At 67.5% G+C, this 57671-nt stretch carries 45 protein-coding genes (1 of these 45 running past the window's edge); 19 read left to right on the top strand and 26 right to left on the bottom strand.

Annotated elements, in window-relative coordinates; translation table 11 throughout:
* The 12 genes from C7R54_RS21240 to C7R54_RS21185 all read right to left on the bottom strand — a co-directional run.
* Window positions 1–217: the 5' end (the start) of a DUF6708 domain-containing protein gene (locus C7R54_RS21240; protein WP_129152406.1), read on the bottom strand. Its footprint begins 713 nt before the window's first position; only the first 217 of its 930 coding nucleotides appear in the window; its start codon is at window positions 215–217; its stop codon lies beyond the left edge, outside the window.
* A gap of 65 nt (window positions 218–282) precedes the next feature.
* Entirely contained in the window at window positions 283–2934 is a 2652-nt protein-coding gene (locus C7R54_RS21235; RefSeq protein ID WP_129152405.1) for a T6SS effector BTH_I2691 family protein, read from the bottom strand.
* A complete protein-coding gene (locus tag C7R54_RS21230; RefSeq protein WP_129152404.1) occupies window positions 2915–3781 on the bottom strand; it encodes a hypothetical protein in 867 nt (288 codons plus the stop codon). Before C7R54_RS21230 ends, C7R54_RS21235 begins: the two co-directional genes overlap by 20 nt.
* A 9-nt stretch (window positions 3782–3790) precedes the next feature.
* Entirely contained in the window at window positions 3791–6601 is a 2811-nt protein-coding gene (locus C7R54_RS21225; RefSeq protein WP_129152403.1) for a type VI secretion system Vgr family protein, read from the bottom strand.
* Window positions 6602–6639: 38 nt separating this feature from the next.
* Entirely contained in the window at window positions 6640–9357 is a 2718-nt protein-coding gene (gene tssH / locus C7R54_RS21220; protein ID WP_129152402.1) for a type VI secretion system ATPase TssH, read from the bottom strand.
* A 49-nt stretch (window positions 9358–9406) separates the two neighbouring features.
* Window positions 9407–10507, bottom strand: coding sequence for a type VI secretion system baseplate subunit TssG (gene tssG / locus C7R54_RS21215; RefSeq protein ID WP_192903714.1), 1101 nt, complete (start codon window positions 10505–10507; stop codon window positions 9407–9409).
* The gene (gene tssF / locus C7R54_RS21210) at window positions 10471–12306 is read right to left on the bottom strand and encodes a type VI secretion system baseplate subunit TssF (protein ID WP_129152400.1); all 1836 of its coding nucleotides are present in this window, start codon (window positions 12304–12306) and stop codon (window positions 10471–10473) included. Before tssF ends, tssG begins: the two co-directional genes overlap by 37 nt.
* A 35-nt stretch (window positions 12307–12341) precedes the next feature.
* On the bottom strand, window positions 12342–12827 hold the full coding sequence (gene tssE, locus C7R54_RS21205; RefSeq protein WP_129152399.1) for a type VI secretion system baseplate subunit TssE: 486 nt from the start codon (window positions 12825–12827) through the stop codon (window positions 12342–12344).
* A gap of 72 nt (window positions 12828–12899) precedes the next feature.
* Entirely contained in the window at window positions 12900–13403 is a 504-nt protein-coding gene (locus C7R54_RS21200) for an Hcp family type VI secretion system effector (protein WP_129152398.1), read from the bottom strand.
* Window positions 13404–13449: 46 nt separating this feature from the next.
* Complete coding sequence (gene tssC / locus C7R54_RS21195) at window positions 13450–14940, bottom strand: type VI secretion system contractile sheath large subunit (protein WP_129152397.1); 1491 nt, start codon at window positions 14938–14940, stop codon at window positions 13450–13452.
* On the bottom strand, window positions 14933–15508 hold the full coding sequence (gene tssB / locus C7R54_RS21190) for a type VI secretion system contractile sheath small subunit (protein ID WP_129152396.1): 576 nt from the start codon (window positions 15506–15508) through the stop codon (window positions 14933–14935). The genes tssC and tssB overlap by 8 nt, the downstream gene beginning before the upstream one ends.
* Window positions 15509–15529: 21 nt before the next feature.
* Window positions 15530–16102, bottom strand: coding sequence for a tetratricopeptide repeat protein (locus C7R54_RS21185; protein WP_240039640.1), 573 nt, complete (start codon window positions 16100–16102; stop codon window positions 15530–15532).
* A gap of 331 nt (window positions 16103–16433) precedes the next feature.
* Between C7R54_RS21185 and tssJ the strand changes: the two genes are divergently transcribed.
* The 4 genes from tssJ to C7R54_RS21165 all read left to right on the top strand — a co-directional run bounded on the left by tssJ (window position 16434) and on the right by C7R54_RS21165 (window position 22184).
* Entirely contained in the window at window positions 16434–17051 is a 618-nt protein-coding gene (gene tssJ, locus C7R54_RS21180; protein ID WP_129152394.1) for a type VI secretion system lipoprotein TssJ, read from the top strand.
* 103 nt (window positions 17052–17154) lie between these two features.
* The gene (gene tssK / locus C7R54_RS21175; RefSeq protein WP_129152393.1) at window positions 17155–18501 is read left to right on the top strand and encodes a type VI secretion system baseplate subunit TssK; all 1347 of its coding nucleotides are present in this window, start codon (window positions 17155–17157) and stop codon (window positions 18499–18501) included.
* 41 nt (window positions 18502–18542) lie between these two features.
* Window positions 18543–19310, top strand: coding sequence for a type IVB secretion system protein IcmH/DotU (icmH, locus tag C7R54_RS21170; protein WP_377815283.1), 768 nt, complete (start codon window positions 18543–18545; stop codon window positions 19308–19310).
* A 60-nt stretch (window positions 19311–19370) separates the two neighbouring features.
* On the top strand, window positions 19371–22184 hold the full coding sequence (locus tag C7R54_RS21165; protein WP_129152391.1) for a type VI secretion system Vgr family protein: 2814 nt from the start codon (window positions 19371–19373) through the stop codon (window positions 22182–22184).
* Between the two features lie 65 nt (window positions 22185–22249).
* On the opposite strand, the gene C7R54_RS21160 is transcribed toward C7R54_RS21165, so the two are convergent.
* From C7R54_RS21160 to C7R54_RS21140, 5 genes are all read right to left on the bottom strand, one after another.
* Window positions 22250–24568: a DUF2235 domain-containing protein gene (locus C7R54_RS21160; RefSeq protein WP_129152390.1), complete on the bottom strand. Its 2319-nt coding sequence runs from the start codon at window positions 24566–24568 to the stop codon at window positions 22250–22252.
* Window positions 24561–25337, bottom strand: coding sequence for a DUF3304 domain-containing protein (locus tag C7R54_RS21155; protein ID WP_129152389.1), 777 nt, complete (start codon window positions 25335–25337; stop codon window positions 24561–24563). The genes C7R54_RS21160 and C7R54_RS21155 overlap by 8 nt, the downstream gene beginning before the upstream one ends.
* A gap of 71 nt (window positions 25338–25408) precedes the next feature.
* Window positions 25409–26380 (bottom strand): DUF4123 domain-containing protein, encoded by a 972-nt coding sequence (locus tag C7R54_RS21150; RefSeq protein ID WP_129152388.1) that lies wholly within the window; start codon window positions 26378–26380, stop codon window positions 25409–25411.
* An 11-nt stretch (window positions 26381–26391) separates the two neighbouring features.
* Complete coding sequence (locus tag C7R54_RS21145) at window positions 26392–29334, bottom strand: type VI secretion system Vgr family protein (RefSeq protein ID WP_129152387.1); 2943 nt, start codon at window positions 29332–29334, stop codon at window positions 26392–26394.
* 43 nt (window positions 29335–29377) lie between these two features.
* A complete protein-coding gene (locus tag C7R54_RS21140; RefSeq protein WP_129152386.1) occupies window positions 29378–30313 on the bottom strand; it encodes a hypothetical protein in 936 nt (311 codons plus the stop codon).
* A 187-nt stretch (window positions 30314–30500) separates the two neighbouring features.
* Between C7R54_RS21140 and C7R54_RS21135 the strand changes: the two genes are divergently transcribed.
* The 5 genes from C7R54_RS21135 to C7R54_RS21115 are packed head-to-tail and all read left to right on the top strand — an operon-like array spanning window position 30501 to window position 38518.
* Window positions 30501–31364, top strand: a complete 864-nt coding sequence (locus C7R54_RS21135; RefSeq protein ID WP_129152385.1) for a M15 family metallopeptidase — start codon at window positions 30501–30503, stop codon at window positions 31362–31364.
* A 56-nt stretch (window positions 31365–31420) separates the two neighbouring features.
* The gene (locus tag C7R54_RS21130) at window positions 31421–32935 is read left to right on the top strand and encodes a hypothetical protein (protein ID WP_129152384.1); all 1515 of its coding nucleotides are present in this window, start codon (window positions 31421–31423) and stop codon (window positions 32933–32935) included.
* Entirely contained in the window at window positions 32932–36738 is a 3807-nt protein-coding gene (tssM, locus tag C7R54_RS21125; protein ID WP_129152383.1) for a type VI secretion system membrane subunit TssM, read from the top strand. The genes C7R54_RS21130 and tssM overlap by 4 nt, the downstream gene beginning before the upstream one ends.
* Window positions 36735–37721 carry a type VI secretion system-associated protein TagF gene (gene tagF, locus C7R54_RS21120; protein ID WP_129152382.1) on the top strand — a complete coding sequence of 329 codons (987 nt, stop codon included), beginning with the start codon at window positions 36735–36737 and terminating at the stop codon, window positions 37719–37721. The genes tssM and tagF overlap by 4 nt, the downstream gene beginning before the upstream one ends.
* Window positions 37722–37723: 2 nt before the next feature.
* Window positions 37724–38518 carry an OmpA family protein gene (locus C7R54_RS21115; RefSeq protein ID WP_129152381.1) on the top strand — a complete coding sequence of 265 codons (795 nt, stop codon included), beginning with the start codon at window positions 37724–37726 and terminating at the stop codon, window positions 38516–38518.
* A 157-nt stretch (window positions 38519–38675) separates the two neighbouring features.
* Here C7R54_RS21115 and tssA read toward each other — a convergent pair whose 3' ends face one another.
* On the bottom strand, window positions 38676–39815 hold the full coding sequence (gene tssA, locus C7R54_RS21105) for a type VI secretion system protein TssA (protein WP_129152380.1): 1140 nt from the start codon (window positions 39813–39815) through the stop codon (window positions 38676–38678).
* Window positions 39816–40056: 241 nt separating this feature from the next.
* Here tssA and C7R54_RS21100 point away from each other — a divergent pair, with 241 nt between their 5' ends.
* Both C7R54_RS21100 and C7R54_RS21095 read left to right on the top strand, forming a co-directional pair.
* On the top strand, window positions 40057–40308 hold the full coding sequence (locus tag C7R54_RS21100) for a hypothetical protein (protein ID WP_129152379.1): 252 nt from the start codon (window positions 40057–40059) through the stop codon (window positions 40306–40308).
* 23 nt (window positions 40309–40331) lie between these two features.
* Entirely contained in the window at window positions 40332–40595 is a 264-nt protein-coding gene (locus C7R54_RS21095; protein WP_129152378.1) for a PAAR domain-containing protein, read from the top strand.
* A 189-nt stretch (window positions 40596–40784) separates the two neighbouring features.
* Here C7R54_RS21095 and C7R54_RS21090 read toward each other — a convergent pair whose 3' ends face one another.
* A complete protein-coding gene (locus tag C7R54_RS21090; RefSeq protein WP_240039638.1) occupies window positions 40785–42623 on the bottom strand; it encodes a CoA transferase in 1839 nt (612 codons plus the stop codon).
* Between the two features lie 266 nt (window positions 42624–42889).
* On the opposite strand from C7R54_RS21090, the gene C7R54_RS21080 reads away from it, so the two are divergent.
* Both C7R54_RS21080 and C7R54_RS21075 read left to right on the top strand, forming a co-directional pair.
* A complete protein-coding gene (locus C7R54_RS21080; RefSeq protein ID WP_129152376.1) occupies window positions 42890–44347 on the top strand; it encodes a citrate/2-methylcitrate synthase in 1458 nt (485 codons plus the stop codon).
* A gap of 208 nt (window positions 44348–44555) precedes the next feature.
* On the top strand, window positions 44556–44939 hold the full coding sequence (locus C7R54_RS21075) for an RNA-binding S4 domain-containing protein (protein WP_129152375.1): 384 nt from the start codon (window positions 44556–44558) through the stop codon (window positions 44937–44939).
* A 153-nt stretch (window positions 44940–45092) separates the two neighbouring features.
* Here C7R54_RS21075 and C7R54_RS21070 read toward each other — a convergent pair whose 3' ends face one another.
* From C7R54_RS21070 to C7R54_RS21045, 6 genes are all read right to left on the bottom strand, one after another.
* Window positions 45093–45887, bottom strand: coding sequence for a fumarylacetoacetate hydrolase family protein (locus tag C7R54_RS21070; protein ID WP_129152374.1), 795 nt, complete (start codon window positions 45885–45887; stop codon window positions 45093–45095).
* Between the two features lie 34 nt (window positions 45888–45921).
* A complete protein-coding gene (locus C7R54_RS21065) occupies window positions 45922–46416 on the bottom strand; it encodes a nuclear transport factor 2 family protein (RefSeq protein ID WP_129152373.1) in 495 nt (164 codons plus the stop codon).
* Window positions 46417–46418: 2 nt separating this feature from the next.
* A complete protein-coding gene (locus C7R54_RS21060; protein WP_129152372.1) occupies window positions 46419–47678 on the bottom strand; it encodes an alpha-hydroxy acid oxidase in 1260 nt (419 codons plus the stop codon).
* A gap of 16 nt (window positions 47679–47694) precedes the next feature.
* The gene (locus tag C7R54_RS21055) at window positions 47695–48681 is read right to left on the bottom strand and encodes a Bug family tripartite tricarboxylate transporter substrate binding protein (protein WP_240039637.1); all 987 of its coding nucleotides are present in this window, start codon (window positions 48679–48681) and stop codon (window positions 47695–47697) included.
* A gap of 125 nt (window positions 48682–48806) precedes the next feature.
* The gene (locus C7R54_RS21050; protein ID WP_129152371.1) at window positions 48807–49685 is read right to left on the bottom strand and encodes a TauD/TfdA dioxygenase family protein; all 879 of its coding nucleotides are present in this window, start codon (window positions 49683–49685) and stop codon (window positions 48807–48809) included.
* Between the two features lie 22 nt (window positions 49686–49707).
* On the bottom strand, window positions 49708–50994 hold the full coding sequence (locus C7R54_RS21045) for an iron-containing alcohol dehydrogenase family protein (RefSeq protein ID WP_129152370.1): 1287 nt from the start codon (window positions 50992–50994) through the stop codon (window positions 49708–49710).
* 122 nt (window positions 50995–51116) lie between these two features.
* Here C7R54_RS21045 and C7R54_RS21040 point away from each other — a divergent pair, with 122 nt between their 5' ends.
* Entirely contained in the window at window positions 51117–52022 is a 906-nt protein-coding gene (locus C7R54_RS21040) for a LysR family transcriptional regulator (protein ID WP_129152369.1), read from the top strand.
* 86 nt (window positions 52023–52108) lie between these two features.
* Here C7R54_RS21040 and C7R54_RS21035 read toward each other — a convergent pair whose 3' ends face one another.
* Window positions 52109–53008 (bottom strand): LysR substrate-binding domain-containing protein, encoded by a 900-nt coding sequence (locus tag C7R54_RS21035; protein ID WP_129152368.1) that lies wholly within the window; start codon window positions 53006–53008, stop codon window positions 52109–52111.
* Between the two features lie 113 nt (window positions 53009–53121).
* Here C7R54_RS21035 and C7R54_RS21030 point away from each other — a divergent pair, with 113 nt between their 5' ends.
* The 5 genes from C7R54_RS21030 to C7R54_RS21010 all read left to right on the top strand — a co-directional run bounded on the left by C7R54_RS21030 (window position 53122) and on the right by C7R54_RS21010 (window position 57663).
* Window positions 53122–54309 (top strand): trans-sulfuration enzyme family protein, encoded by a 1188-nt coding sequence (locus C7R54_RS21030; RefSeq protein WP_129152367.1) that lies wholly within the window; start codon window positions 53122–53124, stop codon window positions 54307–54309.
* A 49-nt stretch (window positions 54310–54358) separates the two neighbouring features.
* Complete coding sequence (gene ehuB / locus C7R54_RS21025) at window positions 54359–55249, top strand: ectoine/hydroxyectoine ABC transporter substrate-binding protein EhuB (protein WP_129152366.1); 891 nt, start codon at window positions 54359–54361, stop codon at window positions 55247–55249.
* A gap of 27 nt (window positions 55250–55276) precedes the next feature.
* Entirely contained in the window at window positions 55277–55936 is a 660-nt protein-coding gene (locus C7R54_RS21020; RefSeq protein WP_129152365.1) for an amino acid ABC transporter permease, read from the top strand.
* Window positions 55926–56585, top strand: coding sequence for an ectoine/hydroxyectoine ABC transporter permease subunit EhuD (gene ehuD / locus C7R54_RS21015; protein WP_129152364.1), 660 nt, complete (start codon window positions 55926–55928; stop codon window positions 56583–56585). Before C7R54_RS21020 ends, ehuD begins: the two co-directional genes overlap by 11 nt.
* A gap of 79 nt (window positions 56586–56664) precedes the next feature.
* Complete coding sequence (locus C7R54_RS21010; protein ID WP_129152363.1) at window positions 56665–57663, top strand: succinylglutamate desuccinylase/aspartoacylase family protein; 999 nt, start codon at window positions 56665–56667, stop codon at window positions 57661–57663.
* The last annotated feature ends 8 nt before the right edge of the window (window positions 57664–57671 follow it).

Below are 57671 nucleotides of genomic sequence, written 5' to 3'. Positions count from 1 at the left end.
CCACCCCGGCGATGGCCAACCCCAGCAATGTCAGGAACCCACGTTGGCGGTACCAGCGGTCCACCGACAGCAGGTAGGTCGAGTTCAGCTTGACCACCGCGAGTTCTGATCTCGGGGCCACCTCCAGCCGCTGCTTCTGCTTGAGCTGCTTGTCGCGCTCCCACTGGGTCAGCGGACGATTATTGGGAAACTTGGGATAGATGCCTGTGTTATCCATTACTGCTGTCGACTCCATGGCTCGCCCGCGGCCGACAACCGCGCCGCGGCGTCCGTCGTTGGTTATCAGCTGCCCAAGGCAGTATTGAGGTTGTTGATTTCCTGTTGGAGCACGGTGTAGTAGTCGATCCCTGGCGTTCCCTTCCCCTGGAACCTCCCCCACAGGCAGCGTTTGAGCCACTCCTGGATCTTATCGTCCTGGAAAACCGCGATGAGTATCGCCACGATCACCAGCACGACCGTCAGCACGATACCCCAACCGGTGCTCGCCGACCAGAAAGCGTACAGGACGATAAGGTTCAACGCGGCGGAGGCTATGTACAGCCCTCCCATCAAGCCGTTGTGCTCGACCATGATCTGGTCCTTGGCGGTCTTCAGGTCGAAGCAGGCCATGATGATCCCGGTGATCACGCCGGCCCGCCCCCCGAACGAAAGCAGCCTCGTGGTCGCGGCGCTGACCGTGGGTTCGACACCGTATCGCATCGCCACGGCGGCGGCTCGGCCCTTCAGGACATTGCCCAGCACGTCAGCCATGGACCCGCCGGCGCTGGCGATGCCCACCACGAACTTCCAGGATGCATCGGTTCTTTCGTGGTCCATGCCACCCTGCATATCCTTCCACAACTTGTAGAGCGCCACGCCCTGAAACACGCAACCGACCGTGCCTACCCGCACATCGGTATTGATCGTGGTGCGCCAGCGCACCAATTCACGCGCCTCGTATTGCTCCATGCTCATGGACGTCTGCGCCAGGGCCGCGGCGCGGTCCGCGGCGTTGCCGGTCTTGGGCACCGCCGCCGCGGCCTCGCTGTCGACCACGCGGAACCAGTATTTCTTCTCCGAGCCCTCGACGCTCTGCCCGGACACGCCCATGCGCCGCAGTTCGTCGGCGACGGCCTTTTCCATTTTTCGCTGGTCGACCTTGCCGTCATGCTGGCGCAGCGTCTCGCGTATCAAGGCCGCCCGAAAGTCCTTCTTGCTGCCCGTTACTTCGACAATTTCAATCCGGCTGCGCGAAATCACTCCCAGGCGCACCGCCATGCGTTGCGCCACCTTGCTGTCCACGCCGGAATTGAGCACGCGGGTAATCGGGCCCAGGGTCTGCTCCACCAGTCGCGCGGTCATGGCGGCCGCGCCTGTGTTCTCCAATTGCTTGAGGGCGGATTTATAGGTTTCGGTGAGGTTGCCCCATGGCAGGCCCTTCCAGTCCAACGTGGTCTGCGAAGCTTCCTGCACCTTGCTCGCGACCAGCTTTTGGTTATGGAACATTGCCCGCAGCAACAGGTTCGTGTTGTCGGTTTCCCAGCCTACCAACCAGTCCAACAGCATCTCGAAGCATATCTTCTTGTTCTGCACGCCATCTATGCAAAGCATGAAGACCGCAAGATAAACCTCGCCGCTGAAAACGTCCTCGTCGTCGTAGTTGCATTGGAAGTTGGCCAGCATTTCCGGTCCCTTCATCCAGGACACATGCGCGGTGGCCAGCGGAATGATGGTCCCCACGTCGAACGCCTTGAGCTTCTTGTCGAATTCCGCCTGCCAAGCCACCCGCGCCGGCTCGTCATAGTCCTTCATGTATTTCGTCCAACTCTCGCTGCGCGCGGCATTGCGCGCGGCGGCGCCGGGTTCGCGCGCCTTCGCGGCGCGCTCCATTCGCTCCTTCTTGAGCTGCGGATTCAGTTTGTCCGCGAGGATCATTCCAACGGCGGAATTACCCATTCCTCCCGGCCCCATGAAAATGGGCTGCTCGTCTCCGTAGACCTCGATATTGGACGCCTTGCGGTCTGCTTTCTCCAGGAGGTCCGATTCGGCCTTGTCGGCGACCAGCTCGCGCAGGGATTCGATGGACTTGGACACCGTCAGTTCCCGGATATCGGCCGGATCGTTGGTAAATGCATCGAAGCTATGCCGCATCAAGCGCGCCAGGTCTTGCGCGATACCCGTCGGGTCCGGCAGGGCTAGCATCACGCCCTTCCCCGGAGAAAACCAGTTGGACGCCTTCTCGACCAATTCGTACATCCACGACTGGCGGCTCATCCAATCCACCGTCGTCCAATCGTATTGGTCCTGCATCTGGTCGAAACCCAGGTTGTGGCGCGACTCGGTGAAGTACTCGGCGACCACGTCCTTGATATTGACCATCGGGTGCGCCTGGGGATGCTTCTTGCTCCCCAGCCACGCCTGCACGTCGAATGGAACCATGTGTCTTTCGCGCTCGGCCGCACCGCCCGCGCCCATATGCCTGTCGCAGACGTCCTGGGTCCACTGCACGTCGGACAAGGTCAGCCAGACCTTGGTGGCCCTCCTGGCATCCGGGATGGTGATCATCGACGCCATGGCCTGGTGTTCCGATGAGTGGCAGGGGAAGTTGTTTTCCCCGTCCTTCAACACTTTTCCCGGCTTGAAGCGATACAGCGTGTTATCGCCGTTGACGTAATAGCCATCGAGCTTGTCGCGCGCCTCATCGTAGACATAGACGAAGCCTGGCCTCAGCAGGCGTACGCCGTAGCGTCCCGCATTGCCCAGTTGCCGCTCCTTCGCGGCCAGCGCCGGATGCGCCAGGTCCCCGGTCAATGCCGCCGGCGAATGCGCGTTGTTGCGCAGCACGGCGTAGCGCACGGGGAAGATGGGCAGGCCAACGCGGTGATAGGGGCAGTCCTCGCCACACTTGACGTAGGGGCCTTTGTCTTTGGTCGCGTCAGGAGAAGGAGCGTTCATGCGTGTGTCCGGCTGGGTCGTTCAAGTCCTCGCGCATGCGGTCGAAATCCTCCGGCCGCAAATCGGCCGTCGCCACGCGATACGGGTAGTCGGCGTCCGCGGGCAGGTTGGCGAGCAAGGCCTGCATGCGCGGATGACGATCGAATTCGGGATGCACGGTCACGCCGTGCCAGGCGTATTCCTCTTGGTCCTGCAGCCGCGCCAGGCCATGGTCGCGCGCCTTTTCCAGCTGCCGCAGGATGTCCTGGCCGGCGCCGCGCAAGGCCGCCACCGAAGCGGGCCGCAGCCGTTCCAGCAGGGTATTGATGACATTCATTCGTTGCAGGGCGAAGGCCTGGCGCCGGGTAATGCCGGGCGATTCGGCGGCGAAGACCTCGGGGCGCCGCATGTCCTCCCAGGCGCCGCCGATGCTGTACTTCCAGCAGCGCACCGGTCCCATCAGCCAGGCCATCTGCGCCGGCGTAAAGAGCCATTGCAGCTGGATCAGCACCCGCGGGTCGAAATAGCGGAAGAAGCAGGGCCCCACGGCGGGCAGGGGCAGGACCAGGCGCGTGGTCAGCGCCCGCGCCAGCGTGGCCTGGTCGACGCCCTCGTCGACATCCAGCAGGCCACACAGCCACAGCGCCTCGCCGTCGGCCTCCTGCGCCAGCGCCATGGCCAGGGCGGCCTCGCGCGTCAACGGCGTGGCACTGGCGATGTCGTAGAGGCGCGGCATCACACCGGCGCTGCGCGCCAGCTGGGCGGGCACCAGCGCCTGGCTGGCCATGCGCGCCGGCCCGGCGTGCGCGAGCGCGCCATCGGCGATGGCGTAGGCATACTCGCGCAGGTCGGCGTAGACGAGCGACATCCTCCCCCCTTAGATCGGCACCACGGCGCCGCCTTGCTGGGCCGCGCCGCGCACTCGGGCGTCGCACAAGGGGCCGCCGCCGAAGCCTGCTCCGGCCTGGGCCGATTGCGGGCCCTGCCAGGAATGGGAGCCGGCATGGAAGGTCACCTTGCCGGGCGCATGCAGCTGGACCTGGCCATTCTCCAGGCGCAGGTAGGCGCCGCCGGCCGTCGCCAGGATGCGGGTGCTGCCGTCGATTTGCACGGTGGCGTGCGTGGAGCTGATCGTCACCGTGTCGCGGGCATTGAGCGTGGCGGCATCCTGCTGCGCGTGCATCGCCAGCTTGCCCGCCGCCGCGTGCAGCATCAGGCCGCGCTGGCTGGCCGGCCGGCCGGCCGCGCCGCCCTTGCCGTCGGTGTACAGCACGACACCGCCGGCCACATCGGCCACCACGTCGCCGATGGCGCTCCAGTTGACGTCGGGCGCCACGTGGGCCAGCGTGGCCCCGGCTGCCAGAAAGGCGCTGGCGGGTGTGTACTGGCCGATGCCGGCGGGGGCGCTGACCTGGAAGTGCGGCTCGCCGTATGCGGTCGCGGTATCGCCGCCGGCAGCGCCATCCCCTGTCCCGCTGGCCGTGCCGCCCGTGCCGCCCGCGCCGCTATTGGCGCGCGGCCGAGTCTGCGTCTGCCGCAGCACTTCGCCGACATGCGCCAAGCCCTGCAGCGCCGGCAGGTCGACGGGTTCGCCATCCCCCTCCAGCCTGGCCTGCTGCGTCGCGGCCGACCGGGCCAGGCCACGCGCCTGCTCCGACGCCTTGTCCACCTGCGCCGCCGCTTCCCTGCTGTCCAGCGCAGCGCCGCTGGCATTGGGGCGCGCGTCGGCGCTGACCAGCAGGCCCTGCCCGCCGCGCACCGCCAGCGAGGCCTTGCTGGCCAGTTCCGCGCCGTGACCGAGATCGTCCAGGCGTTCGTTGTCGTTCTGCTGCTTGAGCCGGCCCAGGTTCAGGCGACTGTCCTGCTGCGTCGTCGACGCGGTCAGGCGCGACTGGCCTGGCGTATCGTCCATAACCAGTTGGTTGTAGCCGCCCGATCCGGCTGAACTGCTGGACATCTCCTGCGACTTGAACCCGGACATCACCACGTTGTGCGCATGGGCGCCCTCGGTGCCGGCGAACCAGGCGGGGGCATTGCCCGTACTGCGCGCGGCGCCGGATTGCACTTGGTTGTACGCGGCGTTCTCGCCGCCGGCGCCGTTGTACACCGCGCCGACCACCACGGGCCGGTCGATGTCGCCGTGCAGGAACTGCACCAGCACCTCCTGGCCGACGCGTGGGACGAAATGCCCGCCCCAGTCGCCGCCGGCCACGGGCTCGGCCACTCGCACCCAGGCTCCCAGGTCGCTGCGCGCCGGGGCGTTATCGACGCCGGCCGGATGCGCCTGGCGGCTGCTCGACGCAGCGCCGCGCTGCCAGTGGAACTGGACACGGATGCGGTGGTCGCGATCGGTATGAACGGGATCGTCGGCGCCCACCACCAGCGCGGTCTGCGTGCCCAGGATGGTGGGACGGGGATGGATGCGCTGGCCGTGGCCGTCGAGGGTCGCATTGCGATACGTCACGGTCGCGGGAATCGCGGTAACGCGGTTCTGGTAGAAGTCGGCCGGCGCATCCACCGCGTCATCGGCGGATTGGCCGCCCATGGCCACGCCGGCCTTCCCTGCCGCTTCCTCGAATGCCTGCCCCAGGCTGGCCTGGAGGTTGTTGCGCGCCGCGTGATCGACCCGCAGCACCAGGAACTCATTGCCGTCGGACGTGCCGTCGGCATAGTGATCCGTCAAGGTGAAGCGCTGCCCGGCCGCCAGCGTACGCACCGTGCCGGCGCCTTCAAAGGTGGACGCGGGCACGCGCAGGGCGGCGAGCAGGTTGTGCGCCAACCGGTCGCCCTGGGCGTCGTCCTCGAAGGCATACTGGCCGGGATAGTCGGCGTCCAGCAGGGCCATCTTGTTGTTCAAGCCGTCGCCGGGCGCCTGCACGGACACCACGCGGCCGCCGGCGGCGCGGTAGTCCCAGCTGGCCAGGCGCACGCCATTGGTCAACCAGCGGCGCGCGCGGCCCCAGCGCTGCATGGTGTCCTCGGTCTCCGTCGCGTCCGCCCGATGGAAGCGCACGCGGTCCTGCGGGCCGGCCTTGAAGGCGTCGTTGTCGTCGGCGATCACCACGGTATGGCTACCGCCGCCGTCTTCCTCGCCGGACTGGTGCTCGACCCAGTAATACAGGCCCTCCTCGGCCAGCAAGCGCTCGACGAAGTCGAAATCCGATTCCCGATACTGGATGGTCAGGCTGCGCTTGGCATAGACCGTCCGGTCCTTCAACGCCCAACGCCAGGCGGGGGCCAGGGCGCCCTGGTCGCGATAATCGTTGAAGACGCTTTCCACGATGTCGCAGACATTCATGTCCTGGAATACGTAGCTGTCGCGGCGCTGGCGCAGGAAGGCCAACCAAGGCTCCACGCATAGCCGGTAGCGCGCCAGTCCGCCATTGGCGCCGTCGAAGCTGGCCGCCGTCACATGGCCATGCCAGACGCGCGGGGCGTCCCGGCCTTGCGCGGTCTGCAGGGTAAGCCTGGCGGGCTGGCCCAGCATATCCTTCAAGGCGATATGCGCGTCGTCGGACAGCGCCGTGATGTCCAGTCGATAGCCGCCATGGCTGATGCGGTCGCTGCCGCGCATCTCCTGGGCCAGCAGGCGATTGGCGCCCAGCGGCGTGGACAGGTCCAGCAGCCGGTTGCCCTGCTCGAAGGCGGCGGTCAACAGGCGTGTAAGGTCTGGGGTGTCGCTGAACATGAAGCTTGCTCTCCCGGGGCGCGATCCTGGCGCGCCCCTCAGTCCACACGGAAACTGAAATCGCCGGCCTCGCCCGCGCTGGCCCGGATGCGGCTGATGGCGGCGCCCTCGGCCATGCGGGCCAGCACCTGCCCGGCAATCTCGGGCAAGAGGGTGCCGTTCAGGATGTGATCGACGTTGCGCGCGCCGGTATCGACCTCGGTGCAGCGGGCCAGCACGGCCTCGACCAGGGCTTCGTCCCACTCGAACACGGCGCGATGGTTGGCCAGCACGCGGGCGGCGATGCGTTGCAGCTTCAGCGTGATGATGCGCGCCAGCGCATCATCGTCCACCGGGTAGTACGCCACCGTCTTCATGCGACCGAGGAAGGCCGGCTTGAAGGCCTTGTATAGCTGCGGCAGCAGGGCCTCATGCAAGGCATCCGGCGCCGGCCGCTCCTCCGCCGTCTTGTTCAGGCACGCCTGCATGATGGTCGAGGAACCGACGTTCGACGTCAGGATGATCAAGGTATTGCGGAAGTCGATCTCGCGTCCTTCGGCATCGTCCATGAAGCCCTTGTCGAACACCTGGAAAAACAGCTCCAGCACATCGGGATGGGCTTTCTCTATCTCGTCCAGCAACACCACGCTGTAGGGTTGGCGCCGTACGGCCTCGGTCAGCACGCCGCCCTCGCCGTAGCCCACGTAGCCCGGCGGCGAACCCTTCAGGCCAGACACGCTGTGCGCCTCCTGGTACTCGCTCATATTGATGGTGATGAGCTTGCGCTCGCCGCCGTACAGGATGTCGGCAACCGCCAGCGCGGTCTCGGTCTTGCCTACGCCGGAAGGGCCGACGAACAGGAAAACGCCCTTGGGCTTGTCCGGATCTTCCAGTCCCGCGCGCGACGTGCGCACCCGTTGCGCGATGGCTTCGAGCGCGTGGTCCTGGCCGATCACCCGTTCCGCGAGCAGAGGCTGCAGGTCCAGCACGGTGCGCACTTCGTCGTTGACCATGCGGCCGAGCGGGATGCCGGTCCAGGCGGCGACGATCTCGGCCACCACCTGGGCGTCCACGCAAACGGGCACCAACGGAGATTCGCCTTGCAGGACGCGCAATTTCTCCAGCAGGCCGGCCAATTCCTGCTGGCGCGGGTTGAGCGCCGCGGCCTTGCCGCCGGACTTGCGCTTCGCGCCGGGCCAGGAGGTCGGCTGGTCCGCTGCCCCGCCCGCGCCGTCCCGCTCCTGCCCTTCCCGCTCCAGCGCGTCGCGCAAGGCCTGGATCTCGCGGGCCAACGCGCGTTCCTGCTCCAGGCGTTGCCCAGCCTGTTCCAGCAGGGCGCCAGCCGCGGCGATTTCCGTCTCCAGTTCCGCCAGGCGCGACTCATGGCCGCCGGCGGCGGCCGCGTCGCGCTTCAGCGCGCCTTGCTCGGCCGCCAGGCGGACCAGCTTTTGCCGCGTGTCGTCGATCAGGGCCGGGGTGGTGCTGTTGCCCAGCGCAACGCGCGCGCAGGCGGTATCCAGCACGCTCACCGCCTTGTCCGGCAGCTGGCGGCCGCTGATATAGCGATGCGACAGGCGTACGGCGGCGGTCACGGCCTCATCCAGCACCCGGACGGAAAAATGCTTTTCCATCAGCGCCGCGATGCCCCGCAGCATGCTGGCCGCCAGCACCTCGTCGGGCTCTTCCACCTTGACCACCTGGAAACGGCGCGCCAGCGCGGCATCCTTTTCGAAGTACTTCTTGTATTCGCTCCACGTCGTGGCGGCGATGGTGCGCAGCTCGCCGCGCGCCAGCGCCGGCTTCAGCAGGTTGGCGGCATCGTTCTGCCCGGCCTGTCCGCCCGCGCCTATCATCGTGTGGGCCTCGTCAATGAATAGGATGATGGGCGTGGGGCTGCGCTTGACCTCTTCGATGACGTTCTTCAAGCGGTTCTCGAACTCGCCCTTGACACTGGCGCCCGCCTGCAACAGGCCCATGTCCAGCACCCGCAGCGTGACATTGGCCAGCAAGGGCGGCACGTCGCCCGCGATGATGCGCAAGGCCAGCCCTTCGACCACGGCGGTCTTGCCGACGCCGGCCTCGCCAGTGAGGATGGGATTGTTCTGCCGGCGCCGCGTCAGGATATCGATCATCTGGCGGATTTCGCCGTCGCGGCCGATCACCGGATCGATATGCCCCTCGCGGGCGCGTTCGGTCAGGTTGGTGGTGTATTGGTCCAGCGCCGGCGTCCGCGACAACGCCCCCTGGGCCTTGCCCGCGTCGGCCGACGCCGCGCTGTCGGCGAAGCCCACCGACTGCGAGGCCTCGCTGGAGCCCGCGGTCACGCCGGCGAAATCATGCTTCAGAGCGTCCAGCTTGACCTGCTCGAAACGCGTGGAGCCGCGGCGCGCCAGTTGCGCCAGGTCTGGCTCGGTCAGCAGGGCCAGCAACAGGTGGCCGGAGCGGATGCGCGTGGTCTGCGTGTCCAGGGACGCGATCAGCCATGCATGCTCGAACAGGCTGGTCAGGTGGGGCGAGAACACCGGCGTGCGGCTGTTGCCATCCTTGAAATTGCGCAGCTCCGCGTTGAGGTCCGCCTCGACGGCCAGCGGATCGATATCGCCGTGACGCAGGATCATCCCCACATCGCACCCCGGCTGCTCCAGCAGCGCCAGGAACAGATGCTCCAGGTCCACTTCGTAATGGCCGCGCGACATGCAAAGGTTGGCGGCGCGCTCCGCGGCCTGGCGGCAGGTGTTGTTCAGTTTCGCGATCAGCGTCTTCAGGGGTATGGCCATGTGCTAGGCGCCGGCGTACCGGCGTTTCCCGGGAAGTTGTAGGGTCGTTTCAGTGGATGGTGTGCAATTCATAACTGGCGTCGTCCCGGTCTTCGGTGGCCGGTTCGCTGCACAGGAAGGTGTTCCAGCCCAGGCGCGCGCCGCCGCCCGCGGCGTCGCCGCCCAGCGCGCTGCCGGTCACCGCCTCCCTGGCGAGGATCAGGCGCACCTCGTACTCGAAACTGACGCCGGCCAGCATGGTCAGCATTTTCTCCAGCGCGCGAGCCCGCTCGCCGCCCGGCAGGAAGTCGGCGAACACCTCGCCGGACAAGGGCCCGATCCAGATGCGCATGCGCAGGTCGCGCTGCCAGATGCGGTCGCCGGCGAAGGCGGACACGCCCAGCACGGCGCCCGGGCTGCCCAGCGACGTGCGACGTTCCGGCGGCACCGTGTACCACTTGCCGACGAACTGCTCGACCCGCAACGCCTGCTTGAAATAGTCCCGCAGCACCTGCTGCAAATACGTGCCGGAGACCGGACGCTGGCGCATGGCCGCCGCATAGTGCGCCATGCTCTCGTCGTACACCGCGCCGCCGCCGGCGCGCAGGCGGTCGCGCAGCGCGGGATGGCCAAGGCCGCCCAGGGCCAGCAACAGGGGCAGATAGTGGTGGTCGCGGTCGGACTCGTGCCGCAGGGGCAAGCGGTATTTCTTCCAGGCCCCGTAGAACAACGCCGCCGCGCGGTTGGCGAAGATATCGAAGAAGGCGCGCGCGCCGCGATCGCGGCTGAGGCTTTCGCGCAGGGCCAGGTTTTCCGTATAGTGCAGCGGCAAGGCGCCCTGGCCGCCCAGCAGGCCGAAGAACGCCGGCGTCAGGGCTACGCGCGCCACGTCGCCATTGGCCACCGCGGTCTTGATCGCCTGCGCGTCCGCGAGCGGATTGTCGTCGCGGTCGTAGGCCTGGATGCCGGAGATCTCGCTGGCCGGAAAACCCAGCGACGGGGAATTCAGGAATTGCAGGCGTCCCGCCACGACGTCGCGCGCGCGGCCGTCCTGGCGCCGCAAGAACCACCGCTCCAGCAGGCGCACGGCCTGGAAGAACTTGTAGCGCTGGGGCTCGGCCAGCAGCGATTCGATTACGCCAGTATCGCGTCGCCGTTGCATGGGGGGCACCGTAGAAGTTCATCGGAATTCCGGCGCGACAGCACCACCAGCTGCACGAAGCTGTTGGCGTGCACGTAGAGGCCGAAAAAGCGGTTCATCACCGCCACGAAAGCATGCAGGCTGGTACCGACGAAGTTGTCCTCGTTCAGTGTCAGGCGTATTTCGATGCCGCGGACGAAGGTGGCGAAAGGCTCGCCCGCCATCCAATGGGTGGCGGGACGATAGTCCAGGCCGACCAGCCCCTCGATCTGGCGCGCGGCCACCGCCGAATGCGAAAGATCGTACAGGCGCAAGGTTTCCTTCAGCGCTGGAAGGCCGCTTTGCACCAGGGACAGGTGGTTCAGCGCCAGGTGCGATATCAGCCGCCAATGGGCCGCGTGTCCCTGGGGAAAACGATGGCTGTGGGTCGGGCGGCGCAGCATGCGGATGGCGCGCGCCACCGTGCCGCCCTCCAGGAACAGGTCGCCGCCCGGCTGGCCGGCCGCCAGTTGCGCCGGCAGGTCGCGATTGGTGCAGGTGAGGTCTATGCTCAGCGTCTCGACCTGGGGCACCGAGGGATCGAAGTCGATGTCGACCAGCGAGATCTCCGTCTCGTAGCCGGGGCTGCGCTGCGCCACCAGTTCGTCGCGGCGCGCCGTCCAGTAATGGCCAGCCCCCTCGGGGGTGTCGCCATGCTGCAGCGAGTAGAAGGGCCGGAATTCCACCACCGACTCGCCCTGCGCGCCCTGGCGCACCTGGCGCACGCGGTCGATGGCGTAGATGTCATAGCCATAGGCCCGCCGCGCGTCGGCCACCACGGGATAGGACGCAGCCATGTGCGTCACCCGGATGGGGTCCGCGCGCTGCTTGAACAGGTTGACCACCGGCGTGCAACCCAGGCGCAGGTTGTCCGTGCCGACGCTCTCCAGCAGCCGCGCGGTATTGGAGTCAGCGCGCACGCCGCGCACCGCCAGGTGCAGGGTAAAGGCCCGCGCCGCGCCCACGGCGCCCCGCAGGGACTGCAGGTCGATATCGACGAAGTTGAATTTCTCGGCGAAGACGAAGTGCTCGGCCAGCAGCCGATAGGCCGGGTGCGAGCGGGCGGGATAGTCGATGAGCGCCTCGTCGTCGGCCAGCCCCACTTCGCTGATCGGCATCCCCGCGACCGCCTCCCAGCGGCCCGGGCGCGACTCCACGTACGCGGCTGCCGTGCGCAGGAACAGGCAGTCGCGCAGGGCAGCGACGAAAGACGGCTCGCCGTGCAGATAAACGCGCACCTTGCTCGCCGGCAAGGCGGCGAAATTCATGGCCTCGCCCAGGCATTCCAGGCGTATCGACAACCGCCCCGTCATGCCGGCCGGCAGGTTGCCGGCGGGCGCGCTGGCGCTGCTGACATAGCTGACCTCCGTTATCGCCAGCGGCAACAGGGTCACGTCGTAGACCGTGCGGAAACGGCAGGCCACGCCTCGCACCGGATGGGATTTCAACTCCGTGCCGCGGGGAATGCGCGCCGGCGCGGTCAGTTGCGCGGCCACCTGGCCGGCATCGAAGCAAGCGACCGAGCAGGAGGGGAACGGTCGCAGGTAATGCGGATAGAGGACCTCGAACAAGGCCTCGGTGAACTCGGGGTAGTCGTCGTCCAGCTTCTTGTTGATCCGCGCGCCCAGCAGGGCGAAGGACTCGATCATGCGCTCGACATGCGGATCCTCGCTGTTCTCGGCGGACAGCCCCAGCCGCGACGCGATCTTGGGATAGCGCTGGGCGAAGTCACGCGACGAACTGCGCAGGAAGTTCAGCTCGCGTTCATAGTACGGCAACAGGTCTTCCATGCTTCCCTCCCCCGGTCTGCTTGCGTCGGCCCGTATCAGGCGGCGACCGCGGTCTTGGCCCAGCCCTTGCTGACCGAATACTGCAGCGTGGAAGGCTGCAGCGTGGCGTCGAACGTGACCGGCTCATGCGCCGGCCCCACTTCCAGCATGGCGTTGATGGCGAAATACAGCACCGACGTGGCACGGCCGTCGACCAACAGCATGACGCGCACTTGCGCCAGGCGCGGCTCGTGGCGGGCGATGGCCTGCTCCAGCGAGCGGCAGATCAGCTCGCGGTCGTAGTGGCTAGCCAGGCTCAGGCCGGAAAAATCCGCCAGGCCGTATGTCAGCACCGAGCGCTGGCATTCCGGCAGGCGCTTGAGCGCCTCCTCCGAGAACACCATGCGGGTGTTGAGCAGGGCCTCGATGTCGCGCGCCACCGTTTCCTTCATCTCCTCCACCGACAAGCGGCGCAGGGCATGTGGTGACTCGCCGTCGACACCGAAAAGCTTGTCGAACAGGCTGGGCTCGAACCCTTTCATGCGATCCCCGTGAAATCAAAAGAGACTGCGGCCCCCCGGGGCCACAGTCTCCCTCGGTACCGCCGCTGGCGATCAGGCCGAGTAGGTCTTGTCGTTCTTGGTCAGGCTCCAGGCGCCTTGCGAGTTGCCGCCCTGGTTGCCGCCGATCTTCTGCTGGGTGTACTTCCACTGCACGGCGGCGTACTTCAGCGACAGCGTCTCGGTGGGCACGCCCTCGCCGACGATCTGCGGCGCGACGCGGGCGATGATCACGTACTTCATCTTGATTTCGAGGTACTTGACCCGGTTGCCCTCGCCGTCGGCGCGCATGAAGTCGACGGTGACTTCATCGAACGTCGTGCCGCCCGAGGCGTGCTGGTACAGCAGCGGACTGACCACATCCAGGTCCTTGCCGAACACCATTTCGCCGTGATCGCAGCGTTCGGCGGTATGGCCTCCCGAGGTCGACGCGGTGGCGGAGCGCGGCTGGATGATCTCGTGGTGCCAGGAGCTGGCTTCGATCCAGTCGGGGTGGTCCTTGTCCTGGGACTCACCTTTGAGCGCCGGATTGCCAAACTTGATGTAGATGTCCTTCATCGCTTTCCTCTAAGTGTGAACGGGCATGGACGGACGATGTCCAAGCTCAGGATTTCTGGGCTTGCGAGGGCAGCTCGGCCACCAATCGCAGAGAAATGGACAGCTCGTCCAGTTGGAAGTGCGGGCGCAGGAACGCCACGGCACGGAACACACCCGGGCGGCCGGGAACCTCGGCGACCTGGATGGATGCCTCGCGCAGCGGAAACTGCGCCTTCTGCTCCTGGGTGGCGTTGTCGTCCAGCAAGACATATTGCGATACCCAGCGATTCAGAAAACTTTCTACCGACTGCGGCGACGCGAAGCTGCCGATCTTGTCGCGCATCATGGCCTTCAGGTAATGGGCCACCCGGGACACCGAGAAGATGTATTGCAACTGCGCCGACAGCACCGCATTGGCATTGGCGCTGTCGGTGTTGTACTTCTTGGGCTTCTGCACCGACTGCGCGCCGAAGAAGGCCGCGTAATCGGAATTCTTGCAATGCACCAGGGGAATCAGGCCCAGGTCGCTCAGCTCCTTCTCGCGGCGATCGGTGATGGCGATCTCGGTCGGGCACTTCAGCGCGACCTCGCCGTCGTCGGTCTTGAACGTGTGGGTGGGCAGGTTCTCCACCAGGCCACCGCCTTCGACGCCACGGATGGCGGCGCACCAGCCGAAGTCCGCGAACGCGGACGTCAGGCGCGCGCCGAACGCCCAGACGGCGTTGCACCACAGGTACTTCGAATGGTCGGTGCCGTCGACATCCTCGACGAAATTGAAACCCTCGACCGAGGTGCCTTCCTTGGGATCGTAAGGCAGGCGGCCGAGGAAGCGCGGCATGGTCAGGCCGACGTAGCGCGAATCCTCGGAGTCGCGGAAGCTGCGCCACTTGGTGTACTCGACGGTGTCGAATACCTTGGCCAGGTCGCGCGGCTTGCCCAGGTCGGCGAAGCTGTCCAGGCCCAGCAGTTCGGGCGAGGCCGACGCGATGAAGGGTGCATGGGCGGCGGCGGCCACGTGCGACATCTGCTCGATGAAGTACATGTCCTCCGGCTGGCGCGTCATCTCGAAATTGCCCAGCAGGGCGCCGAACGGGGATCCGCCGAAGGTGCCGAATTCTTCTTCGTACACCTTCTTGAACATCAGGCTTTGGTCGAAATCGATGGCGGTCTGGAAGTCGCGCACCAAATCGCGCTTGGTAACGTTCAGCACCTTGATCTTGAGCATGGTGCCGGTCTGGCTTTCCGAGCACAGGTAGTGCAGGCCGCGCCAGGTGCTCTCCAGCTTCTGGAATTCCGGGGCGTGCATCACCTGGCTCAGCTGGGCCGAGATCAGGCGGTCCAGTTCGGCGACGCGCGCGTCCAGCATGGCCGAGAGATTGTCCGACACCACCACGGTGCCTTTCATCACCTCGCGGGCGAGCTCGCCGATCAGATCCTTGGCGCGGTCGTGCTCGGCCGACGACTTGGCGACGCGGCTTTGCTCGACGATCTGGTCCAGCAGGCCCGCGTCCTCGCTGGTCCGCGCGACGGCGGCGGATTGGGCGGCGGCATTACTCATGCTTGTCTCCCTTGTCGTCCGCCTTCGTCGTGGCGTCCTTCGTTGCAGCCTCGTTCGTTGCAGCCCCATTCGTTGCAGCCTCGTTCGTCAGCTGCGCCAGCTTCTCCGTATTGCTCAGCACCTCGCCCAGCAGGTCCTCCAGCTTGTCATTGCCGGCCAGCTTGTTGCGCAGGTCCGCCAGCTTGGTGCGGATCTCCAGCAGCTTCTGCAGCGGCTCGACCTGCCGCACCACGGCTTCCGGGCGGAAGTCCTCGATCGACCGGAACTTGAGGTCGACACCGAAGGTGCCTCCCTCTTCCGTCAACTCGTTCTTGACGCGATAGGCGGCGCGCGGCTCCAGGCCGCGCATGACGTCGTCGAAGTTATCCACGTCGACGTTGACGAACTTCCGGTCCTTCAATCGCGGCAGCTCGGCTTCGGACTGGGCGCTGAAGTCGCCGACAACGCCAACCACGAAGGGCAACTCCTTCTTTTCGATGGCATCGCCCTTCTCGACGTCATACGTCAGCTGGACACGGGGCGGACGCACTTTCTGCAACCGCTTCTGCATGCTTTCTTTCTTGGCCATGGTCGCGGCTCCGTGGAAGAGTTACTTCAGCAGATTGCCGAAGGGATTGGGCGCGGGCGCGGCCGCGCCGGTCGACGGCACGCTGGGCGTCGCCGGCTTGGCGGGCAGGGACGCGGCCGGCTTGGCGGCATTGGCCGCGGCATCGACGGCCTGGCCCACGCCGGACGCGGCGGGCGCCGCGGTCGTAGTCGTGGCCGCCGTGGCCGCCGCGCCTGTCGCGGCGTCGGCGGCGGGCTTGGGCGGCGGACGGCGCACCGTGCCCGTGCCCCGCCGGGGCTTCTGGCCTTCGGGAAACAACACATCCTGTCCCAGCGTGTCGCGCAGCGATTGCGCCAGCGCCACTGCGTCATTGCGGGCGTTGCCCGCCAGCAGCGAGTCCGCGCGCAGGTCCGACAGCGATTGCAGGGCTACGCGCAAGCCACCCACCGCGCGCACGGACTTGGCGATGAAATCGGTGGGGTCCCGGTTCAAGGCCTCGTCGGCGGCGACGATGGCCTCGCCGTACTTGTGTTCGTCGAAACGTATCTTGGCGATATAGGACCACGGCTGGCCACGTGTCGGATTGCGCTGCGCGATGGTCTCGAACTGCGCCACGGCGGCATCGGGGCCTTGCGTTTCAAAAGTCTTCTCCGCTTCGGAAATCGATTGCCTGAAATCCGCGTCGGATTGAGGCTCCTGAGTCTTCGGCGTCGTTGTGCAACCGGCGAGCACTGCTACGAGTCCCGCGATTAAGGCCAGGCGGCGGATTTGCATGGGGAGAAAGGTCGGAAAAATCTGGTTAACGGGGGTCTTGTTACGAGGAGGCGTATTTCACCAACACCGTGTAAATACGACACTACATAAGTTTTCTCAATGTTACTTAGACGCAAGTTCTTCGAAATAGAAGGCTTCTGTATTGTTTTTAAGGCTTCCGGTATAAAGAGCCATGCATAAACGTATCCCTTTCCAACGTGCCGCTGCATGGGCTTGTATCGCGCTCGGAACGCCGGTTCTCGGGGGCTGTGCGGCCGCCGGCGCGGTCAGCGCGGTGGCCAGCGCCACAGGATCGTTACTGGAAGCGACAGGCCTCAAGAAACCGGACAACGCGCCGACGGATGTGAAATTTTCCATCCAGGCCGGACAAAATTTAAATATAAGTAACGGACAGGCCATGGCTGTCGTTACTAAGATTTACTACCTGAAGAATTCCGACTCTTTCAAGCAAGCGCCCATGTCCTCCCTTATCGATGAGAAACAGGAAAAGGACAGGCTGGGCGACAGCGTCATCGCGAAGCGCGAGGTCACGCTGATGCCCGGCCAGGTTTACCAGAACACCGAGAAGGTGCCGAAGGACGCCACGGCCATCGGCGTGGCGGCGCTGTTCTTCGCGCCCGCGCCCTATCGCTGGAAATATGTTTTCGATATCAAGGACGCGAAGGACACCGGCATCGTGCTGGGGGCGCATGCCTGCGCATTGACCGTGGCCACCGGCAAGGTATCGCCGCCGCTGGGCTCGCCGCCTTTCGATGCCTCGCGCCTGGGTTCGCTGCAATGTCCCGTCTGACCGACCGCCGGCAAGGCCATCCGCCTTCGCCTTCGCAACCCGCCAGCGCTGTCGCCATCAGCGCCGGCTACAGATCGCTATATAGAGAAGAGTAGAGTCACCCGTGAGCCAGTCAGCCAAGATACTTTGGGGCGAAGGCCTGTTCCTTCGACCGCAACACTTCCAACGCCAGGACGCCTACCATGAGGCCCGCCTGGCGCAGACCGCGCGCGCGCTGCATCCCTATTCCTGGGGCTTGCGCAACGTGCACTTCGACGCCGCGGCACTGGCCAACGGCATGCTGCATGCCACGGAGCTCTCGGCCATTTTCCCCGACGGCGAAATCTATTCGGCGCCCGACGACGACGCCCTGCCGCCACCCGTCTCGATGAACAGCCTGGACGGCGCCTCCGAGGCCGTGTTCTACCTTGCCATGCATCCATTGAAGGCCGTGGGCGGCAATTGCGCCGCGCCGCAGGACGGCCACGATTTCAATGCGCGCTATCAGCGCGGCGAACGCCCGGCGCCCGACCTCTATACGAACGCCAGCACCGCCGACCTTACCTATCTGCGCAAGAACGTCCGCCTGGTCTCGGAGTTCGATCCGCGCGACGAACTGCTGGCGATACCGGTGGCGCGGGTGCGCCGCAACGCCAGTTCCGGCTATGAGCTGGACCACGAATTCATCGCGCCCTGCGTGGCCATCGACGCATGCGCCGCCCTGCACGACCGCTTGCGCCGGCTGCTGGACGCGCTGGAGGCGAAGGTCGGCACCTTGTATGGCCTGCATCGCGAGCCCTCGAAGAACGTCATCGAATTCCGCTCGGGCGACGTCGCGTCCTTCTGGCTGCTACACACCGCCAACGAGGCTCACGCCGCGCTGGCGCACCTGTATCACCATCCGGGCCTGCATCCGGAACGGCTGTTCCAGGAGCTGCTGCGCCTGGCCGGGGCGCTGATGACTTTCTCCAAGGAATATGCGCTGGCCGACCTGCCGCAATATCGCCATGAGATCCCGGGACCGGCCTTCGCGCGCCTGGACGATATCCTGCGTGACCTGCTCGATACCGTCATCTCGACGCGTTACTTCTCCATCGTGCTCGAAGAGGTGCGGCCGTCCTTCCATACCGGTCGCCTGGATTCCGGCAAGGTGGACGACAAGACCCGTTTCTACCTGGCCGTATCCGCCGCCACGCCGGCGGCCGAGCTGGCCGACATGGTGCCCCTGCGCTTCAAGGTGGGTGCGCCCGACGATGCCGAAAAGCTTGTGCTGTCGGCAATGCCCGGCGTGCAACTGGTCTATACGCCGCAAGTTCCCGCCGCCATCCCCGTCAAGCCGGGCGCCTGCTATTTCGCCCTGCAGGCACGCGGGGCGCTCTACGACCGCATGCTGCAGGCGCAGAGCATCGCCATCTACGCGCCGGCGGGCATTCCCGAACTGAAGCTGGATCTGATCGCCGTCGCCCACTGACCTGCCGCTGATTTCTCATGACCGACAACACGCCCTCCCTGATGTCCGGCGCCCAGCATCCGCAACAGCTGCCGCCGCGCGCCGCCGAGTTCATGGCCACTTCCACGTCGAAGTCGTTGATGGACATGCTCTACGACGGCTTCCTTATGCTGTTCCTGCTCAAGAGCGGGCAGGAGCCCAAGGACGCCGCATCGTTTTCCGCGCGCGTGCAGCAATTCCTGGCGGAGTTCGAACGCGCCGCCAAGAAGCAGGACCTGCCCGCCGAAGACATCTACGCCACCAAGTACGCCTTCTGCGCCGCCGTGGACGAGACCGTACTGAACTCCCGGTTCGCCATTCGCGACAGCTGGATGCTGCAGCCGCTGCAGCTGGCGCTGTTCGGCGAGCAGTTGGCGGGCGAGAACTTCTTCAACCGGCTGGAGGACCTGCGCGCCCAAGGCGGACGCAGGCTGCAATCGCTGGAGGTCTATTACATGTGCCTGCTGCTCGGCTTCCAGGGCAAGTACCTGATCGAAGGGCAGGAAAAGCTGGGGTATCTCACCGCCCGCCTGGGCGACGAGATCGCCCTGCTGCGCGGCAAGCGCGCCGGCTTCGCGCCGCATTGGGCCATCCCGGACAAGGTCGCCCACGCGATCAGGCGCGACGTGCCGCTGTGGACCGTGGGCGCGACCTTCGCCCTGCTGGCCCTGCTGGCGTATTTCGGCCTTGACCGCCAGCTGGGCAAGGACATGCAGACGGCCATGGCCCCTTACCACGACATCGTCAAGCTCGGGCCGCGCGTGGCGCACCTGACCATCTCGCTGCCCTGACGCATCAGCCCCCATTCATCGTCCCCTTCCCGGCTTCGGCCGGCCTCGATTCGCCCCGCCATGGATACCGCCCTCGCCTACGCCACGTTGAACACGGCCCTGTTGACGCAGGACACCCGCCTGCTGCGCGTCAGCACGCCACTGGGCGACGCGCTCGTCGCCGAGCGGCTGCTGCTGGACGAAGGGATATCCCGCCTGTTCACTGTCACGCTCGACTGCCTGTCGACATCCACGCAACTGGATGCGACGCCCCTGCTGGGACGCGAAATCAGCATCGACCTGCAGCTTGCCGACCGGTCGACGCGGCGCTGGCACGCCATGGTCACGGGCGTCGACAACCTGGGGGCGGACGGCGGCCTGGCGCGCTACCGCATCCATGGCCGTCCCTGGCTGCAAAGCCTGGCCCTGCGACGCGACAGCTACCTCTTCCAGGACAAGACATCGATCGACATCCTGGCGGAAATCTTCGCGGACTATCCTTTATCGTCGTATGCGTTCGAGGTCAACGCGACGCCGCCCAAGCGCGCGATACGCACGCAGTATCGCGAATCGGACCTGGAATTCGTGCAGCGCATCCTGGCCGAGGATGGCCTGGCCTTCCGCTTCGTCCATCGGCAGGGGGACGACGACGGCTCATCCTCCTCTTCCGCGCGGCACCAGTTGGTGGTGTTCGACGCCGGCGCCGACCTGCCCGCCAACGCCGCCTCGCCCATCCGCTTTCATCGCAGCGACGCCACTGAGACGAGCGACACGATCACCCGCTTCCATTCAGCCCTCGCGGTGCAGTCCAATGTCGTGACGCGCAGCGCTTGGGACGACCGCGCCTTGCAGGCGCACGCGGCGCGGCTGGCATCCAGCGAGAACGTCGGCAAGCTGCCCAGCCTGGAGGACTACGACTACGACGGTCACGGCCGCTATGCCGACGGCGACGACGCCAGCCGGGTCGCGCTGCTGCGGCTGCGCACGCTGGAGGCGCGCCAGGTGCGCTACGAAGGCAGCGGCACCGTACGCCAGCTGAGCCCCGGCGAGACCTTCGAAATGACGGGACATGACCGCTATGGCGCCCAGGGCGGCGGCAACGCCGCTAAAGGCGGCTACGGCGGCGACGGCGGACAGGCCATTGACGAGCTGGGCCGAGAATACACGGTGCTGCGCGTCATCCACGAGGCGGCAAACAACCTGGGCAGCCAGGCCGCCGGCCTGGCGGGCTCGACCGACCTGGAACGCGGGCGTTATCGCAACCGCTTCGAGGCACAACCGCGCGCGGCCGCCGTGCTGCCCGCCTGGCGCGCGCGGCCGACGGCGCCGGAGGCCACGATCGCCCAGGTCGTGGCGACCGACGACGCGCCGATTTCGTCCGGCCGGGACTTGCGCGTGAAGGTGCAATTCCCCTGGCAGCGCGGCGAACGGCCGCTGGCCGGCGGGCTGGCGCACAACAGCCATGGCGATACGCGCGGCAATGCGCCTGGCAGTGACGCCAGCGGCGCATGGCTGCGCGTGGCCACGGGCCAGGCAGGCCCGAACTGGGGTGGACACCATGTTCCGCGTTCCGGCACCGAAGTCGTCGTCGAGTTCCTCGACGGCGATATCGACCAGCCGGTGATCGCGGCCCAGCTGTACAACGACAGCGATCTTCCGCCCTACTCCGCCGGCGTCGATGGCGGCGCCAACCACGGCGGTGTCCTCAGCGGCTGGCACAGCCAGGCCCTGGACGGGTCAGGCCACAACCAATGGCTGTTCGACGACACCAGCGGGCAACTTCGCATGCAGATGGCGACGTCGACCGCGGCCAGCCAGTTGAACCTGGGCCACCTCGTGGCCCAATCGGCCGCGGACGGCAATCGCGGCGCGTGGCGCGGCAGCGGCTTCGAATTGCGCAGCGATGCCTGGACGGTATTGCGGTCCGGCCAGGGCATGCTGCTGACCTCCGCCGCCGATCCCCAGGCGACGGCGACGCTGGCCACGCCGAACACCTTGCAGCGCCTGCGGCAGGCACAGAATATTTCGCAGCGCCTGGATGCCACCGCCGTCCGACGCAATGCGCGGGCCTTGCGGGCCAACGACGGCTTCGGGGACGCCATCAAGGCGGTGGACCCGGCGCAGGACGGCAAGCTGCCGTCCTCGGTGAATGGCCAGGCCGCGAACAAGGCCGGCCGCGAGAGCCGTAGCGGCACCGATCCCGTGGACGGCATCGACGGCGCGCGCGTGGTGCTCGACGCGCCGATGTCGCTGAACCTGTCCACGCCCGCCAGCGCCGTGCTGCATGCGACGGGCGACCTGCACGCCTCGGCGCAGGAGGACGTGCATGTCTCGGCGCGCCAGACCCATGCCGTGGTGGCGGGCCAGGCCGCGGGGTTCTATGCGGACCAGGAAGGCATACGCGCCATCGCCGCGCAATCGCCGGTGTCCCTGCGAGCGCATACGGACGCACTGGAGCTGCTGGCCGACCAAGGCGTAACGGTGACGTCCACCGAAGACGGCATCGAGGTGCTGGCGAAGGACAGCGTGACCCTGGTCGCCGCCGGCGCGAGCGTGACGCTGCGAGGCGGCGACATCGTGTTCAAGTCGCCGGGCCTGTTCTCGGTGAAGGGCGCCAGCCACAGTTTCGAGGGCCCCGCGTCCGACGCCGCGCAATTGCCCCAGCTGCCGGCGGCGCGCACGGGGACCTACACCCAGCAAGTGGTCTACAACGACGCCCTGGGAGAGAAGTTCGAAGACATGCCATTCACGGTGCGGCATAAGCCGCAGGCCGATACCTGGATGGGCGACACGCCGCCGGCGGGCTCGACCGAGCGCGTGCATACGGAAGAGTCGCAGCCGCTGGAGTACGCGCTGCGGTATGCGAAGTTCAAGTTCGGCGACGAAGTGTCGTAGCCATCGATCCGCCGATGTTCGACGACGGCGGTTGAACACCCGCCAGGGCGATGCCTGGCGGGAAATCAGCGCGCGGCGACGGCGGGCGGACGCTGACCGAGTTGCGCCTGGCGGGCGGCCGCTTCGTCGACCCGTTGCGCGGACTGCATGTCCTGGCCGCGCTGCTTCATCTCCGCCTTGAAGTCCGTCGCGCCGAACACGTCCTTGTCGCGCACGCGGAAATACAGCGTGGTGCTGGCCAGCAAATGGTCGGGCCAGCTGCTCAGCATCGCATCATGCACCAGCCAGTCGAACAGGGTCATGACCTTGGGCGGCAAGGGGTTCTTGCCGTCGGCGGCCTCGCGCCAGGCGGCCAGCAAGCGCTTCTCGATTCCCCGCCTGGCCTTCGCCTCGGCGAACGGATCATCCAGCTTGGGCTCCTCGTCGCCCTTGCCCATGGACCGGTTGCGCGCGCGCTCGCGGTCGAGCATGTCCTGGTCATACTGCTGGATCCTCCGCACCGCCTCGGGACGGTTGGCTTCCATCCATTTCTTGCGCTCGTCCATCCTGGCCTCGTCCCGCTCGGACTGTCCCAGGGTCTTGATCTCTTCCTCCAGGCGCTGCCAGAGAGGCTTGAAGCGTTGTGGCGGTAGTTCGCCCCGGCTGGCTTCGGCGCGGTCCCAGCGTTCGTTCTTCAACGCTTCCAGTTCGCGCAACCGGGCGGTATTTTCCGGCTTCGCGCGTTCTTCGGGCGACATCATGCTGACGCGCCGCAGTTCCTCGTTATATTCCTGCTGGGGAGTGAAGAAATCCCGGTCCTTGATCCATTTCTCGGCTGGATCGGAAAGCTCGCTCTTGAATACGGGATCCTGGTAGCGCACCGCGAGCCAGCGCAGGAACACCTCCATGTGCGGCGTGAAGTCGATACCCGGCTTGTGCGGGACCACCTCGCGGTAGGCGTCGACCAATTCCTTGATGTTGAGGGTCTGGCCGTCGGCGGAGATCGGCTGGCTCATCGCGAACTTGTCATAGGTCGCCCTGCGCGCCTGCCTCAGGCCCTCGATGCTGAACATGGCGGCGCCATGGCTCAACGCCAGGTTGAGCATGTCGCGCAGCGGGACACGGGACAGTTCGCCGCGCATCCCCAGGGCGCCTTCCGGGCTCACCCCCGTCACGTCGCCGCTCGACCCCGGATACAGGTATTGTTCGCCGCGCGTCTTCTCCAGGCTGTCCAGCCTCTGGTTGCGCCGCAGCTCGTGCGCCGCGCCGAAATGCACGCAATACTCCGCGGCCGCCGGAATGGTCAGCGTGCGGTCCTTGTACGTCTGCTTCAGCAGGTCGGTGAACGGCAGGAATCCCAGGAACGTGTTTTCATCCATGATCGAGGCCACGGAGTCGAGCAGGCCCACGAATCGTATGGCGATAGGCGTGTCCGGACGGTTGGCCGTCTTGTCGCCCATGATCGCCAGGTCGACGTCGCTGCGACGCTTGTACTTCTTGACCAGGTCGTTGATGAACTGCTTGGCGAGCACGCCGCCGCGATCGCCGCCGAACACGGTGATCTCGATGCGTCCCACGTGCGACTCCGCATTCACGGTCTCGTAGGCTGCCTTGAACTGGCGCAAGGCCGCGTCCACGCGCACATCGACGCCGGTCCCCATCAAATAGGCCACGGTTTCGTTATCGCGGACGATGGGAACGCCTTCCAGCACGGCGGCCTTGGCCGCCTCCTTCCCCACGGTCCAGGCGACCTTGAACGGGTTCTTCTTGAAACCGGCCCATGCGCCTCGCAGCGTGCCTCGGACGCGGTTCGTGAGGCGCTCGGGATCCCAGACGTTCCAGATGCGAACCACCTTGTCCGGCAGGGTCTTCACATCCTTCACCACGTCCTTGTAGGCCTTCACCAAGGGCTGGTAGGACCATCCCTGCACCGACTTCTGGGTCGCGCCCTGCAAGCGCTTGACGATATCGGTCTCGGGCACTTCGTCGAGACGGGCGACGTTCCGGGCCGCGTTCTTGAGTTGCTTGGCGGCCTCGCTGGCGAGCTTGGCGCCCGCCGTCGTGGCGGCATAGATGAGGTCGTCGTTCTTGGCGTCTTCGTTCAGCGTGGTGCCGAGGCCCGAATAATAAAAGCGGAACCAGTGTTGATGCTGGGGCCGGTCGACGTCGTCCTGCGCGTGGTGCGCCTCCCACAGGCGGCTGATGTTCGAATAGAACGTGGGATGCGTCTTGTCGACATCACGATTCCTGCCGAAACCATCGAAGAAGAATCCCATCCGGATGACCGCCGCGCACTCAAGGCAATCGTCCTTGGGATAGGCGGCCTCATTCTGCGCCATCGCCTTCAGCACCGAGGCGGGTGTGCGGTCCACGGATGAGGCCGCGCCCGAATTCTGTTCAGCCATTTTTATCTCCCGGCGCGCTGCCCGACTTCTTCATGGCAGCGATGCGTTCAGGCGTAAGCGCTTCGATCGCACGGGCGAACTCCCCCGGCTGACGATCCTTCTTTTCCAGCACGGCATTGACCTCCGGATCCTGGTCGAAATTGGAGGCCACGGTGAAGTACATCTTCATGTACTCGCGCATATCGGCGGCGTCCTCGATGCGGTACTTGCCCCAGGAAGTCTTGGTGACGCGCGCGACCGTGTGCAAGACTTCATAGACGTCGCTGAAACCGGTCAAGGCGTCTTTATGCGTGCGCCACAGCCAGCGTGTCGTGTCCACGATCGGCAGGCGGCCGTTGACCAGCTTGCGGCTAAGCGCCATTTCAACGTGCTCGTCGGGATAGATATGCAGTTCGAGAACCAGTGGCCCGTCGCCGGACGGGATTCCGGCGGGGGCGAAGGTCACCTTTTTCTTCCGAGTGAAGAAAAACTCCTGCATCCTTCCATCGTCGAGGTGCTGTCCCAGGACCTCGGGGTCGGCGGCGCGCCATTCGGCCGTGAACTCCGTGCCCTTGAGCGTATAGCAACACGCCACCGAGCCGCCGCCCGCCCCCACGCTTACCTGCATTGTGGCGGCGCTTTCACCCGCCTTGTCCGTGACGGACACGCTGTCCATGTCGAACTGCGTGTAGTTATAGGCGATAAAGCTCACGCCTTTGTATGAAGGCTCGCCATTACAACCCGCCAGCAGTCCCAGCGACATCAGGACCGTCATCAGAAGCTTGCGCATTCCCTACTCCAAAATCTTAGGCTCTACCCACCGCGTGGCGGGCCGCCTCGCACGTCCAATCGCGCAACCCGTCAACCATGGGTATTCGCATCCTCCGCGCTCTGCAGCTCATCCCACACGCTGTCCGGCACATGCGCCAGGCAGCCGGACAACCCGCCGTCGGCATCCGGGCGGTAGGCGGCAAGGGCCGCCTTGATCAAGGGATGCTCGTCGAACCGTGGAGAAATCGAGATTCCCCACGCGACGTAGTCGAACGTGTCCTTGTCACCCGCGACGCCATGTCCCCTGGCCCGTTCCAGTTGGTCCCGCACCCGCGGCACCAAGGCATCCTGGCCTGGGTCGCCGGGCAGCATTCCCATATACAGGCGCCGCAGCTGTACCGCAAGCTTGTCGGGATAATCCAGGTCGAAGAAAAGCTGATGCTGCCCGGGCGTCAGGCGCAGGATATCCCCGTGCGGATCGACCGACGCGAGGGCGCCGCCCTGCACGCGCGCATAGTCCCCGCCACGCTGCGCATAGGCCAGCGTGCCGAGCGGCGCGAGAAAATCGGCGCGCTGGGCTTCGTCCCAGACCTGCAGCGCGCGCACCAGGATACGGCTGTCGTACCAGTGCACGAAGAATTCCCGGCCATCGGGCAGCGCGTAATCGCAGAAATGGCCGAAATGCGCGATCAACGCCTCCAGCGGCGCGGCCGAACAAAAACCGATCATGGCGTAGCGGCCGCCATCGCGTTCGTGCAAGGCGTGCAGCAGCCGTAGCAGCGTCGTGGAGACATCGCCGGTGCGCGCTCCACCCAGCACGTCTTGCGACGCCCCATCGAGCTCGATGATCATCGGCGCCACGTCGCCGTAGACGTCCAGCCCGGTCTGGGCCCACACCGACCCGAAAGTCAGGTTCCCGGCCTTGAGCAGCAATGCGAGCAAGTCGGGATGGCCGCGGAAATCGACAACCACGCAGGCGCGCGCGGCCTCGCCGTGCGGCCCGCGATACCGTGGAAGTTCGGCGACCAGGTCAGCCAGCGTCGCCTCCCAGGATACGTTCATCCCCGTCGTCCTCACGCCTTGTCCGTGATGGACTGTACCGCGTCGTGGGCGTCCAGCACGCAGCTCTTGCAAACCCTGAACTGCGGAAGCGGATAGGGAATTCGCGTGGGCCCCGTGAATTGCTTGTCCGCGCTGTGCACGTCGATGCGGCCGGGGGCGTTGACGGTGATGTTGCCGCCTTCCAGCACGATGCTGGCGCCCTGCGCGGTGGCGATGCGGATACGCTTGGGCGCGGCCAGTTCCACTTGCGCCGACGCGCTGGCAATATGCACGGCTTCGCGCGCGGTGACGGTCAGGATGTCCTGCTGCGCCTGGACCAGCAGCGGGCCCTGACCGGCGACCAGGCTCAGCGCCGGTTCGCCGCCGCGCTGTACGCCCGCCACCACGCCCAGCGCCTGTCCGGTATGCACACGCAAATGGCCCATGGAAGCCAGGTTCTGGTGGCGTCCCGCGGACCAGTGCACGGTCTCGCCGGCGGTGACCTGCATATGCTCGCCGGCCGTCTGCACCAGCCCCGCGCGCGCCGCGACAACGACCGTCGACCCGCCGAGGTGCGGCACCTTGCCCGCGCCGGTCCGCGTATCCATCCGCGCCGCGTCGCCCTGCGCCGAGGACAGGTCCTCGCCCGAGACGCTGGTGGAGACGGCGGCGTGCATGGCGGCCAGCGGAGCCTTGCCTGCATCCAGGATGCTGGTGTCCGGTTGCTCGGTGCCCGCGGCGGCGGCCAGGCGCACGCCTTGATGATCCGCGGCGCCCTTGTCCAGGCTGCGCGCCAGCTTGTCGGCCTGCCTGGCAAGCGCCTGCGCTGCGCTTGCCTCGCCCGCCGGATCCGCGGCGTCGCCATGGTAGGACGTGATCAACACGCCAGCGCCCCCCCGCACCGCGCCATAGGCATCGGAACGCAGTTCCGCGCCGGTCCCGCGCACGCCTCCGCGATAGTTGCCGGCCTGGTGGATGATGTGGCCCAGGTTCAACTCCGTCGCGGACTGCGTGCTCTTGAGCTGCACGCGCTGCTGGCCGTCGCTGTCATCGAAGACCATCTGGTTGTAGCCCGCGCCGCCGAACTCCTTGCTCTTGAACCCACTGAGCGCGGCCGCGTTGCGGTGCGCGTCGTCGGCTGCCGCCGCGCCATGCCAGGCGGGCGAGTTGCCCCCGGCCAGGTTGGCCTGGCCGCTGGGTATCATGTCGCGCGCGGCGGCGAACGCCGACGTATCGGCCTCCTGCAAGGTGCGCCCGCCCGGCGTGGGCGGCGTCCCGCCCTCGCCGCGGCCGTTGTATACCGCGCCGACCACCACCGGCTGGTCGATGTCATCGTCCAGGAAACGCACCAGCACTTCCTGGCCGATGCGCGGCACGAATGTCATTCCCATGCCGGCGCCGGACTGTCGTTGCGCCACGCGCACCCACCGGCTGTGCGCCTCGCCGTCGCACTGCGCTTCCTGCCAGTGAAAGCGCACGCGCACGTCGCCGCGCCGGTTGCGATGGATCTCCTCGCGGTCGTCGGCCTGCGCCCCGCCCTCGGCGCCCACCACCAGGGCCGTATGCACGCCATGGACCGACGCGGCGCCGCTGAAGCGGGCGCCGCGGCCGCCCGCCAGCGCCGGCCGCCAGGGCCGGTCGCAGCGCAACGCGTCGAAGGCGTTGGCATAGCCTACCGCGCGGGCCTTTTCCAGCACGGCGGGATCGGGCGCCAGCGCCGCATCGTCCGCGCCGCCGCCCAGATCCTGCCGCCATGTCGGGGACTGGCCGCGCTCCGCGAAATCGTCCGGGCCAGCCGGCGCACCGGCTTCCGGGCGACCGCCGGGCGCGGGCGGCGGCGCATCGTAATGCAGCCATCGCGCCATGCCGCCCAACCGGCTTTTCAACGCCGCCTGCGCGGCCACCGGCAGGTTGTTCAGGCCGACATGCTCGATGCGGTCCAGCGCGAACACGGGCTCGAAGCCCGCCTCGCCGGACGGTCCCAGCGGCGACATATCCTGCAGGCGGAAGCGCGTTCCGGAACGGAAAGTGCGCACGCCGCTCCTGCCGGTGAAGATCTCGTTGCGCGCCTGTACGCTTTCCAGCGCGACCGCGGCCTGGCGCCGCGCGTGGGCTTCGTTCTCGAACGCGCCGTGGCCCGCGGCCTCGTACCATTCGGGCGCCAGCGCATCGTCTTCGCCCGCATCGCTGGCGCTGGCCTCGCCCGCCACGGCATGCTTGCCGCCGGCATGCCAGCCCAGCACGGTGACCCGGCTGGCGCCCTGCCGAAAGCGGCGCGCCAGCGCCTGCACCGTATCGCGCGACTCCGTGGCGTCGGCGCGATGAAAGCGCACGCCGTGTTCCGCCGACTCCGGATCTTCCGGCAAGCCGCGGCTGTCGGCGAAGATGCGCACGGCGTGCCTGAGCGGCGCGTCCTCGTCCTCCACGGACGTCCAGCCCAGGCCGGCTTCGGCCAGCAGGCGCGACAGAAAATCGTAGTCGGATTCGCGGTATTGCGTGGTGTAGGGTCGCACGGGCAGATCGGCCAGATACGTCCGAACATCGTCGGCGATCTGGCTGGCGCAGCCGTCGTACCCATCCAGCACATGCTGCACGATGTCGAGCAAGGCGCGCTGCTCGAAGACACGGCTGCGCCGCTGCTGCGTCGCCAGCCATAGCCACGGCACGACCGTCAGGCGGTAGCGCGCCAAGCCGGCATCGCCGGCCAGCAGCTCGGCCTGGCGCAGCACGCCGCTGCGTCCATAGCGGCTGCCGTCGGCGCGCGTCGTCCATAACGTGACCGCGCGCGACACCATGTCGTCCAGATCCAGCGCGGCGTCATCGGCCAGCGCCAGGATGCGCATCTCGCCCAGGCCTGACAGCGCCTCGCGGGCGATCCAGGCCTCGACATGCAGGCGCGCCAGCGCTCCCTCGCCTTCCAGGCGGTAGAGACGGGCATTGGAACTCAGCAGGTCGGCCAGTGCAGTCGTCGTCATGGTCGGCGCATCGGGGGCTAATAAGGCGTATCGGACAAGGCGATCAGGGGCGCGCGGGCGCTTGCGTCTGTGCCTGCGGGTTGGGACATTCGGGCGCCAGGCCCCACTGCCCGGCGCAGACCTGCAAGCGGCATTGCTCGCTTTCGAGGAAGGGCTTGCGGCGACACTGCTGCAGGCGCTCGCCCAGCGGCGTGCCAGGCAAGGTGGCCGCGGCCGCGGCGGAAGGGGGCGGCAGGCCGTAGGACATCAACGCGGACAACAGCGCCGCATCGCCATCGGCTTTCTTCCGCGCCTTGGGGGTGTGATTCGCACGCGAGGCGGTCTTCGCCTCGGCCTTGCCGTTGTTCGTCTTGCCTTCCGCGGCCTTGCCTTCCGGCGTCTTGCCCTTTTCGGCAAGGGCCGCATCGTTCGGCGTCGCCGCGGGGGCGGCAGCGGCCAGCGCCGACAAGGGATTCTGCGGCGGGCCGTCGTTTTCCTTGCGCCCCTCCTCGCGGGCCGCATACGCGGCCTCCGCTGTCGCGCCGCGGTTCGAACCCGGCGCATCGACGATGGCGGCCGGCGCCGTCTCGGCGACGGACGCTCGCGGGGCGGCCTGGCTGTTCGCCGTGGGAGCGGCCACGGATACCGATGATGGCCCGCTGGCCGGCGCCGGGGCCGGATTCGCGCCGGCAGCCCCGTTGGCATTGGCCATAATGGAAGCGCCCGGCGATCCCGCGGCGCCGGATGCCTGCTGCATGCGCCACCATGCGCTACCGCCTCCAGCGAGAATCAACAACAAAAGCAGCAGCAACCACCATCGCGCGCGCGACGGACGCGCGCGAGCGGCAGGCATGTGCCGCCGCTCCGGTTGCGGCGCGCGGCCTTCCAGCGCTGCCAGGATTCTTGACGATTGGGAATCGCGCGCGCCCGCGTCCGAACGCCCCGCCAACAGGCTGGGCGTTCGGCCGGCAGCGGCCGATGTCGCGTCGTCTAGTGCCATGCGTCCATCCGTGTCCCGAGGGTGCATCCCTCCGTTTATCCCGCCAGTCGAACGCGGCGCCGCCATGCATGTCAGGCATTGCACCTTGTTACGATTTCAGGAACTCAGACGCGAGTTTGAGGCGTTGCCGGTATTGCTTCAACCGCAGTTAAGACAAAAGATTACGCCTTTCCCATGGTGACCGCTTTTGCTCTTCCTTTTGCCCGTCTACTTCCTGGCCGCCGTCTGCATCTCGGCATGGCTGATTTTTCCCGCGCTGCGCGCCACCACGCTGCGCGGGCTGCGTGCCTGCCTGCACGGCCTGCGGCGGGGCGTAGCCCGCTCGACGGAGCGCGCGGGCGGACATCTGGGGGGCGGCATCGGCTGGCTGGCGAACGGCTATGCGCGGGTCACCCGTGGGGTAAGCGGATATGTAAAGAGCCACCGCTGGCAAACAGCTGCCGTGCTGGCGGTCGTGTCTCTTCCGACCCTTTTTGCTTTCCTCATGAGACACAATCACACATTTGTTTACGAGCCGGATTTACGAAATCCTAGCGTACAAATTGAAGCGCTTCTCGCTGGGGAACGGCTGGTTCCACCGCCTCCCGTCCCTCCGGAAGCCTTCACCACCGCCGAGGTGGTAATGATCCGCCCGAACATCGTCACCGCCAGCCGCGACTGGGACCTGCTCGATCCGGATTTCCGCCAGCGCCTGCTGCTCGCCTACCAGATCATGCGCGACCAGTACGGCTACCAGATGGCCCTGATCGAAGGCTATCGCAGCCCCGAGCGCCAGCAGGAATTGCGCGACAAGGACGGCCCGGCCGTCACCAACGCCGGCGCGTACCAGAGCTATCACCAATACGGCCTGGCCGCGGACAACGCATTCCTGCGCGATGGCAAGATCGTCATATCGGAAAAGGATCCTTGGGCGCTGCGCGGCTACCAGCTCTATGGCGAAGTGGCCGAGCGCGTGGGCCTGACCTGGGGCGGCCGCTGGAAGCTCATGGACTTTGGCCATGTGGAGTACCGCAAACCCGGGATCAAGCTGGGGATGCCGCCGCCACGCTGACCCTTGCGCCCCTTGTCTACAGACCATAAACACAACGCTGCCCTCGTCTTCCAACTATGCCTCGTCTCCTCAAGTCCGGTTTGATCATCGCGCTCGTATTTGGCGTGGTGTGGCTGGCCGTCATCATCTGGTGGCAGGAAACGCGCGCGCTGCCCACGGCGATGGACATCGGCGTGTTCCTGTTCGCGCTGCCGCTGGCGCTTCTGTGCCTAGGATGGCTGGGACTGCGCGGTGCACGGGCCGCGGGCGCGCCCAGGCCCGAAGCCGGCGTACCCGCGACCGCGCCGGAAACCGCACCCCCGACCGGCGCGCCTCCCGCCCGGCTGGCCGTGCTGGGCGTGGCGGCGCGCACTGCCGCGGGCGACAGCGCTGCCGCGACACGCGCCGCACTGGCGCAGCAGGCACGCCCCGACCTCGATCCGCAACTGAAGGACTTGCGGGGCTTCCCGGTCTTCGCGGCGCGCGTGTCGACGCTGGACACCGCCGAACTACGGGCGCAGGCGCAGGCAGCCGAAGCGCCAGCGGCGGCCCTGGACGACGAACCGCTGCGCGCGACCGCCCTGTTGCGCGCCGTGCTCGAAGACGCGCGCGATCGCGCGGTCGATCACCTGCTGGTCACCCACATGCCGGACGGGCCGGCCGAGCAGGAGCAAGCATGGCCCATGCTGCACGTGGACCTGATGCTGCCCGGCGCGTGGCCGGCCGCCGCGCGCGAGCGCGCCATGGCCGTCGCGGGCGCGGTCTTGCGTGGCGTGGCCGCCCCTGGCGCCGCCTGGCCGCCCGCCCGCCTGGCCGTGGTCTCCCATGAGGTCGTCGACGACAGCACCGTGCCCACCCACTTGCATACCCTGGCCGCGCGCGCCGGCACGGCGAATGACGACGTTCCGCGGGCGGCGAGCGCCGCCGCCGGGGACACTTCCGCGCGCACCGGCGCCCGGGGCCACGCCATCGCCGCGTCGGCGCCGCCTTCGCTGCGCATCGTCGCCGCCGCGGACTCCTATATCAGCCAGGGGCGCGCCCATGCGTGGCAGGGCCAGCGCCGCCTGATGACGACGGACCAGCCGCAGGGCCTGGTGCCGGGCGAAGCCGCGGCCGCGCTGCTGCTCGCCGCCGCGCCGGCGCCCGACCAGGGGCAGCGCATCGTCATGTTCGCGCCTTCTACGCGCCGGACGATCTCCGCCGATGCGCGCGGCGCCGCGGCCGACGCCGCCCTGCCCGCCCTGGCGCAGGCGCTGCTGCAGGAACATGGCGTATCCGCCGACAGCCTGGCGTCGCTGGTGAGCGACGCGGACCATCGTGGCAGCCGGCCCATCGAGACGCTGCAATTGGCCACCGCCGTCGCGCCGCACCTGGATCCCAACCAGGACTGCCTGGCCGCCGGCAACCGTTGCGGCCATGTCGGCGCCGCCGCCCCCCTGCTGGCCCTGGCGCTGGCCGTCGACGCCAGCGAGGAGCTCGATGCCCCGGTGCTGGCCGCGCTGACCCAGGACCCCTGGCTGCGCGGCATCGCCGTCGTGGCCGACTTCGAAACGTATCTTCCTACGCATCCTTCCTCTTCATCCCAAACATGACCAGCCCTTCCGGACTGTTTTCCAGCTTCACCAGCCTCCTGGGCGATATCCGCTCCTGGCTGTCCCGCATCGCGTCCAGCCCGAAGACGTTCATCTTCTTCGGCCTGATTGCCCTGCTGGTCTTCCTGTTCCTCCTGGCCGATACGCCGGAGACGGGCCTGGCATGGGCGGGCGCGGCCCTGGGCATCTTCCTGGCGCTGTGGCTGCTGGTGTTCCTGGTCCGCCGCGCCCGCTCTCGCAAGGCCAATGACCAGCTGGGCGACGTGCTGGAAAAGCAGGCCCAGACGGGCAAGAGCAACACGCGCGGCGACGTGCAGGCCCTGCGTGAACGCATGTCGCAGGCCGTGCGCACCATCAAGACGTCCAAGATCGGCCAGTTGTCCGGCAACCAGGCGCTGTACGAGCTGCCCTGGTACATCGTCATCGGCAACCCTGCCGCCGGCAAGAGCAGCGCGGTGATCAACTCCGGCCTCCAGTTCCCCTTCGCCGACAAGAACGGCGCGGCGGTGCGCGGCGTGGGTGGAACGCGGAACTGCGATTGGTTTTTCACCACTGAAGGCATCCTGCTCGATACCGCCGGCCGGTATTCGGTGCACGAGGAAGACCGCGACGAATGGCTGGGTTTCCTGGACCTGCTGAAAAAGCACCGTTCGCGCGCGCCCATCAACGGCATCGTCGTGGCGGCCAGCATCGACGAGCTCTCTGCGTCCGGGCCGGAGTTCGCCATCGAACTGGCCAAGAACCTGCGCCAGCGCGTGCAGGAACTGATCGACCGGCTGGAGGTCTTCGCGCCGGTCTACATCATCTTCACCAAGGCCGACCTGATCGCCGGCTTCGACGAGTTCTTCGCCGACAGCGACGAACGCGAACGCAATCGCGTCTGGGGCGCCACCCTGCCCTATGGCGCCGAGGAAAGCCGCGACGTACTGTCGCTATTCGATGCCCGTTTCGACGAGCTGTATGAAGGGTTGAAGGAAATGGGCACCGCGCAGATCTCGCTGCGCCGCGCCGGCGACCTGCCGCCCGGCCTGCTGACCTTTCCGCTGGAATTCGCGTCGATCAAGCCGGCGCTGCGCACCTTCCTGGCCACGCTGTTCGAGACCAATCCTTTTCAGTACAAGCCCATCTTCCGCGGCTTCTACTTCACCAGCGCCTTGCAGGAGGGCGCCGCCCGCAGCATCTCCACCGATAAGCTGGCCGAGCGCTTCGCCCTGGCGCCGTCGCGGCGGGAAGCCACGCACAACGTGTCCTCGCACAACGGCTTCTTCCTGCGCGACCTGTTCTCCAACGTGATCTTCGCCGACAAGAAACTGGTGCGCCAGCACGCCAGCCCCGGCAAGGTACGCATGCGCTACCTGGGCTTCTTCGGCCTCGTTCTGGCGCTGGGCCTGGTGCTCGGCGGCTGGACCTGGTCCTATATGGGCAACCGCCAGTTGGCTACCAACGTGCAGGCCGATCTCGACAAGGTCGTGCGCATGCAGCAGGAAGGTTCGGATCTGCAGAGCCGGCTGGAAGCGATGGATATCCTGCAGGACCGCATCGAGCAACTGGACCGCTACGCGACCAGCCGGCCGGTTTCCCTGGGCCTGGGGCTGTACCAGGGCGACGCGCTGCGCCACAGGCTGCTGCAGGAGTACTACGCGGGCCTGAACCAGATCATGCTGATGCCGGTCAAGGGCAGCCTGGAAGACTACCTGGCGCGGGTCGGCAACTTCGGCGAGAACAGCGGCGCCGGCGGCCCACCCCCGGCGCGCCCCGTGCCGGTGGCGGCCGCGGCGCCCGACACGCTGTTCCAGGACTCCTCGCCGAACAACGCCCAGGACGCCTATAACGCGCTCAAGACCTACTTGATGATGTCCAACCGGGAGCACGTCGACCCCACCCACCTGTCGGACCAGATCACGCGTTTCTGGCGCGGGTGGCTGGAGACCAACCGCGGCACCATGCCGCGCGATGCGTTGATCCGCAACGCCGAGCGCATGATCTCTTTCTATTCCTCGCGCTCGGCCGACGCCGAATGGCCACGCATCAACCTGAACCTGGCCCTCGTGGAAAAGACCCGCGGCAGCCTGCGCACCGTGATGCAGGGCATGCCGGCGCGAGAACGCGCCTATGCCACCATCAAGGCGCGCGCCGCTACGCGCTTCCAGACCATGACCGTGGCGCGCATCGTCGGCAACCAGGACAGCGTGGTGATGGCCGGCAGCTACGCCATCCCCGGCACCTTCACGCGCGAGGCCTGGGAGCAGTACGTGCAGCCCGCCATCCGCGAGGCTTCCAGCAAGGAGCTGCAAACCACCGATTGGGTGCTGGGCGTGAACGCACGCGACGACCTGACGCTGGAAGGCAGCCCCGAGCAGATCCAGAAGAGCCTGGAGACGATGTACAAGACGGAGTACGCGGAGGAATGGAAGAAGTTCCTCGGCGGCGTCAGCATCCAGCCCTTCACCAGCTTCAGCCAGGCGGTCGATGCCATGAACCGCCTGGGCGATCCGCAGACTTCGCCCATCGCCAAGTTGATCAACACGGCGTACGACCAGACGTCCTGGGACAATCCTTCGCTGATCAGCACGGGGCTGCAGCAGACGCAGACCGGCGTGGTGGCCTGGTTCAAGCGCGAGGTGCTGCGCCAGAACCCCACGCCCACGGTCAAGGAGAATCCCGGCAACACCTTGCCCATGGGGCCGGTCGGCCGCGAGTTCTCGGACGTCGCGCGCCTGGTGGTCGCGCACGAGAACCAGTCGCTGCTGGGCAACTACATGGCGGCCTTGTCCAGGATACGCACCCGCTTCAACCTGCTGAACAACCAGGGCGACCCCGGACCGGGCGCGCTGGTGCTGATGCGCCAGACGCTGGAAGGCAAGGAATCGGAACTCGCCGACGCCTTGAAGCTGGTCGACGAGCAGATGCTGGCGGGGCTGACCGACACGCAGCGGGTCACCTTGCGTCCGCTGCTGGTCCGTCCGCTGGTGCAGGCCTACGCCGTCACGCTGCAGCCGGCCGAGCGCGAATTGAACAAGGTGTGGACGGCGCAGATCTACCAGCCGTTCAACCAGGACCTGGCGGAGAAGTATCCCTTCTCCACCAACGCCACGGTGGAGGCCAGCGCGCAGGAGATCGGCCAGATCTTCGGCCCGCAGGGCGCCATCGCCAAGTTCGTGTCCGATACCCTGAGCCCGCTGACCGTGCGCCGCGGCGACGTGCTGACGGCGCGCACCTGGGGCGACCTGGGCGTCAACCTGCTGCCCACCTTCACGGCGAATTTCGCCCAGTGGGTGGCGCCGCTGTCAGGCGCGGCGGCCGGCGGCGGCGGCGCGGCGGCGCAGCCGCAGACGCTGTTCCAGATCCAGCCCAAGCCCGCCCAGGGCGTGACCGAGTACACCATCGAGATCGATGGCCAGCAATTGCGCTACCGCAATACGCCGCCGCAATGGGTCAACTTCGTATGGCCCAACCCGCAGGGCGCGCCCGGCGCCCGCATCACGGCCACCGCTTTCGACGGCAGCACGGTCGACGTGGTGAACGAACCCGGCCGCTATGGCCTGGAGAAGCTCATCGGCTCGGCGCAACGAACTTCCAATCCTGACGGCAGTTTCAATATGACCTGGTCCAAAGCCGGCGTTTCGGTCCCCGTCACGCTACGCATCATCAGCAATGCCCAGGCGGCCGGCTCCGGCGCCAGCGAACCCTCCAGCGGCCAGGGCCTGCGCAACTTGCGCCTGCCCGCGGCCGTGGTGTCCGACACGCCGGCCAATCTGGCCGACAGCCGGCCCGCGCCGGCACGCACGGGGGGCAAGCAATGAACGCGCCGCTGCAATCGCCGACCTACCGCGCAGCGTATTTCGGCAAGATTCCGTCGCGCGGCGACTTCGTGCGCAGCACGACCCATCCCCAGCTGATGGCCAGCCTGGATGCCTGGGCGGCGAACACCATGGAGCTGCTGGCGCAGGACCCGCACTGGAAAACGCTGTACGACGAGGCGGCGGGCTTCAACTTCGCGTTCCTGGGCCCGCGCAGCAAGATCGCGGTGGCCGGGCATTTGCGCCCCAGCCAGGATCAGTCGGGCCGGCGTTTCCCCTTCCTCAGCGCGACATCGCTGGAGGTCTCGCGGCCGCAGGAATTCATGGCCCGCAGCCCGGTGTCGTTCAGCCGCTTGTGGAACCGGCTGGACGCGGTGACGACGACGCTGATGACCGAGGCCGACTCCAACCCCGGCTTGCAGTCCTTGAACAGCCTGGAAGGCGCCATCCACATCGCGCCGGATGATGGCTTCGACACCTTCGCCGACGTGCAGACGCTGGAGCGCGTGGAGCAGATGCTGCGCGGCGACGGACACCAGGTGCGGCTGCACGACGTGATCCTGGCGCTGGGCATCCTGCTGGAGCCGGTGATGAACAGCGGCGCCTCCCACCTGGACCGGGGGCTGGCGCTGCCGCTGCCCAGCGATCCGATGTACGCGAACCTGGTGGCGGCCTACTGGATGACGCTGGTGGCGCCGTTCCTGGCGCTGGCGGATTTCGAGGTGGCCACCTTCATCGGCAACATCGGCGGCAAGCCACGCCTGGTGATCGGCTTTCGCGGCGCGTCGCCCCATACCCTGGCAAGCCTGTTGTCGACGCCGCAGGCGTTGGCGGCGCAGAACATCGTGCTGGACCAGGCGCCCTGGGTCAGCGAGCACGTGACCGCCAGCCATGGGCTGGCCAAGCTGTCCAGTTATCTGGATCAACCGAAGCTGTCGCTGCGCACGGCGCTCGACACCTTCCGCGAAGTCTTTATCGGAGCATGAGCATGCGCCTGGTTTTCCTTGCCACCGCGTTCGCGCTGTCCGGCGCCTGCGCCGCCCAGGACGCGGCGACGGTGGTGCCCGCCAATGTGGTCCCCCAGCCCGGACAAGTGGTCGCCAGCGGCGCCGTTCCCGACCAGGCGACCAAGGCCGATGTCCTGGCCAGGCTGCAACAACTGTATGGCGTGGGCAACGTCATCGACCGCATCGACGTGGGCGGCGTGGTGGCGCCGCCCAACTGGAGCACGCACGTCGGCAAGATGATCTCGCCGCCGCTCAAGCAGATCAATCGCGGGCAACTGGACATCGACGGCACGCAGATCAGCCTGCGCGGCGAGGTGCAGAACGAGGCGTCGCGGCAGCAGATCGCCAGCAGCCTGGCGACGGCCCTGAATCCGACCTACAAGATCGTCAACGGCTTGCGCGTGGCGGCGGCCAAGGACGAACAGGGAATGCTCGACAACCTGCTGGCCAACCGCACGGTGGAATTCGAGACAGGCAGCGCGACGCTGACGCCGCGCGGCCGCGAACTGCTGGACGAGGTGGCCAACGTGCTGCCCAGGATCCGGGCGGACAAGGTGCAGATCATCGGGCACACGGACAGCTCGGGGAGCCGGGCGACGAACCTGGCCTTGAGCCAGGCGCGGGCGGACGCGGTCAAGGCGTACATGGTGGAGAAGGGATTGCCCGCCGGACGCTTCGACGCGGTGGGCGTGGGCCCCGACCAGCCCTTGATGACCAACGCCACCGCGGAAGGCCGCGCGAAGAACCGGCGCATCGAGTTCCGGGCGGGGAGCTAAGCCGGCTGTCGAGCCAACGACTGAGCCAACTATTGAGCCAAGTGTCGGGCCAAGCGTTGGGCCAAGTACCGGGCCAAGTACCGGGCCAAGTACAAGGCCAACTACAGGGCCAACTACTACAGGGCCAGCGCAGCCGGCCCCGCCGCCCGCGTTGGCCCTAGCCCTCGTTCCCGCTCTTGGGAACGCCCAGCAGCTCTTCCAGGTCCGACAGGCCCTGGTCGTTCTTGAGCACCGTGCGCAGCCATAGGTGCAGGGACATCTCGCCCCAACTGGCGGCCTTGTCGGCGAGATACGCGACAGGGCTGTGGGGCTCGGTGCGACGGAAAAACTCGGCGACTTCGCGCAGCTGGTTCAAGGCCTGGTCGCGCGTCTGTATGGGGCCGCGCACGGCCGACGCGGCGGTCGCGGACGACGGCGGAATGGTCATGGTGGGCTCCAGGCGTTCCGTGGGATGACGCGCGGCGGCGTCGGCGGGGGCAGCGGCCGGGTTGCCGGCCGCCGTGTCGGCGCCGGTGGAGGTCGCGGCGTCGGCGCGCACCAGCAGCCCTGCCTCCCGCGCGAAGCGGGCGGCCAGGTCGGCTGCCTTGCGCAGGGTTTCGCGCAGGGCGGAGAACGACGGCCCCTCGTCGCCCAGCTTGTCCTGCAAGAGTTGGTCCAGGGCGTCCAGGGCCTGCGCGCAACCGTCCAGGTCGACCAGCAGTTCGGAATAGAAGGCCGGCGCCGTATCGCGGCGCGCGGCATCGAATTGGTCCTGCGTGACCTTGCCTCGCGCCAGCTCGGGCGCATCCTGCGGCGCGCGCTTGATGGCATTGGCCAGTTGCACCGCGCTGTCCCACACCGCCAGGCCATAACGGCCGCCCTCGGCACGCGTAAGCGGAATCTCGGCGACCAATTGCCGCGACTGGCTGATCAGCCACCCCAGGTTGCCGATGCGCTGCGCGGGGTCGCCATCCTCCGCGCGCGGATGCAAGCCTTCCCAGTAGTCGCGGCACAGGGCCTCGACCAGGCGAAAACCGTCGCGCAGGCCGCCAAAGCCCTCGCGGCGCGCCCATGCCTCGGTCAACCATGCCGCGACGCGGATGTCCTTGCTGCGCGTGCGCAGGATATCGCCGCACAGGCGCGCCACCAGGGGCCAATCGGCTTCCTTCAGGTCGATGATCCAGTCGCCCTGCTCCAGGCCCGGCTCGTCGAAGCGGCGCGCCTCGCGGATCTGGTCGAATTCGGCGGAGAAAACCATGTCTTCGCCGCACGGGTCCTCGCCCGGGATCGGCTGCAATAACGTATCGAGGTCTGTCATTGTTTGGGGAAGAGAGACAGGGAGCGCACGCTCGGGCGCCCTCCTTCTCCAGGCAGGAAATGGGACACGGGATGATCCCATAGCGACGCCGCAAGCAGAAGGCGGAGGAAACGCTCTCTTACAACTTGAGTAACGGTTAGTGATCAAGGCGCCAGGGAAGGCCCATATCATCGTCGCTGCGTTGGACCCGCAGCGCCATCGGCCTGCGTTCTTCCGTCTTCACGATAAGGGCTGCCCCGCCATGAGTTCCGATTTCCGCCTGGCCTTCGACGGCCACTACTACCGCGGCACGCCGCGCCGCGCCCCCGACGGCACCTATCTTGGCGGCGAGGGCGCGATCACGCGAGCGCCGGATGGCACCTATGTCGCGGGCAAGCCGCAGCGCACGCCCGACGGCCGCTACATCGGCGGCGACGCGCCGGTACGCTGGGCGCCCGACGGCTCCTTCGTCTCGGGCGAAGTGCGCATGGCGCCGGACGGCACGCTGGGCTGAGACGCACCGGGAGTCGATGTTTCATGGCCCGTCCTGTCATACGCAAAGGCGACCGCACCTCCCACGGCGGGGTGGTCGTCGAGGGCGACGATACCGTCACGGTCTTCGGCCAGCCCATGGCCCGCGTTGGCGATCGCGTGACCTGCCCGAAATGCAGCGGCACGCACGTGATTGTCGAGGGCACGCCGGACGTCGGCTCCGATCGCAAGACCGCGGTCGAGGGCATGAAGACCTCCTGCGGCGCCACGCTCATCGCCAGCCAGCAGTTCTATACGCTGGGCAGTTGACACAAGGGTGCGGGCGATGCGGCCTGCGCTCGTGGCAGCCCCCGCGCGTCCCTGCAGGCGCTGCCGGGAGTCCGTGGACCACGGCTGCAAGACCGCGGCCCGGCACCATCGCAGCGGGGCGCGGAAGCGCCTTCCGTGCTGCCTGCCGCGCCATCGTGCGACGTTGCGACGTTGCGGCGGGTTGCCGGGTCAGGGCTTCCATTCGGGCAGGGCGGCGCCCAGGGGGCCGGCCGGATAGTCCCAATGCATGGGTGAGCCCGCCAGATCCAGCGGCGGGCGGGCGCGCAAAGCGGGCCCCCATGCCGTCGCTTCCTGATCCACCGAAAAATCGGCATCGTGTTTTTCCAGGGGCCCGTCTGTGCGCGCTTGCTCGCGTGTCTCTTTGCGCGTCTCTTTGCGCGCCGCTTCGCGTGCTTCCTGGACCGCCTCTTGCCCCGCCTCCCTGAGGATCTCCCCGCGTTCTTCCCCAAGTCGTTCTTCGCGCGCTTGGTCGTCCCTCGGTTCCGCCAGGTCGAACAAGGCTTCGGCGGTGCGCGCCAACGACAGGCGCGCGTCGACGGCAATGCCGCGCGTCAGCCTCATGGCCAGGCCTCGCAGCACGGCAGCGGCAATCAGGTAGCCGGTGCCGTGGTCCAGCGCCTGCGCGGGCATGGGCGTCGGCTTGTCCGCGCCGCGCCACACCATGCCGGCATGCGCGATGCCGCTGCTCATTTGCACCAGGCTGTCGAAACCACGCCGTCCTTGCCACGGGCCGCTCCATCCATAAGCATCCAACGTGACGTCGATCAACGCGGGGTTGATGGCGCGCCGGGCCGCGGCGTCATAGCCCAGGCCCGCCAGCGCGCCGGGACGATAGCCATGCACCAGCACGTCGGCGCCCGCCAGCAGGGACTCGAACCGTGCGCGATCCGCCGGGACGCGCAGGTCCAGGCGCGCGCAACGCTTGCCTAGCGTAATGTCCGGCGCCAGGGAAGGCTCGTCCCAGCCCGGCGGATCGATGCGCAGAACATCCGCGCCATAGCCTGCCAGGAAGCGGGTCGATACCGGTCCGGCCAGAATGCGGGTCAGGTCCAGCACCTTGAGGCCTGCCAGCGGACGGGGCGCCAATGGGTGGGCCGTCGCTGGATGGCCTGTGGACGGATGGCCTGTGGACGGATGGCCTGATAACGGATCGCCCATCAACGGACGGTTCGGGGCCGGACGCCAAGCGGGTGCGGCAGGCAATGGATGCTCGGTCCATGCAATCAGCGGCTCCGCCGCGACGGCCTTGCCCTGCGGATGGGCGCGCCATTGCGCACGGGTATGCATCACGGCCGCGCAGCCGCCGGCGGCAATCACGGCGCTCTCCAGGTCCTGGGCCGACCACCGCGCGACCGCGGCGGCCACGGCGGCGCGATCTTCAGCGCAACCGAGGACGGACAAGGCCGCGGCGCGATGCCGGTCCGCGTTCGTATGCAGGCGTATCCAACCATCGGCAGCGCGGTAGTCGCCGGCAACGCTATCCCAGATAGGCGGCAGCGTCCAACCTGTCGGTTGCAGGGACGTCCCGAACCACAGTCCGGCCAATCGGCGGTCTATGGTCAGCCGCGGGAGCGACGCGGACGGATGGCGGGTTTGCGTGTCCACGGCGACGCCGCAGGCAGCGTCGATGCCCGCGGTGGCGGCGTCCCCGGCGCTGGCCGGGGCGGCAAACGGCGCGTGCAGCCCCATCAACGCGCGCAGGGAGGCTCCGGCCGCGGCCACGGTGCCCGCGGCGAAGTCGTCGACGGGTAGCACGTAGGGCAATACGCCCGCTCCTCGGAAAGCGATGTCCTCCAGGTCACGGGGCGACAAGCGCAGTGCCTCCGCGACGCGATGCAGGAATTCGCGGCTCAGCGGCGCGTCCTGGTCCTTGTCCTTGTCCTGGCCCTTGTCCTGGCCCTTGTCCTGGCCCTTGTCCTGGCCCTTGTCCTGGCTCTGGTCCGGACCGTCCTGGCCCCCGTCCTGATCCCGCTCCGCGGCCTGATCTGTTCTTGCGCTGTTCGTCATGGTTGCGTTCCTCTGGCATGCCTGTTCCGTCATCGACACATCCGTCCGCGCTTGACACGCGATGCGCCTTGCCGCCAGCATAAGCGCTGCAATATTGACGTCAATCTTGATGTTATTCATCAATATCAAGGCCTTACGTTGCGCAATCGTGTCAATACCCCCCCGCGAAGCAGTAGCCGGGCGATGCCCATGCCACCGCTGCGCGTGTGTAGCCGGCGCGAAGAGGGCCCGAAGCCGGCTTATGAACAAACGCCTGGAGAACAGTCATGGCATGGTTGAACGCCCAAGACGCGCTGCGCATCCTGGGCGTGCGTCCACAGACGCTCTATGCCAATGTGAGCCGCGGCCGCATCCGCGCGCGGCCCGACCCGCGCGACAGCCGCCGCAGCGAGTATCGCGAAGAGGATGTCCTGCGCGCGGCGCGGCAGGCGCGTGGCCGGCGCAAGGTGGCCACCATCGCGGCCGAGGCGATCGAATGGGGCGACCCGGTGCTGCCGTCTTCCATCTGCACGGTGGCCGACGGCCGCCACTGGTATCGCGGCCAGGACGCCATCGCGCTGGCTGCACGCGCGCGGCTGGAGGACATCGCTGCCCTGCTGTGGCAGACAGGTCCGGTATGGTTCGCGCCCACGGCACAGGGCGGTCCATCCTTGTCCCAGGCATCGACATCCCACCCGTCCACGCCGCGCCCATCCACATCCCGCCCATCCTCCTCCCGCTCGGCAGCCGCCGCGCTGACGCGCGCGCCCGCCGCCCGAAGCACCAGCAATGGCCGAGGCAGCCGTGCCAGCGGCAGCAATGCGCGGGACACCGATGCCCGCGACAGCCACGGCAACGACATGAGTCCCGGCCCCGCGCTGGCGGCGGGACTGGCCGCCATGGCCCGGCGCGCGGGCAAGGACCTGCCCACCCTGGGACGCTCGGCGGCCATGCTGCGCGTGGAGGCTCGCGATGTCATGGCCACGCTCTGCGCCGCCATGCTGGATGCGCCGGTCCCGGCCGGCATGGCCCTGCATGACCACATCTGCGCGCAATGGAAGCGGCCGGCCGCCGCTACCTTCGTACGGCGCGCCCTGGTACTGATGGCCGACCACGAGCTGAACGCATCGGCGTTCTCCGTCCGCGTCGCCATTTCCACCGGCGCGTCGCTCGCGGCGGGTGTGTTGGCGGGCCTGTCCGCCCTCTCCGGTCCCTTGCATGCGGGCGCGACCCAGGCCGTCGCCGCCCTGGCCGCACAGGCTCGCCAGCAGGGCGCCGAAGTGGCGGCGCGCGCATGGCTGGCGCAGGGCCGTCCCCTGCCCGGCTTCGGTCATCCGCTTTATCCGGACGGCGATCCCCGTGCCGCCACCCTGCTGGCCACCAGCGGCCCGCCAGCGGCATACCGCCGCCTGGCCGACTATGTGGAACACAGCGTGGGAGAAATCGCCAGCGTCGATTTCGCCCTGGCCGCCGGCGCCGCACGGCACGCGCTGCCGGTCGACGCGCCCTTCGTGCTGTTTGCCCTGGGCCGCTGCGTCGGCTGGCTGGCTCATGCGCTGGAGCAGGCGCAGGCGCGACGGCTCATCCGCCCCCGCGCGCGCTATGTGGGCACCGCGCCTGGATCGCCACCGGACGCCGTGCAGGTGCAAGGCGTTCGCCCACCAGCGCGAGCAGGCGCTGGCAGCGCCGGCGCAGGCGGACCGGTGCGGGTGAAGGGTGACGCGAGTGAGGGTTGGCGCAAGTGAAGGTTAGATCAAGTAAGGCTAGCTCAAGTTGGGGCTGGCGCAAATGGAGGCTGGCGCAAGTGGAGGCTGGCGCAAGTGAACCGGTGCAAGCAGGCTGGAGCGTGCCCGGAGCGCTATGCTCCCGGGCGACAGCGACGCCGGCGGCGCCTGCCCACACCGAGGCCGCGCTATCATGACAGCCCACCCGCAATAAAGCACGGCTATCCTCATGACGGACAAACTGCGCCTCGATAAATGGCTATGGGCCGCGCGTTTCTACAAGACGCGCAGCCTGGCCGTCGATGAAATCGGCAAGGGCCGGGTGCTGGTCAACGACCAGCCCGCCAAGCCGGCACGCGAGGTCGGGCCCGGCGACACTATCACACTGCGCAAGGAAACGCCGGCCATGCACGTCCGCGTGATCGCGGTCAGCGCCGTGCGCGGGCCGGCGCCCGTGGCCCGCACCCTTTACGAGGAAACGCCCGAAAGCGCGGCCGCGCGCGCCCATGCCGCGGAAATGCGCCGTCTGGCGCCCGAACCCGCGCAGGCCATCACCGACGGCCGGCCGACCAAGCGCGACCGCCGCCTGATAGACCTGGTGCGCGGTAAATAGGCCCCGCGCCATCCAGCTTCCCACATCGACATCCCGTATCGACATCCCGCATCGACATCCCGCATCGACACCCCCGTATCGACATTCGGCATCGACATCCGGCATTGGCATCGCTTATCGCCTATCCCGTACTGCGTATCGCGCAGTCAGCGTTCAACGCTCCCGCACGAAGCGGTTGCGCAGCGTCCCCAGCCCGGTCAGCGACACCTCCACGACATCCCCATCGGCCAGGTCGGGCGAGTGGCCATCGGTTCCCATCCACAGGATGTCGCCGGGATACAGCGTCAGGTACCGGCTCATGGTGCTGATGAAGGTGTCGATGCCGAACAGCATGTCGTTGGTGTGAAAGCGCGTGCTTTCCCGGCCGTTCACCTTGACCACGGTTTCCATGTTCTCGATGTCCACGTCCGTGTCTATCCACGGCCCCATGGGCTTGAAGGTGTCGGTGTTCTTGGCCCGCCAGAAGGTCCGGTCCGACTTCTGCCAGTTGCGCTCGCTGACGTCGTTGCCCATGGTGTAGCCGAGCACGCAGCCGCGCGCCTCGTCCGGGCTCAGGCTGCGCGCCCGCTTGCCGATGACGACGACCAGTTCGCCTTCGTAGTGCACCTTGGTGGCGTCGGCCGGCATGATGACATCCTCGCCGTGCGCGATGAGCGCGTTGTTGGCGCGATATCCCACGTCCGGCTTGTCCGGGATCTTCAGCCCTTCCGTGGCGATGTGCTTGGTGTAGTTCAAGCCCACGCAGTAGAAGGTGGGCGGAACCACCGGAACGTCCAGTCGCACGTCATCGAGACGCAGGATTTCTCCCGTCCGCTCATGGCCGTTGTAGGGATCGCCGCGCACGGGCAGCACGCGATCGTCTTCCAGCAGGGCATGGAAGGCCCCCGGCGCGCAAGCACTCCCCTTTTCGTCATTGCCGTCAGCCAGGCGGGCGCGTATCCATTTCATCCTCGTCTCCTTGATCGTCAGTGTCCGTGGGACCTCAAGCGCCCGCCGCGGGCATGGCGAAGGTCGGCGCATCGCCGCGCATTTCCTTGATCAACCATGCCTCGCCGGCACGAACCAGGTCGATATGCAGGGTGCGTATGTTCTCGATGCCGGTCAGCGGAGAGGGGCCTTGCGGCGCGCTGCCGGTATCGTGCCGCAGCACCAGCATGTAGGCGCGCATGCGGCAATGCCCCTCATCCTGGCTATCCGCCACCAGGTTGACGATAAGGTGATGGATGCGCTGCGTCCTGGAGCGCGATGCCAGCGCGTCCAGCACGGCCTGGCGGCTGTCCAGCACCTTGCCCTGCCGGTGCCAGGCGCCATCGGGCGCCAGCCGGCCGGCCAGGTCTTCATAGCGGTTCTCGTCCAGGTCGCGATAGAAGGCCATCACCTGGTTATGGCACAGGGCCAGCGCAGCCGCCTTGGAGGCTGCCTCGGCACAGGCCACGCCTTCCAATGCCTGGTCCAGGGGTTGTCGTGTCTCGGTCATATTCAGATCTCCCGTGGCATGGTCCGCACGCTCGCGGCCGGGGCGGCGGCGCCGTGATCGGGACCAGGGACGCCACGTACAAAGGGGGGAAAGGCAAAGGGGGGAAAGGGCTGCGGCAGGCGCAGCACATCGGGACCTATGGCGCCCAGCGTGGGCGTGCCGCACAACTGCATGGTGCGCGCCAATTCATCGCGCAGGATGGCCAAGGCCTTGGTCGCGCCCGCCTCGCCGCCGGCCAGCACGCCGTACAGCGTTGCCCTGCCGGCCAGCACGCCGGCCGCGCCCAGCGCCAGCGCCTTGTAGACATCGCTGCCGCGCCGCACGCCGCCGTCCAGCAGGACCGGAACCCGTCCGCCGGCCGCGGCCACGATCTCCGGCAAGGCCCACAGGCTGGCGATGCCGCCGTCGAGCTGGCGTCCGCCGTGATTGGACACCACCAGCGCATCGGCGCCCAGCCTGACAATGGCGTCGACGTCGCCGCCATGCACCACGCCCTTGACGATCAACTTGCCCGGCCATCGATCGCGCAAGCGCGCCAGCGCAGCGAGGTCGAAGCTTGGGTCGTAGTTGCGTCCCGCCACCGACCGCATGGCCTTGCGGTCCGCCGCCACCTGGTTCAAGCCGGCCAGGCTGGGCATGACCGGCGGCCGCCGCAACAGCATGTCCAGCGACCAGGCGGGCTTGCGGGCGAACTGGAAGAAATTGCGCGGCCGGATCTTCATCGGAAAGGCCAGGCCATGCGCGAGGTCGCGCTCGCGCTTGCCGCCCACCGGCAGGTCCACCGTGATGACCAGCGCCTCGTATCCGGCCGCACCGGCCCGCGCCACGAGGTCGTGCAGGCGGTCCTTGTCCTGCAGGATATAGGCCTGGAACCAGAGCCGCCCCGGCGCCTTGTCGGCGATTTCCTCGATGGCCGCGGTCGCCGACGTGGACAGCGCATACGGAATGCCGGCGGCAGCGGCCGCGCGCGCCAGCATCACGTCGCCGCCGCGCCAACCGAAACCCACCGCCCCGGTGGGCCCGATGGCCAGCGGCAAGCCGGCCGGCCGCTCCAGCAAGGTAGCGGACAGGTCGACGCGAGAGACATCGCGCAGCACATGGGGCGCCAGGCGCACCGACGCGAACGCCTCGGCATTGTCGCGCAGCGTGCGCTCGTCCTCCGCCCCGCCGTCGAAGAAATCGAAGATGGGGCGAGGCAGGCGCGCCCGCGCCCGCTGTCGCAGTCGCTCGATGGAATAGCAATCGTCCAGGGTGCGTGTCATGGAGCCAGCGCCTTGCTCATTCCTCGCCCTTCACATTGCCGCGCTTGATGACCTCGGCCCAGCGCGCCTTGTCCTGCACCAGGAAGTCGCGGAACTGCTCCGGCGTGCCTCCGACGGCCTGCGCGCCCAGGGACGCGAACTGCTGCCGCACCTGCGGACGGGCCAGCGCCTCGTTCACCGCCTTGTTGAGCTTGTCGACGATGGCGCGCGGCGTGGCGGGCGGCACCAGCAGTCCGACCCAGGGCGCGCCCTCGTCGAAGTCGTGATAGCCCAGGGACTCCATGGTGGGCACGCCGGGAAAGTCCGGCAGCGGCTCCTTGGTGCCCACGCCCAGCACGCGCAGCTGCTTCTGCTGCACGTAGTTGGCGATGCCGACGCTGGGGTAGAACATGAAGGAGATGCGCCCCGCCAGCATTTCCTGCAAGGCCGGCCCATTGCCCTTGAAGGGCACATGCACCATGGTCAGGTTGTCCGAGGTCGCCAGCATCTCGCCGGCCAGGTGGGCCGACCCGCCCACGCCCGACGAACCATAGGTCAGCTTGCCCGGATGCGCCTTGGCGTCGGCGACCAGGCTCTTGGCGTCCTTGTACGGCGAGTTGTAGCTGGTCACCAGGACCATGGGCAGCTTGCAGATATTGCTGACCGGCGTCAGGTCCTTGACCGGGTCGTAGTTGTAGCGGCCGGGGTAGAGCAGCGGATTGACGCTCCAGGTCAAGGAAGTGACCAGCACCTTGTAGCCGTCCGGCTCCGAGCGCATCACGTCGGACGCGGCGATGGACGCGCTGGCGCCCGGCTTGTTCTCCACGACGATGGACGTCTTGAGGATATCGCCCATCTCCTTGGCCAGGATGCGGGCCAGGACGTCGGTCGGACCGCCGGCGGCGTAGCCGATCTCCATGCGGATGGGGCGCGAGGGATAGTCGTCGGCGCGGGCCGTTCCGCCCAGCATGCAAGCGGCCAGCGCGGCCGCGGCCATGACGGCCAGGGGTTTATGGATGCTCATGCGTGTCTCCTCGTATCGGCGATGCGCGTTCGTGCGCGCATCGATGTCGTGCATCAAAAAAGTTGACGCGGTCGCGGCCGCGCCGTATCCGGTCCTGCGGCGCCGGGCGGCGCGGGGCGGGCGCGCTACTCGTACATCTCGGGGAAATACTTGTTCGCCATGACCTGGCAGCGCTTGATCAGCCGCGGCTCGTCCGGCCGGTAATCGGCCACCGCGTTGTGGATCGTTCCCATGTTGTCCCACATCAACACGTCGCCTTCGGTCCAGTTGTGGCGATGCCGGTATTTCTCCTGCAACTGGTGGCGGAACAGGAAATCCAGCACCTCGGCGCTGCGCGCCTCCGGTAGTTCGTTGATGCGCATCGAGTAGCCGGGATTCGCGTACAGCACCTTGCGCCCGGTGATCGGATGGGTCAGGAAGACCGGATGGGAAACCGGGGGCTTGCGGCGGCGCTGCTCCTCGGTCAGGGGCGGCCGCGTGCTGCCTTTTTCGCGCCGCATCATTTCCCAGAACTTGTTGAAGTCGTGGGTGATGGTCATGCCGTCGAGTTCGCGCTTGAGGTCTTCCGGCAGGCCTTCATAGGCCGCGTGCATATTGCAGAACTCGGTATTGCCCAGCGACTTGCCGTCGCGCACGGGAATGCGGATGCCGAACAGCACATTGGCGAAGGCGATGGTGCGGCTGTAGGACATGTCCGTATGCCAGTCCTGGCCGGCGTCGCTCAGGCCGATCGGCTTGCCGTTTTCCACGATGTTCGAAAGTATCATCACCTCCGGCAGATCGGGCTCGTGGTACATGTTGGCGACGTTGACCTCCAGCTTGCCGAAGTTCTCCGAAAAGCGCTTGAGCTGCGCGGCGCTCAAATGCTGCCGCGGGAAGCTGACGACGCCGTGGCGGCCCAGTGCCGCCTCGATGGCGCGGTAGTCGGCCTCGGCCAGCGGCCGGGCCAGGTCGATGCCCTCGATGCGTGCGCCCAGCGGCGTGCCCAGGGGGATGATGTCCATGTTGTCTCCTTCCAGGAATGATTCAGAATGCGGCGCGCAGGATGGCCAGCACATCGGCCGGGTCGCTGATGGGACGGGGGTTCAGTGCCAGGCCCCGCTCCGTCATGACGTGCGCGGCCAGGGCCGGCAGGTCGTCCGCCGGAATGCCCAGGTCGCGCAGGCGCCCGGGCAATGCGTGGCGGTGTTGCAAGGCTTGCAGCCAGTCGCGCAGCGACGCATGCGGCGCCGCGCCGGGGGCGTTTTCCACGGCGTCGGCGGGGCCTATGACCCCTATGGCCCCTATGACCCCTACGGCTCCTATGGCCGCCTCCGCCACCGCTGCCCCCGCGGCCCCATTCACCGCCGCCAGCGCGGGCGCCAGCCGTGCGGCCACGACGGGGTCCGCTTCGTTGTAGGCAATGGCATGCGGCAACACCACGCTATTGACCGCGCCATGTCCCAGCCGGTAGCGCGTGGCCACCACATGGCAGATGGCGTGGTGCAGGCAGCTACGCGCCATGGCCAGCACCATGCCGCCCAGGTGCGCGGCGGCAAGGACGGCGCGGCGCCGGCGCGCGGCATCGGCGGCATCGGCGGCATCCGTCGCGGACAGCGCCTGCTGGAACAGGCCCAGGGCCTGCACGGCCAACGCATCCGACACGGGAGAACGACCCTTCGAATACAAACCTTCCAGGCAATGCGCGATGCCGTTCATCGCGCTCTGGCGCAGCAGGGCCGGCGCGATATCCTCGGCCAGCAGGGGATCGATGAGCAGCGTGGACGCCGACACCCGCCGGTTCCAGAACATCAACTTGTTGCCGTGGCCATCGGCCACCCCGAAGGAACAGGTCGCCTCGGCGCCGGAAGCCGTCGTAGGCAGGGCCAGGACAGGCAGTTGCGGCCGCACGCGGCGCGGGATATGCACGCCGCGCGTCGGCTCGTAACGGGTCACGTGGTCGGCCAGCTCGCCGCCTTCGGCCAGCAGCAGCACCAGTGCCTTGGCGCTGTCGGCCACGCTGCCGCCGCCTATCGCCACCACGCAGTCAGCGCCGAAGTCGCGCGCCCGTGCCGCCAGCCCGGTCACCAGGTCCACGTTGGAGTGCGGCGGCACGCCGCCCAGCTCCAGGTGCGCCAGGTCGCGCCACTGCGCGGCCAGCGCCTCGTAGCGTGGCGTCGCGGCGATGCGGTCCTGGGTCAGGATCAGCGGCCGCCGGCAGTCCAGGGCGTCGAGCTCGGCACGCAGCCCGGCGGCCACGCCGTCGCCGAAGCGCACATGGGTGCCGAACAGGTGGTAGTCGAAGGTAAGGTCGTCGGGTCGCGGGCCGCTCATCTTCTCTCACGCGGTCTTGTCGAAGAAGAAACAGTGTATGCAGCGCGCGGAATCGGCGACACTAGCGGAAAACGAAATGATTTTTTCCAATCTGGAAAAACTAATCTCGACCCGGAGACAGCGTGAACCTGATCGACTGCCTGGACGTTTTCGTCGAGGTCGGCAAGAGCCTGAACTTCTCGAAGGCGGCCGAAAGCCTGGGCGTGAGCAACTCGTCCGTGACGAAGAAAATCGCCTGGCTGGAGGCGCATTTCGAGGTCCAGCTGCTCAACCGCAATACCAAGCATGTCAGTCTCACCGAAAGCGGCCGCCTGCTGCTGGAGAACGCGGACATGCTGGCGCAAAGCGTGCGCGGCCTGAAGGAACTGGTCCAGGGTCCCGTACGCACCGCCAGCGGGCGGATCCGGCTGGGCACTCCGCCTTTCTTCGGCGCCGTGCACCTGGTGCCGGCCATCGAGGACTTCCTGCGCCGCTACCCGTCCATCAAGGTATCGCTGCTGCTGGACGACGGCCGCAGCGACCTGATCGCCGAGAACCTGGACCTGTCGGTGCGCATCGCCCCTCGCCTGAAGGACACCAACCAGATCGCCTATCGCATCACCGTGGTCCCGCAAGTGCTGGTGGCGACCCCGGCCTATCTCCAGGCCCATGGCGAACCGCGCACGCCGCGCGACCTCGAACGGCACAACTGCCTGGTGCACAACCTGAAGGCGCCCACCAGCCAGTGGACATTCACGGACGGCCAGCGCGCCGTCCACGTCGTGCGCGTCAACGGCAGCTTCAGCTCCAACCTGGGCGAATCGATACAGAACCTGGTCAAGCTGGACCACGGCATTTCCATGCATCCCCGGTACATGGTGGAGAACGACATCGCCGACGGCACGCTGAGCATCGTCCTGCCGGGATACGAACCGGAGGGGCTGGACATCTACGCCATCGTGCAGACGCGGCGCAACCTGCCGAACAAGGTGCGGCTGTTCGTCGAGCACTTGCGGGCCTGGTTCCGCGATGCCGACTGGAAGCGGTGACGGCTTCGAGCGTGGGCTTCCGCCGCGTCCGGCCGACGCGCTACGCTGGCGCCCCTGCCCACCGCCACCCCTCTGAGCCCGTCCTGTTACGCCATGATCATGTCCAGCTCGCGCGCCGCGCGCTGCAGATGTCCCAGGCAGTCCCGCACGATGCGCGAAGGCCGCCGACTGGTAGGCAGCAGTAGCAGGGTGCGAAAGTGCACGGCCGGCGCGAAGGGACGCAAGACCAGCCCCTGCGGCACGAAGCCGCGCGCGGTCAGCGGATTGACCAGGCCGCAGCCCAGTCCCGCCAGCGCCATCGCGCACACCGTGACGGAAAAAGGGGTTTCCAGCACCAGCCGCGGCTGGACCCCTTGCGCTCGCAGGATCTCGTCGGCCTCGCGTCGCGTGGTGTCCTCCGGCGCCAAGGCGATGAAGGGAACGCCGTGCAGGTCCTTGGGCCGAACTTCCCGCCTGGCCGCCAGCGGATGCCCCGGCGGCAGCGCCAGCATCGCCCGCATCTTGCCGAAAGGCTTGGCGTCCACCGCCGTCGCATCGATCTCGTCGGCCGCCAGGCCCAGGTCGAACTGGCCCGTCGCCATCAGCTCGCGGACCTCGGACGACATGCGTGCCTGGTAGGTGATCGCCACATCCGGATGCTGCAGCTGGAAGCCGCGCAGGGCCATCGGCAGCAAGGTGGTGCTCAAGGCGGACAACGACGCGATGCGCAGTTCGCCGGTGCCGAAGTCACGAATGCGCGCGGCGGCATTGCGCAGCTGGACCATGCCGATGAAGGACTGCGCCACTTCGCGAAACAGCAGCTGCCCCTCCGGCGTCGGCACCATGCGCCCCTTGATGCGGTCGAACAGCGCGAACCCCACCGAGCGCTCCAGCTCCTGTATCGCCTTGCTCACGGCCGGCTGTGAAATGCGCAGCACCTCCGCCGCGCGCGAGGCGGTCTGGTTGAGCATGACGGCGTTGAAGACTTCGATCTGTCGCTGGTTCATTTTTTCCTATAACCTGCACGAATAGCCTGGCCTTTTTTTAATATTAGACGGAATAAACATCGGGTGCTGTAATCCTCTCCATCCCGCCTCACACGGCCTCCTTGGGTAGCCTCATGAACGAATGGACGCGGTGCGTCGTCACCCCCGAAGTCAGCCACGAAGGTTTCGCGAGCCTGGCCGTGCCCGTCTACCGCGCCTCGACCATCCCCTTCGCCGATGCCCAGGCCTACGCCACCCGGCGCGAGCGCGGCGAGGAAGGCTACAGCTACGGGCTGTACGGCACGCCCACGTCGCGGACGCTGGAGCGGAAGATCACCGACCTGCACGGCGGCGTGCGCACGCTGCTGGCGCCTTCCGGCCAGGCCGCCATCGCGCTGGCCATGCTGCACCTGCTGGAACAAGGGGACCACGTGCTGATTCCCGACACCGTCTATCCGCCGGTGCGCGATTTCGCCGACCAGGATCTCGGGCGACTGGGCATCGCGGCCCGCTACTACGACCCCACCGACCTCGACGCCCTGGCGGCGATGATCGACGACCGCACGCGCCTGGTCTGGGCGGAATCGCCCGGCTCGACCACGATGGAAGTGCAGGACCTGTCCGCCATCGCCGACCTGGCGCACCGGCGCGGCGCGCTGGTCGGCTGCGACAACACGTGGGCCTCCCCGCTGTACTTCAAGCCGCTGCGCCATGGCGCGGACATCGTCGTCGAGGCGCTGACCAAGTTCTTCGGGGGCCACTCGGACGTGCTGATGGGGTCCCTGACCGTCAAGGATCCGGCCATTGCCACGCGCATCCGAGCCGGCCTGGGCCGCATGGGCGTAGGCGTGTCGCCCGACGATTGCTCGCTGGTGCTGCGCGGCATGGAGACCATGGCGCTGCGCATGGACCACAGCGCGCGGGTGGCCCGCGCGCTGGTCGAACGCCTGCAAGGCCACGCCCTGGTACACCGCATCCTTTATCCGGCGCTGCCCGGCTCGCCCGGCCATGACCTTTGGAAGCGCGACTTCAGCGGCGCCAGCGGCGTCTTCAGCGTGGTCTTCACGGCGGCGGCCGCGCCGCATGTGGGCCCCGCCCTGGACGTGTTGAAGACCTTCGCCATCGGGGCTTCCTGGGGCGGCACGCGCAGCCTGGCCGCGCCCATGCCGGTGCGCGCCGTGCGCAGCGTGCGCGCGTGGACCGACCCGGACACCGTGCTGCGCCTGAGCGTGGGCCTGGAGGACGAGGACGACCTGGCCGCCGATATCGACCTCCTCCTCGACTATCTGGAACGACACTGCCCGTCCGGCGGCAGTGCCTGAACGGCGCACGAGCGCCACGCCATCGCGCCGGAACATCAAGGGGAAATCCATGCATGAATCATCGCCAGCCTTCCGCCGATTCCATCGCGCCGCCTCCGCGCTCGCACTGGCCTGCGCGTCACTGGCCGGCGCCACGGCGCAGGCCGCTAGCGCCCAGGAAGCCCTGGCGCGGAAAGGTAGCGTGACCATAGGCATCCACAACCGCGCGCCCTGGGGCTACCGCGACGACCAGGGAGAAGCCGTGGGCTTCCATCCCGACCTGGTGCGGGCCGCGCTGGCGCCGCTGGGCGTGAAGAAAATCGAATTCGTGGTCAGCGAGTTCGGCGCCCTGATCCCGGGCATGATGGCCAAGCGCACCGACATGATCGCGTCCGGCATCGCCATCACGCCGCAACGCTGCAAGGCCGTGATCTTCAGCGAGCCCGACCTGGCGGTGGGCGACAGCCTCATCGTCGCCACCGGCAACCCCTACAAGATCCACGGCTACGCCGACATCAAGGCCAATCCCAAGATACGCCTGGGCGGCGGCCGCGGCACCCTGAATACCAGGAACGCCATCGACGCCGGCGTGCCGCAGGACCAGATCACCCAGTTCCAGGATACCGAGGCGCTGGTCTCGGCGGTCATCGCCGGACGTATCGACGCCGCGACGCTGTCCGCGCCCAGCGTGGTGTCGGTGCTGCAGGACCCCAAGGTCAAGGGCGTGGAACGCGCCCTGCCGTTCACGGGCCTCGTCCGCAACGGCGTGCCTGCGGCCATGTACACGGCCATCGCCTTCCGCCCCGAGGACACCGCCCTGCGCGACCTGTATAACCAGCGCCTGGCCCAGCTCAAGGCCGACGGCACGGTGCGCAAGATCATGGGGAAGTACGGCTTCACTGACGACGATGTCGCGCCGCCGGCCGTGACCACCGCGGCCGTCTGCGACGGCAAGTACTGAGCACGGCGCCCGGCGGGAGAGGCTGCCATGGACTTCCTGGCGACATTGGGGGCGATTTTCGAGGGCTTGTGCATCACCGCCCTCGTCACCGCCTACGGCATGCTGTACGCGGTTCCCTTCGCGGTGGCGTTCGGCGTGCTGCAGTACTTCACGCGCGGGACCGCGCACGCGGTGGTCACCGCCATCATCGAGTTCTGGCGCAGTTCGCCGGTCATCATCCTCCTGTTCATGCTGTATTACACGCTGCCCGATTTCGGCATCGTGCTGTCCAGCGTGGCGGTGGGCGCGATGGCGCTGGGCCTGAACATCGGCGGCTATGGCAGCCAGGCCGTGCGCGCCGCCTTGCAGGCGCTGGACCGCGGCCAGGTCGAGGCCGGCCGCGCGCTGGGCATGACGCGCCTGCAGATCCTCGTGGCCATTGAGCTGCCGCAAGCGTTCGCGGCCATGATGCCGACCTTCGTCAACCAGTTCATCCAGCTGGTCAAGGGCACCGCCCTCGTTTCCCTGATCGCCTTGACCGACATGACGTTCCGGGCCAAGCAGATCTCGCAGCTGGAATACGCGCCCGCGCGCATCTACACGGCGCTGCTGGTGGCCTACTTCGTCGTGTGCTATCCGGCCACCATCCTCGGCCGCTGGCTGGAACGCCGCGTCAGCGCCGGGCAAAGGGGGAATCGTGAATTTTGACGTGTCCTTCGCGCTGTCGGTGATGCCCACCATCCTGCGAGGGCTGTGGACCACCATCTGGGTGGCGGCCGCCGCCAGCCTGGGATCGGCCCTGCTCGGCTTCACGCTGGAAATGCTGCGCCGGTCCAATCGCTGGCTGGGCTACGTCATGCGCTTCGTCATCGATTTCATCCGCTCCACGCCGGTCCTGGTGCAACTGTATTTCCTCTATTTCGTCCTGCCGCAGTACGGCGTCACCCTGCCGGCGCTGGTGGTCGGCGTCCTGGGCCTGAGCGTGTACTACAGCGGATACCTGGCGGAAGTCTTCAAGGGCGGCATCGAGGCCATTCCCGCCGGCCAGTTCGCCGCCGCCAAGGCCCTGGGCCTGGGCCGGCTGGACGCCATGCTCTACGTGATCGCGCCGCAGATGCTGCGCAACGTCGCCGCGCCCATGGCCAACTACTTCGTGTCGGCCTTGAAGGCCACGCCCTACCTGGCCGTGATCTCCGTGCCCGAAATGCTGGGCCTGGCGCTGGAGGTCGGTTCCGACACCTTCCGCTATCCCGAGCCCATGGTCTCGGTAGGCATCATCTTCCTGGTTCTCGCGGTGGCCATCGCCCAGGCGGTACGCGTGCTGGAGAACCGGCTGCTGGCGCCGGCGCGCCGCTGAAATGCCAGGCGCGGACGCCCGCGCCGCCACGCACCCATCTATCCGGCCGCGCCATGCGCGGACCGACAAGGAGAATGTCATGTCATCAGCCAGCCGAGTCTGGACCGCCATCGATTTCAACGCCGACGGCAAGCAAGCCGACTATATGCGGGTGCCCTATTCCTCGGACAAGTCCGCCTACGGATGGATACCCGTGCCCTTGGTGTGCGTGCGTAACGGCGACGGGCCGACGGTATTGCTGACGGCCGGCAACCATGGCGACGAGTACGAGGGCCAGGTTGCCCTGCTGCGCCTGGCACGCGAACTGGATGCGTCCGCCGTGCGCGGCCGCATCCTCATCGCGCCGGCCTTGAACTTCCCGGCGGTCGCGGCGGGCAGGCGCACCTCGCCCATCGATGACGGCAATCTCAACCGGCTCTTCCCTGGCGATGCCAACGGCGCCCCCACGGCGATGATCGCGCACTACGTGCAGACGGTGCTGTTCCCCTTGAGCGACCTGGTGATCGACCTGCACTCGGGCGGCAAGTCGCTGGAGTACACGCCCTGCGCGCTGGCGCGCCACGGCCGCGACGCGGCCGCCCAGGCGGAGATCCTGGAGCTGCTGGAAGTCTTCGGCGCGCCGCTCAGCATACAGACCACCGGCGAAGGCGGCGGCGCGTCGACCACGCTGTACGCGGCCGCGACCCAGCTGGGCATTCCGGCCTTGACGACCGAACTGGGCGGCGGCGGCACGTTGATACCGCTAGGCCTGCGCGTCGCCGAACAAGGCGTGCGGCGCGTGCTCAAGCACTATGGGTATGTGCCGGGCCTGGACGTGGAGCCCGCGCCGCCGCTGCGCGTCAAGCAATCGCAAGGCCGCGGCCATTTCCTCTACGCGCCGGAGGAGGGCCTGTTCGAGCCGCTCGTCGCGGTGGGCAGCGAGGTACAGGCCGGCCAGTTGGCCGGGTATCTCCATCCGCATCACACGCCACTGCGCGAGCCCGTCACCCTGCGCTTTCCGGCCAGCGGCATCGTGTCCTGCCGCCGATTCCCGACCCTGACGGAACGGGGGGATTGCCTGTACAACCTGGTGGCTTGAGGAGGCTC

Source organism: Achromobacter aloeverae (assembly GCF_004121055.1).
Taxonomy (GTDB): domain Bacteria; phylum Pseudomonadota; class Gammaproteobacteria; order Burkholderiales; family Burkholderiaceae_B; genus Bordetella_C; species Bordetella_C aloeverae.
The sequence above is the reverse complement of the archived record's forward strand: the minus strand, read 5'-3'. Positions and strand labels throughout refer to the sequence as shown.

Coding starts and splice junctions, on each gene's coding strand:
- C7R54_RS21235 (WP_129152405.1), bottom strand. CDS start 2,934: ATGAACGCTCCTTCTCCTGACGCGACCAAAGACAAAGGCCCCTACGTC.
- C7R54_RS21230 (WP_129152404.1), bottom strand. CDS start 3,781: ATGTCGCTCGTCTACGCCGACCTGCGCGAGTATGCCTACGCCATCGCC.
- C7R54_RS21225 (WP_129152403.1), bottom strand. CDS start 6,601: ATGTTCAGCGACACCCCAGACCTTACACGCCTGTTGACCGCCGCCTTC.
- tssH (WP_129152402.1), bottom strand. CDS start 9,357: ATGGCCATACCCCTGAAGACGCTGATCGCGAAACTGAACAACACCTGC.
- tssF (WP_129152400.1), bottom strand. CDS start 12,306: ATGGAAGACCTGTTGCCGTACTATGAACGCGAGCTGAACTTCCTGCGC.
- tssE (WP_129152399.1), bottom strand. CDS start 12,827: ATGAAAGGGTTCGAGCCCAGCCTGTTCGACAAGCTTTTCGGTGTCGAC.
- C7R54_RS21200 (WP_129152398.1), bottom strand. CDS start 13,403: ATGAAGGACATCTACATCAAGTTTGGCAATCCGGCGCTCAAAGGTGAG.
- tssC (WP_129152397.1), bottom strand. CDS start 14,940: ATGAGTAATGCCGCCGCCCAATCCGCCGCCGTCGCGCGGACCAGCGAG.
- tssB (WP_129152396.1), bottom strand. CDS start 15,508: ATGGCCAAGAAAGAAAGCATGCAGAAGCGGTTGCAGAAAGTGCGTCCG.
- tssJ (WP_129152394.1), top strand. CDS start 16,434: ATGCATAAACGTATCCCTTTCCAACGTGCCGCTGCATGGGCTTGTATC.
- icmH (WP_377815283.1), top strand. CDS start 18,543: ATGTCCGGCGCCCAGCATCCGCAACAGCTGCCGCCGCGCGCCGCCGAG.
- C7R54_RS21165 (WP_129152391.1), top strand. CDS start 19,371: ATGGATACCGCCCTCGCCTACGCCACGTTGAACACGGCCCTGTTGACG.
- C7R54_RS21160 (WP_129152390.1), bottom strand. CDS start 24,568: ATGGCTGAACAGAATTCGGGCGCGGCCTCATCCGTGGACCGCACACCC.
- C7R54_RS21155 (WP_129152389.1), bottom strand. CDS start 25,337: ATGCGCAAGCTTCTGATGACGGTCCTGATGTCGCTGGGACTGCTGGCG.
- C7R54_RS21150 (WP_129152388.1), bottom strand. CDS start 26,380: ATGAACGTATCCTGGGAGGCGACGCTGGCTGACCTGGTCGCCGAACTT.
- C7R54_RS21145 (WP_129152387.1), bottom strand. CDS start 29,334: ATGACGACGACTGCACTGGCCGACCTGCTGAGTTCCAATGCCCGTCTC.
- C7R54_RS21140 (WP_129152386.1), bottom strand. CDS start 30,313: ATGGCACTAGACGACGCGACATCGGCCGCTGCCGGCCGAACGCCCAGC.
- C7R54_RS21130 (WP_129152384.1), top strand. CDS start 31,421: ATGCCTCGTCTCCTCAAGTCCGGTTTGATCATCGCGCTCGTATTTGGC.
- tssM (WP_129152383.1), top strand. CDS start 32,932: ATGACCAGCCCTTCCGGACTGTTTTCCAGCTTCACCAGCCTCCTGGGC.
- tagF (WP_129152382.1), top strand. CDS start 36,735: ATGAACGCGCCGCTGCAATCGCCGACCTACCGCGCAGCGTATTTCGGC.
- C7R54_RS21115 (WP_129152381.1), top strand. CDS start 37,724: ATGCGCCTGGTTTTCCTTGCCACCGCGTTCGCGCTGTCCGGCGCCTGC.
- tssA (WP_129152380.1), bottom strand. CDS start 39,815: ATGACAGACCTCGATACGTTATTGCAGCCGATCCCGGGCGAGGACCCG.
- C7R54_RS21100 (WP_129152379.1), top strand. CDS start 40,057: ATGAGTTCCGATTTCCGCCTGGCCTTCGACGGCCACTACTACCGCGGC.
- C7R54_RS21095 (WP_129152378.1), top strand. CDS start 40,332: ATGGCCCGTCCTGTCATACGCAAAGGCGACCGCACCTCCCACGGCGGG.
- C7R54_RS21090 (WP_240039638.1), bottom strand. CDS start 42,623: ATGACGAACAGCGCAAGAACAGATCAGGCCGCGGAGCGGGATCAGGAC.
- C7R54_RS21080 (WP_129152376.1), top strand. CDS start 42,890: ATGGCATGGTTGAACGCCCAAGACGCGCTGCGCATCCTGGGCGTGCGT.
- C7R54_RS21075 (WP_129152375.1), top strand. CDS start 44,556: ATGACGGACAAACTGCGCCTCGATAAATGGCTATGGGCCGCGCGTTTC.
- C7R54_RS21070 (WP_129152374.1), bottom strand. CDS start 45,887: ATGAAATGGATACGCGCCCGCCTGGCTGACGGCAATGACGAAAAGGGG.
- C7R54_RS21065 (WP_129152373.1), bottom strand. CDS start 46,416: ATGACCGAGACACGACAACCCCTGGACCAGGCATTGGAAGGCGTGGCC.
- C7R54_RS21060 (WP_129152372.1), bottom strand. CDS start 47,678: ATGACACGCACCCTGGACGATTGCTATTCCATCGAGCGACTGCGACAG.
- C7R54_RS21055 (WP_240039637.1), bottom strand. CDS start 48,681: ATGAGCATCCATAAACCCCTGGCCGTCATGGCCGCGGCCGCGCTGGCC.
- C7R54_RS21050 (WP_129152371.1), bottom strand. CDS start 49,685: ATGGACATCATCCCCCTGGGCACGCCGCTGGGCGCACGCATCGAGGGC.
- C7R54_RS21045 (WP_129152370.1), bottom strand. CDS start 50,994: ATGAGCGGCCCGCGACCCGACGACCTTACCTTCGACTACCACCTGTTC.
- C7R54_RS21035 (WP_129152368.1), bottom strand. CDS start 53,008: ATGAACCAGCGACAGATCGAAGTCTTCAACGCCGTCATGCTCAACCAG.
- C7R54_RS21030 (WP_129152367.1), top strand. CDS start 53,122: ATGAACGAATGGACGCGGTGCGTCGTCACCCCCGAAGTCAGCCACGAA.
- ehuB (WP_129152366.1), top strand. CDS start 54,359: ATGCATGAATCATCGCCAGCCTTCCGCCGATTCCATCGCGCCGCCTCC.
- C7R54_RS21020 (WP_129152365.1), top strand. CDS start 55,277: ATGGACTTCCTGGCGACATTGGGGGCGATTTTCGAGGGCTTGTGCATC.
- C7R54_RS21010 (WP_129152363.1), top strand. CDS start 56,665: ATGTCATCAGCCAGCCGAGTCTGGACCGCCATCGATTTCAACGCCGAC.